Origin of the sequence: Pseudoalteromonas sp. P1-7a, assembly GCF_001401855.1 — a bacterium.
GTDB lineage: Bacteria > Pseudomonadota > Gammaproteobacteria > Enterobacterales > Alteromonadaceae > Pseudoalteromonas.
Genome location: NZ_LKDU01000019.1, coordinates 1 through 57,671, shown reverse-complemented (window position 1 = coordinate 57,671; position 57,671 = coordinate 1). Strand labels below are relative to the sequence as shown.

Here is a 57,671-nt window from a genome sequence, read left to right as displayed (position 1 = left end):
TTGATGCAAGTTATGTAAATTTAGCCGATATTTATTATCGCCTTGGTCAAACAGTAAAAATGCAAAGCACGTTAAATAATGGTTTAACAGCAGTGCCGAGCTCTGCGCCGCTGCATTATGCAAATGGTATGGCGCTTATTAGAAGCGGTAACAAACCCGCTGCTGTTGACTCGTTTAAACACGCAATGGTACTTGAGAGTAATAACGTGCAATACGCTTATCTGTACTTTTTAGCACTCGATAGCATTGGCTCAACAGCCAAAGCCATAATAGAGTTGAAATCAAAAATCAGTACCTATAACAATGCAACACAATTAAAAATTTTAGGGATGAGTTTTGCTCAGAAGCTAAAAAATGCTGAAGATTATCACTTTTTTGCATCGTTAAAATAAGTTTGAATATATAAGGCAAGCTGACTTTTCGTGATTAACTCTGTAATTATGCGTTGGGTATTTAAGAAAAGCAGTCCCTATTTGCACTTATTTTCATACGTAAGCGCAAACGTTACATGTTTATCGTATATACGCTACTCTTTTCTTTCTAGGGGCGAATAACGCAATAGCAGCTCTAAAGTCCACTTGGTTAATTTCTCGAGCCGTGATTGAATAGCCCCTAGGTTGAACAAATTTCAGTGCATACAGTTCACCTCCCTAATAACAACACGACTAATTAAGCCAGCTTTGATGAGCCAAATTAAACTTGTCGATGTTTATACCAATTCACTTAAATAATTGGGCGGTTTTGAACTTATAAAAGTGAGTTGAATAACCGTTACAAACCATTACTAATTTGATAAATATAGTCTTTTAAAAAATCAGCGCGAGTATTTGCCTTTCAAAGTCATCACGTATTATTACTCGTTTTTAAAACTACGCATGCTTATCCATAATCGTAATCTCTTTTAACTAAAGTCATTAATTAACGCTTATCTATCAGAACACTTGCCTCTAACTAAAACAATATTTAATAAACAAGTGATTAACATATTGCAACTACAAACATCATATGTTTAAATTGTTAGAATGAATTGCGTTGCTTATTTTTATTGACTGTTAATGGTCTTTAAACCACCAACAATGTCTTTTAGTCAACTCGATTCTTCATGATAAGTACTTCAAAGTACTACCTGCACACTGACAACTATAAAGAAATGGAGTGGTTAAAATGCTTAAACACAGTAAATTGCACACAGCTATATTGCTTGCATGCTGTTCTTTATCAACTTTCACACACACAGTCTCGGCCCAAGAGGAAGTTAAGAAGGACGACGATAACTTTGAAATAATCTTAGTGAGCGCGCAAAAACGTGATCAAGCACTAAAAGAAGTGCCCTCTTCAATTGAAGTATTGAATGGTGATTTAATTCAAGAGACCCAGATTGATAATGGTTTTGATTTAGTAACTTACCTCCCAGGCTTTGGCATTGATGACAGCAGCGAAATAAGAACAACGACATTAAAAACACGTGGTATAGGCACTTTTACAAATTCTATTGGCTTACAATCATCAAACTTAGTGGTAATTGATGGTGAAGTACTCCCCCGCCAATCAATGCTCAATCTCCCGGTATCTGACGTTCAACGTGTAGAAGCTATGCGCGGGCCACAAGGTACACTATTTGGCCAAAATACATCTACCGGTTTACTACATTATGTCACTAAAAAGCCGCAGCTAGATGACCGAATTTCAGGCACTGTTAGAGCACAGGTTACTGAGTTTGATGGCACTGATTTTAGCGGCACTATAAATGTACCACTTAACGAAAATTGGGCAGCTCGATTTAATGCTCAATACAGCGATATAGATGGTTGGATAAAAAACACCATGCCAGGTGAAGAAAACTATGACATTGGCGCAAAAGAAACAAAAGCGGGCCGCGGACAGCTCTTATACGACAATGGTGAAGAACTCAATGTGTTATTTCGTCTAGAGTACTCAGAAACAGACACTAACTGTTGTTCACTTATCCGTTTAGGTGGCATTAATCCAGATTTTGGCCCACGACCAATCGTTAATGTAAAAGACGACGGCACTATTGAAGGCACTACATATAATCGCGTAAACCCAGAGTCGACCTTTGAAGAAGCAGGCGGCCCAGTAACAGCACGAAACGCTGAAGCCAATTACGGTAAAACTGAAAATTTTGGTTTTTCTATGTCGGCTGACTACTATTTAAATGATGAAATTACACTTAGCTATAATGGTAGCTATAGAGACTTTGATTTATATAATAGCTCTGCATTTTTTACAGTAAACTTTCCTGTGCAACGTTCGGCATTTGGCGGTAACGAGTCCGTAGATGTAATTCAACAAGAATTTAGGGTATCGTCATTTAATAATGAAAAATTTGATTGGGTATTAGGCCTCTTTTATCATGATACCGACGGCCAGCGCTCTGAAGTAAGAGATGGTTGTATTGCGGGTAACCGTGGTTTTATTGAAGGAGGCGAGCTAGTTGGTTGTTACTCAGGACCTTCAACAAATGCCTACTTAGATAACTACGCTACAACTGGCGAAGACGACCGTTCTTTGTTAGTTCCATCTCGCTTACTTAACAGTGGTGACTTTACCACCAGCTTTGAAAACATTGCCATTTTTGGTCAACTTGAATACCAAATTACCGAGCAGTTAGATGCCACATTTGGCTTTAGACTACTTCACGAAAAAGGTGAAGCAACATTTGCACGTACCGATCTTGCGACTCCATCTAATGGAGTCGGTATGGACACCTATGCCGATGTTTTTGAGCTGGCTAAAACTGATCCATCGCTAATAAAACGTCAAGATGATCCTACTAAGTTTTCTGATTCAGATACTGCCTTTATATATAAAGCAGTACTAGGGTATGACTTTACAGATGATATTCGTGGTTATATAAATTATTCCACGGGCTATAAAGGGGCGTCTTACTTTGTAACAACAAACACAGACCCTGCTGAAGCTGATAACTTTCCTACTGCGCCTGAAAATTCGTCGAACTTTGAGGTAGGCCTGCGCTCTGCTTATTTTGATAACGATTTGCTATTTAACTTTACTTATTTTGATATGTCAGTTGATGATTATCAGGTGCGAGCAACCCGTGTAATTGACGAAGAAAATAACATTGTTTTTGCAGGTTATGTTAACGCAAATGAAGCACGTTCTACCGGTATTGAAGCTGATGTAGTAGTAAAACTCACAGATAACCTTAAATGGTCGTTTAACTACGCTTATTTTGATGCACGCTACGAAGATTTTGCAGATACGCCTATTAATTGCCCTGCAAATGATGGTGGCTTACTCGCTGCGCGTTGTACAACCGATGAAACAGGCCGTCAGAGTTTTGATCAAACAGGCCTATCTTTCCCTAATAATGCTGAGCAGCAGTTTTTAAGCACTATTTCGTATAGTACTGAAATAGCGGATACTGGATGGCAAGCTAATACTCGTGCTGTTTGGCGGTACAACGGTAGCCACACACAATCAATCAATGAGCTTGCTTTTGGTGAATCAGCAAATCCATCGTCAAGCATTTGGGATGGCTATTTAAGCGTGAGTAAAGAAAACATCAAAATGAGCGTATTTGTTAAAAACTTATTTGATAAGTCATACACTACACGTCAACGCATAAACTCAGAAGGCTTTGGTGAAGCGTTCTATCCACGCGATTGGCAGCGTTATGTAGGTGCAAGCATTGAGTATAGTTTTTAGTAGATTAAGAAAAAATAGCGCTAATTTAGCGCTATTTTTTTCCTAACTTTATTACTTACAACGGCTCTTTTCTTCCAACTAACTCCCCATCAGCATCATTAATAACCGCATTGCTAATATCTACATGTTCATTATTACTCCAACGAACCGATACATTATTTATCTGTGTACACGTACCTAAACCAACGTGTAACTTATTATTTTCGCTTTGTGAAAAGCCAGCACCTGTTGCGCCTACAACACGCTTATAAGTTTGCCCACATGCTTTTATAGTCGCAGTAGCTCCCAATGCCGACACACCAGCTTTAGGCGAGTAACCAATATTTGTGACTAGAAAATTATGCTGCGCGTCTAAAGCTGTGCTGTTGGTGAATAAATGCCAACGGCCGCGCTCATTTGAGTAAATTAAGTCAAGGTCGCCGTCATTATCGTAATCAAAGGCCTGTGCACTGCCCCCTGTTGCTCCAAGTTCAGTTGAAATAACACCATGATTTTTTAAAGCCTCAAAGCCTTTACCTTGCTGATTTAAATACAGTACCTGCTTGTTCGCTTTTGCTGGGTTACCATAACGTAATACAAATAAGTCGCTCCAGCCATCATTATTAAAATCCCCGGCTACAGCACTGGTTGTAGGTTCGCTTAAATTAACATTGAGCTTGGCTGTTGCATCAACAAACTTACCTTGTCGGTTTTCTAATAACACCGCTGGTAATGGCTCAAGCCCTTTTACTTTGGGTGAATTGGTCACTCTTTTAATAACACCAGCGGTCGGCGATTTAGTATCGCCAGCTACGCGCCAAGTGTCGTTACCTAAGTAACCTATATATAAACCTTTGTTATTTAGCTTTTTAGGCCAGCCAGCAGCTTGTTCTTTTGTTACCTGTACCGTACGTTCACTACCACCATGACCTTTAAGTTTTAACGGCTCACTATTTTTACCAATAAACACATTAAAATGAGGATATGCCATTTGCAGGTTTTCTATTTCAAAATTACCTTCGATTTTAAAGTCTTCAAATTTAAATGCTTCGTTACGAGTAAAGAAAGCAAAATTTTGAGGTTGAGCATCATAAAAGGTGTGTTGTTCAAATTGATGTTTAGCGCGGGTTAAAAATAAATCGAAGTCACCGTCATTATCAAAGTCGATTTCGGTCATGCTGCTTACATGGCTAATATTGCGATTATCCCCTAGGACAGCCTTACTTTTATTTTTATAACCTAAATCAGATTTACTCTGCGCTACAACAATGTCATCTCCGCCGTAAAAAAATAAATCATCGTGCCCGTCATTATCAAAATCACTAACTAAGGCCTTATATCCAAGCCATTTTGCAGTAGGTAAGTAATCGACAAACTTAAACTGATTATGTCCTTCGTTTTTATATATGTGGTTGGCTCCCTTTTTTTGCTTCTTAAGCGGAAAAGCTGAGAGCATTAAATCTAAGGTGCCACTGTTATTGCCATCTATTAATTTAACCGCACGGCCGCGTGTACGTTCAAAATCATTAAATGTTTCTCCACCTTCAACAGTTCGGTCGTGATTTATTTGAAACGATACAGGTAAACGAGGTTTTAAGCCGCCACCACCGCCTTGAGCAATTATTAAATCCATTCTTCCATCAAGGTCATAGTCAGCAACAGCGACGCCGTGAGTGTCGCCTTTAATAATTATCTGAGGTGCTGAAAAGGTATTGTCTTTGTTATTCCAGAAAATTTTTACTGCGTGGGTGTGCTCAGTAATTAATACATCTTGATAGCCGTCTTTATCAAAGTCAGCAATGAGTGCACTATCCCATTTACGTCTCGACAAAGGTTCAAAAGGAATAACATTTTTAGTTTCCGAGAACATATTCCCCTTTGTGAAACTATTTTTGTAGGGGTCAACTTTCATATAGCTGCAACCGCTAAGGACAATACTTGTAGCAATAAAAGTTAAGTAAAAAGTTTTATTTACTGGCTTATAATTATTTTTCATTTCTTTAATCCTTAATTAGCTAATTGAGCCGGCTTTTTCTGCCAAACACGGACATACTCAATTTCAAAATCAACCACGCCATCCTCTTTTTTTCCTTCAGGGCTATTACGCTCAAGCTCCTCTTTGCTGGTCGGTACACCATGCCAAGGAAATGTTTCCTGATCGAGCCATAAAAATAACGGCTTAGTGGCTACATAACCTTTATCAACCCCACGATGCTCTTTAGCCCATGCATCTGCTTGTTCAGCGCTAACTTCACTAAATAACTTACCATCAACATAATACTTAATCCCATCAGCACTCCAATCAATTCCATATACATGAAAGTCATCAGCGACTCTAAATCCTAAGTCTTTGCGCTCTGTATAAGTGGGCTTCCCCATTACCTCTTTATTCCAATCGCGAATTGACCACCATAGTTCACTGTCTATATGGTCTTTTTTCGGGTCAAGGGAGTCTCCAAACAGTTCAAAAAAATCAACTTCTAGCTTTTCACCCATTGACCAAAATGCACTGCTTATTTGCGCATCAGCGGCTTTACTTTTAATTTCTATATATCCGTATTGAAATGATCTGCGGCTAATAAAACACGCTGTTGTTATATTTTCGTATTTAAGTGCATCACCAAAAACAGGTTTGTGAATTTTTTCTTCAAAAGGAAAATCGGGCTCCCAACGGGTCTCAAGTTTTAATTTTCCATCTTCTAAGCGATAGTTATTACCCGAAAACTGCGAAGGTGCTCGCCCTTTCCATACTTTTTTATTTGGCTTATCTGGGTGCTTATAAACGGGTTTGCCGTTTTCTAGTTTACCTACAATGTACCAACGCTCTTCATCGATGGCACTGCCTTCAAATTCATCGCTTACTTGGGTGTTAAGTATCCATTTACCTGTATTTTGTGGATCCGATAATGGCAGGAGGTTACTCATAGCTTGGGGAGGCCTTTGCATATTAGCTGTCGAATCGCTGCTACAACCACCAATGGTTATTACCGACAATAATGCTGCTGTGAGCATCAATTTATGTGTTTCTATTTTTTTTTGTGCGCTGTTCATGGTGTCTCATTATTTTGTATATAAATTTGTGTGAAAGTTAAAAATTAATGCGTAAATGAATAGATTTAGTGGCTCATAAGCAGAACGGCTTTAATCCGATAAGTTTAAAGCCGCTCTAATTGATATTATGTTATGCGTTGATTACTCGCTTAAATATCGGTACGCGTAACTGCATAATCGTCAATCAAGATTGAATCACCCGCTGGCAGTCCATACACTTCCCAAAGGGTAAACACATCAGTAACTGAGCTCCACGTTGCTGGAATTGCCCACTCTCGTGTGTTAGTTGAATCTTCTGTAAATTCAATATATTGCCACTGAGTAGTTGAATCCAGTTCAGCGCTGAATAACCCCGCTTGTGAATAACGCCCTGTAAAACCTTGTGCATCATCAGGAATTCCCTCATAAACCCAAGGCACTACAACATGGCGAAGCGTTATAGGCTGTTCAGGTAGTTGATTTAATTTAACCCATGCTGAAAAGCGATACGTTTTACCTACAGACTCAGCACCACGACCATAATTGGCGCTATACCAATTACGTTGTTTATTCCAAACTTGCTGAGTTGCAAAAGAGTACGGTGTATTCGCTTCACCTTGAGTTGCAGTGCCCGCTGTAATTTCAAGCGAACGGCCATTACCCGACACAGAGGTTGCCGATACACTATAAGTGGCATTCCCTTTATAGGGTGCACCCTCTGCATCTAAATTAAAGTCAGTATTAAAACCTGCGGGGTGTTCAGACACGCCCGGCTCACACATTTGGTTATTAACGGTATTTATCGTAATACTTTTTTGTGAAATGAGTGATAAAGGTGTACTTGCTGTATCGCCATCAATAAGCTCAACAGTTACCGTATTCACAGTATCAATTGTATTAGGAGCCTGTAAGGCAAGTACTTCTCCAAAGCCACTTTTTGAGGTTAAGCTTTGCGTAAATGAAACTTCATCGTTAAGTGTCCAATCAAAAGTATATTCGCCGCTTAACTCTGCGTTTAATAAAGCCGGTTGTACTTCTATACCGCTTGCTACGCAGATTGGAACGTCCTTGTTTCCGGAAGATGCGCCTAACTCGTTTTTATCATCGTTTGTTATTGCAATACTAAAAGCACCCGTTACTGTAAGCGTGGCGTTTGCTGTTACTTCTGGGTTATCAACACTTGTGGCTGTAATAGTGGTTTCACCCGTATTTTTAGCGCTAATAAGACCATTTTCATCAATGGTTGCAATATCTTCATCTGCAATTGAGTAAACAAGTGCGGGGTTGCACGCGTAACTAGGTATTGCTGATGCAAACACACTTGCCTGCCCACCTACAGGTACTTCTATGGGTGAAATAGTGACTTCAGATACAGGGTCATCAATTGCATTGATGGTTAATTGCAATGTACGACTAGGCAGTGCCTCCCCTGGTATGCGATTTGCGCCATTATCAATAGAATAGGTAATGTTATAAACAGCTTGGCTTGGAAAATCTAAATACCCATCCGCAATGGGGTTACCATCACTGTCGAATTGACCTCTTATATCTGTTTGATCGCATTGCCTTAATGCTTGTGAAAACGCATCTGTATCGACCACTAATTTAGTGCTATCACTTGATTGCGTGAAAGGTGAAATCCGGTGTGATGCAATGGTATTAGCACTTGTTTGTGGGGTAATGAAATTATTATTAGCCACAAACTCTAACTCACTTACGTTTATGGTCGCTCCTGACTCAGAAGCTGGTTTACCGTCGATTGTTACGCCTTGCAGTAAATCAATTTCATGAACTGCGGACTCTTCATCTAATGCGCTTGTGATCACTGCAGTATCGATTACAAGTGCTAAATCAGATTTAAACTGAGGATCGTAACCTTCATCCGTACCGCCGCACCCTGTTAATACTGAAAATATAACACTGCTAATCGCTGTTTTTATTAGTAAGTTATGTTTCATCTTACTCTCCAAAATCTGTATGACAGCGCGCCTAACGTGGCCCGCTGCTAATAGTTTCTCAATCAAAAGGTACCGCGAAGACCAACACGGAATTGACGACCTGTTTTCCAAACTGATGCTGTACGCGAAGTAGTTACACTGCCATCTTCAATTGCATTACCTTCATCAAGCACAACTTCTTGCGAGTTAGCTTCAAACGCGTTGCGCGTAAAAGAACTGGTGTAATAAATTCGGTTAGTTTCATCAGTTAAGTTAAGTGCCTGAAAAGTTAGACTAAAGTTTTTATTAATTTTATAACTTGAGCTAAAGTCCAAACGATGGGTTGCCTCTTGCCATGTAGCACCGCCAACTAAACCTCGGTTTACTAACTGCTCCCCGGTGTAGCGACTCGCTAAACGTAATTGAATCCCTTTTTGTTCCCAGTACAGTGTTGTATTTAGGGAATGCTTTGGCGTGTAAGGTTGTGGTAGTGGTTTTAAAAATATATCGGTATTACCTACCTGCTGACGGTCAGATTCTGAATCTTGGTAGGTATAGTTCATGTTTAAACCTAAGCCACCCCAATAACTTGGTAAAAAGTCATAGTTTTGGTTGTAACCTAGTTCAACACCTTTAATATCTGCGCCCTTACCATTGGTTACTGTGGTTACGTTTACAACGTCACATTCAATGCGCCATTGGTCAAAAAAGCCCGCAACTTGCCTAAGTGGCATACAGTCTTCTTCGTTACCCGGCGCTCGGTTTTCATCGTAATCAAGCAGTAAGTCTGCCGTTTGTAAATTGTATTCGGTCCTAACGTCTTTGTAGTGATAAGGAACAACTACTGTTTCTTCAAAGTCTTTCATATCTTTGAAAAAAAACGCTGCAGACAGCAAGCCTGAATCACTAAAGTACCACTCGAAAGACAAGTCTAGATTGGTTGATTTAAGCGGTTTTAAATTTGCATTACCTGCTGAGCCATTTGCAGAATCCCATTGTTGCTCAAAAATTTGTGTACGTGGGTTTAATGAATCAAAACGAGGACGCGTCATTGTTCTACTAACAGCAAAACGTGCAATCATTTCGTCGTTAACTGCATAATTTAAGTTTAAGCTAGGTAAATAAGCGTCATGTCCGCCCTTTTTAGTTACCCATGCAACGCGGTCTTGTACTTCTCGACCACTGCCTTGAGGACCAGTGAAAGCGGTAGTCCTATCCAAAAATGGCCATATTTGCCCATTACTTGCAAAATGAGCCCATGCATTAGCAGAGGTAGGAACCAAGTTCCCGTTGCTGTCGTAAATTAAAGAAGGCAAAGCATTGTTAGCTATAATGTTGCCATTTTCATCTACAAACACTTGCTGATTTACACCCAGCCCTGTGTTGCCATCAGCCCCGGGAATTACAAATTGACCCGTTTGAGGGTCAACAGGAAAAGTAGCTGGGTTTGAGCGGTTATACGCATGAGTGATTTGCCATGCCCAACAATTTTGTAGCTCAGCATCGTTTGCGGGTGTGTAACGATGATCAGGCTGACCCGTGTCAGATACCCCCATAACAGCAGCAGGGCATGGTTCTAAATTAGTATTAGCTAAACCACGTTCAACTAACAAATTATACGCATCAACCATTTGCGGAAAGCGGATAAAGTTAATGCCGCCTACACCTGTTGCCGTTGTGTCGTCTTTCACATAACGCAGGCCTAGGTTACCGGTTAAGCGGCCATCCATGAGTTCAAAGTTTGCCTTAAAGTAGGCAGCTTTAGTATCCGTTTCTATATTTCGGCTACCGGTAATTGTTTCACGTATACCGACTTCACCCGCATCTTTACCCGATACAATCTCAAGTGCTTTTTCTGCGTCTAGCAGTGGCCAGCCATTAAAAAATTGTGCTGAACGGTCCGATTGAATATCTTCACCAAAGTTATCATATGGGTATGCACTATTTGCAACTATATCGGCTAAGCGAATTGTACCAAGTCCACGTACTTCAAACGCTTGACTGGGGTCTTCTAAATCTATTAAGTCACTGCCATTTGTGGTTGCTCTATTTTGAATAGAGACATCTTTTTTACGATTTGTCCACTTAACACCAAACTCAAGAGAACGTAAAAAATCTCCCTCAAGGGCATAGTCAAAATCAACAAATAACGACTTGTTTGTATCCGCTAACTTATTTTTACGAAGCACTAAACTTCCTAAGTGATTGTGCTGCATGTCATACGGATTAAAACGGCTGTACACCGCATTAGACGTACCATCAAAAGCATCAAACTCCCCTGGTGTAACACCCGTTGAGTAACTACATTCTCCATTAGCGCCACAGTCGTAGCCAACCATTTCGTGGCTGCCATCAGGCATTGATTCAACTATTTGCCGACCTGCCGTGCCCCATGTAGCTGTACTAATAGAAATGAAACGATCTTTCTCATCATCGTCTGGTGTTTCATCTGTCGTTTTAGAAAAACCAGCGCGCACATTCATATTTAATGAGTCAGTTACCTGATAATCAATATCAAGTGACGCTACGTTTGTATCTATTTCACGCAGACCGTAAGAGCGGACAAAATTCCCCCCCGTAGAACGACTGCTTGACTGCTGTAAGGTATTGGTTGATAAATCAACACCATTGAGTGATGTGTTGTCATCTCTTGGATGAATCAAAGGTGTAACAGGCCCCATGTTTAAACGCAGCCTTTGGCTATCAGTGAGTACATCCTGCTCTGTATGGGTAATATCAAGCTGAATATCGAGTGTGTCTGTTGGCCTATATTGAAACCCCGTCGATACTGATAGACGATCTCGTTGGTCGTTATTTAATGTAAAATCAATAACCTCACGCGCTAAAACAAATAAATCACCTTCATGCAATATTTGTGTTTCAGGATCGTAATTATTGAGCGAGCTAATTGGATTTAATAGCGCTTGGCCGTCATTACCAAACAGCTTGTTGCCATCAGTATCACGTTGATAGCCCAATACTCTAATCGGTTTACCTGTTGCTATATCATGAGCTGTTCTTCCAGTTGCACTATCTAAATCAACAATGGGAATTGCACCATTAGCCCAGTCAGTATTAATACGATCTTGTCGTGTTTTTTGTGTATCTTTAGAAGCAGTTATAATAAAACCAAAGGTGTCGTCGAAGTATTTATCAGAAAAGCTAAAGTTGATACGTGAATCATTTTCATCGGAAAATTCGTTATAACGTCCTTCAACAGTAAATGAACGTCGTGGCTTAGCTAAATCTAAAGGCTTCACAGTACGTAAAACAACAGTCGCACCAAGTGAACCTTCATCGTTATCAGCTGAGGATGTTTTAATAACGTCTATTGATGATAAAATATCTGATGAAAAAGAACTTAAATCTACGCTGTTATCGTTAGTGGCACCTGCACTAGAACCATCGGTGCTAAGCCCACCTGTTAGTGCTACACCATTCATAGATATTTGGTTTAAAGAAGGCCCTGCACCACGCACTGAAATACGTGTCCCCTCTCCACCTTCTTCTTGAATGGAAACGCCAGTTACCCTTGAAAGTGCATCGGCAATGTTTTGATCTGTTGATTTACCTACATCTTCAGCGTGAATTGAATCACTCACGTTCTCGGAAAAGCGCTTTGCGTTTACCGCTTTTCGCAAGCTACTTTTGATACCCTGAACCTCTATTATTTCAATATCTTTTTCTAGTTTAGTCTTCACTTTTTTTTCGTCCTCTTGTGCAAAAGCAGAGGTTGAAATAAGTGAAGCAATGATAGCTGCAGAGACTGCTGATAACCTAAAGTTATGCTGCATTGTGTGCGCTCCTGTTTTCGGCATCGTGTGTCTTAATGCCAGTGTGATGATGTCGTCAGTTTTTTATTATTAGTTAAGCAATGCCGATAAAATAAATGAACGCTCTAGTATCCTAGTTTTATCTTAGAGCGTTGCTCAACTTACGATCAAGTTAAACATATGATGTTTACATTTACAAGCTGTTTACTTTAATTTTTACATTTTTGTTTCTTTTTTGAACGATCAAATTTAAACTGCTGTTTTTAAACAATTTATACCAATCCGCATAATTAAGTGATCTATTTTGAGGATGGATAGACGTGTTGATAGCAAGGCAAAAAATACGCTATTTAGTTGTTCTAAATGAGAATATTTAACGCAGATAGCGACACCTTTAGCCCCTGAAAATGATTAAGTATTATTGCTGATTGGTATTAAATTCATTAATATTTAAGTGAAAGTGGCGCAGGGATTTTTATACAGAATAAAAAATGTTGCTCAAAATGATCAGAATTGAGCAGTTTAGGAAGGAATTTACGAGGGTTTGTAATAGTAATTTATGCTCAATAGAGTATTTACAGCTATCAAAAACTACCAATCAGCAGCTTTGAAAGCTGTAAACCAAATGTATTGCCGATTAATCTAAAGCTCAGACACACACCGCAATACACACGATTTTAATTTAAGCGCTTAACTTAAAACCTTACTAATTATGTAACTTAATTTCACTTACTGTATAAGGTTTGCCATGCCCAGTATTGATAATGCCTGGGCCTGTAAGCAAGTCAAAATTCGACATGAGCAAGGAACCTTTATAATAAATAATATCGGCGGGTTGGTCTAATTCACCATTTTCTGAATTGTTATCGGGGTAAGATGCAATAACGGTTACATTTTGGTTTGTATCAATTTTTATAACTTGATTAGTTAAAAAGCCTGCGGCGTATAAATTCCCTTGAGGGTCTATAGTAAGACCATCAGGTCCGCTTCCTTTTGGAAGTGTTGCGTAGGTATTTTTGCTAAGCAGGTTGTGGTTTGCATCAAACGTTAATTTATAAATTAAGTCGTCACCTAAGTTAGTTACAAACAAGCTACCCTGAGAGTCAAACACTAAACCATCAAGTCCAAATTTACGTTGCTTATTAATTGTTTTAGCCAAAAATAATAAATGCGGATCATCTGTACTGTTTGTCACTAATATATTGGTATCTGTGGCTTTAAAACGATATATCCCACTGAGAGTCTCAGTCTTATTTTTACTTGGTAAACGCAGTTGAGTTACGTAAATATAACCATTGTGATAGCGCACACCGTTTGGCGAACTCATACCTTTGGCAACAACTTGAGTGTTAATAACCGCATTATTTTTTAAGGTAAGTTTAAGTAATCGAGCGTTGCCAGCGCCTTGGTTATCGGCTACAAATAAGGAACCATCAGGGGCATAAGCAAGGCCCATAGGACGACCCTTTCCTTTATTATTTGGCCCTGATAACTGGGCTATTTTAGTAAACGTTTTGTCATCGTTAATATTAACCAACATACCTGCTTGTAACCCTTTATTGGCATAATTAACGCACGATAAAGTAAGCTCTCCTGTAGGAGAGACTGCAAAAGCGTCTGGGGTTGGGCAATAATCAGGGAGTGATGCAAATAAACTTGCACTAGCAAGCATAGTATTAGACGCTTTAACAGATGCATTTACTTCCTCTTTATTTATACTGTTATTATTCCTTTGAGCTGTATCAGTGCTGCAACCAAACACAGTAAGTAAGCACACTAATCCCGCTAATTTTTTTTTAAGATGAGTGATATTGTTTTTATTCATTGTTGCTCTCTTTTGTCCTAAATTTTTGCGAAAAAAAAGCAAGGCCTGTTACCAAACCTTGCTTTTTACCTCTCATAGTTAACTCTGTTGAATTAAAGATTGATTACTTTATCTATCTCAATCTTAGATTTATTTATTGCTTCACCATTGCTGTAACGCACACTCACATTCTCTATTTCGTTGCACTGACCCAAACCAAAATGAACTACGTTATCAAATGATTGTGTATAAGGGGCTGCATCAGGTGATACCCGTCTTGTTAGGGTTTTACCACAGGCTTTAAGTGTGGCTATAGCTCCAATTGCGCTTGCATTATACTTAAGTGAATTACCTATGCGCAGTAATGTATAGTGATTACTGTTATTTGCTTGATTACTAAATAAATGCCATTGGCCTCTGTCGTTATTCATAATAATATCGACTTGGCCGTCCAAGTTGTAATCAAGTACATTTGCGCCAGAGCCAATAGTACCTAAGGTATTTGTTATCAATCCCGAGTCAGTAGCTTGGCTAAATGTGTTATCACCATTATTAAAATACAGTATTTGCGATGTAGGCGTTACCAAGTTACCTTGTTTAACAACAAACAAATCTTGGTAGCCATTGTTGTCAAAATCTCCCACGCTTACGCCGGTCGTATTTAAATTTGTTTTAATGCCGGCTTTTGCGCTCACATCCACAAATTTTCCATCGTTATTTTTAAGCAGCAAATCCGATGGTGCTATAGGCTTTTTATTTACGGTATAATGTTTAACATCGGTTACTACACCCGTTGTAGGTGAAAAGGTATTACCCGCCATACGCCATTTATTATTACCTATATAACCAACATATAGTCCTTTATTAGGTTGAGTATCCGGCCAGCCTAAGCCGTTACTACTTACAATATTGATATTTTGACCACTATGTCTTTCACCTTCAAACTTGTATTTATAAGCCCCCTCTCCAACAAAAACATCTTGGTTTGGATAAGGTGATTGGTAATTAACTAAATTAAGCGTATCGCCAATAAGTAAGTCGTCGAACTTAAATGGACCACGTTTAGTATAAAAACCAAATGTGTGGCTTTTAGCATCAAAAAACGTATCGCCTGCTTGTAATGGATTAGCTCGACTTATATATAAATCAAAGTCACCATCGTTATCAAAATCGACTTCGCTTACACCCGTCGCATTCATTATTTTATCACGTAAAACGTTGGCGGTTACGTCACTAAAGGTAAAGTCGCCATTGCCTTTTAAAACACGTAAAGCGCCGTCGCCATATATCACTAAATCGTCAATTTTATCGTTATTAAAATCTGTAATAAGAACTTTTTGACCATCTCGATTAGTTTTTGGTAAATCAGTTGCGTGGGTTATATTGCCAGTGCCATCGTTTTTATAAATAAAATTACTGGTTTGTTTACCACTATTCGCCTGCGGGAATCCCATTAGTAATAAATCTAAATGACCGTTGTTATTGGCATCAAAAAACTTACTAGTACGCCCACGTAACGTTGGCAGTTTGGGTGAAAACTCGCCGCCTTCAATAATTTCTCTTTTGTTAAAATGAAACAATTTAGCATTGCGTGCGTTACTACCCGAGCCACCACCACGCGAAAGCAAAATGTCCATTTTGCCATCTTTATCGTAATCGCCTACGCCAATACCGTGCATATCACCCACAATTAGGTCGCGGCCTTTATCGTAAACGCCTTTATTGTTCCAATACAAACGGATGGTATAACCATGATCAGTAAGTAATAAATCTGGGTAACCGTCTTGGTCTAAATCGCTTATTAATGCGTTATCCCATTTACGCCGGTTTTTGTTTTCTAATTTAATTGCTTGGTGCTGCTCAGTAAATAATGTACTGCCAGGTATTATCTGAGCGCCCGCTAGGGCACTCGCTTGCTGACAACCTAGTAAGCTTGCACCCATGCATAACAAAGACACATGCCATACAACTGCTTTTACTTTCATAAAACCTCCGTGAATTTGATAAAACTTACTTAGTTGTTTTAAACGTTTTATCAAATCGTGGCATAGCATCTAGCCGCCAGTTCACACCCTCTGTAGTTTCATGGAACCAGCTAGGCTGCTGGTTATCCCAGCTCCACTTTTCCATTTCGCGGACCATGTCGGTTAACAGTGCTTTATTAGATTTACTTACATCGTTTTTTTCGGAAATATCGTTTTCGATATTAAATAACTGCCACGGTTGCTGGTTAACTTTCAAAGCTTTCCATTGATTTAAGCGTATCGCTGCATCACTGTAACCTTTACGATGACGAAGAGCATAAATTGGCTCATCTTTATGTGGGTTTTCATTTTTAATAAATGCAGGCCACATATTAGTGCCATCTAATTGTTGGCTTTCTTCAATTTTAGCGCCCGCTAAAGCTGCAAATGTTGGGTATAAATCAAGTGCCGATACAGGGTGCGAGAAACGCTTGCCCGCAGGTACATGTTTAGGCCAATGAAACAACATAGGTACTCTAAAGCCGCCTTCTTGTGTACTTCCCTTACCGGCTGTGAGTGGGAAGTTATTAGCGCCTTTACTTAATTTTCCACCGTTATCGCTCATAAATACGATAAGCGTGTTATCTAACTGATTATTTTTTTTAAGAGCGCTAACTAATTTACCAATACCACGGTCGAGGGCGAAAACCATACCCGCGTATGTTTTACGATCTTTATTTTTTATATTAGGAAACATCGCTATGTCTTCATCTTTAGCTTGTAGTGGTACATGCGGGGCGTTGTACGCTAAATATAAAAAGAACGGGTTAGTTTTTTCCGCTGCTTTATCTACAAAATTTACGGCTTCGCGTGATAGTGCATCGGTAATATATTCTGTTTCTCTAACTTTTTTACCGTTATGTTCAAGCGGTGTTAAGTATTCAAAAATATTTTTTAAACCTTGTGCTTTTTGCTTTTCATAAATTGGCTGGTATTGACTTGGAAAGTAATTATGCCCGCCCCCTAAAAACCCATAGTATTCATCGAAACCGCGTTGATTAGGATGATATTTCGGCGCATCACCTAAGTGCCATTTACCAAGAGCACCAGTGAAGTAGTTATTTTCATTTAGTAATTTACTAATAAACTTAGCATCAGTAGGCACGCCTACGTTTGAGCCGCGTGTCGGTAAATTAAATTGTGAGCCAATTTTATGTGGATAACGACCTGTCATTAACGCAGCTCTGCTTGGGCCGCAGAACGGGTGCGCTACGTAAGCGTCTGAAAAGGAAGTTCCTGATTTAGCAAGATCATCAATATTTGGGGTAATAATATCTTTAGAGCCATTAAAACCTACATCTGCATAACCTAGGTCATCTGCAACAATAAGAATAATATTGGGTTTTTGTTCACTTGCATGTATACCCGCAGAGCCAACTAATAGCGCAAGCGATGATAAAGCGCTCAATAATTTTGTGTGTATTTTCATAGTGCCAGTCTCAATTTTGATAATAAAAAATAGTAGGCCAATTAAGGCCCACCAAAGGGCATTTCTCGGCTATAAAAAAGCTTTCATATGATGATTAAATTTAGTTAATGATGGGTCCTCAATACGCTTCAGCTCCCCAGCCATTTTATTAACTAAATCAGTAAGCTGTTTTTTGTATTTAGGATTATCTATTTGGTTTGTGATTTCGTAAGGATCATTTTTTAAATCGTATAATTCATCGCGGCTGTCGCCGGGATTCCATACAAACTTCATTTCAGGGGTACGTATCGCTCTAATACCAAACCAGCCGCCGTTGTACCACTCGTATGCATAAAGTGCTACATCATCTTTGCCAGAATCCGCGCTATCACCCTGCTCCATTAACGGCACGAGTGAACGTCCATCCTCGTCACCATCAAGGGGTAATGACATCCATTGACGAAGTGTAGGTGCAATATCAAGCATAGATACCTGACGATTAATTATTTTAGGCTCAATATTTGGCGCACGAATAATAAGCGGCATACGCATTAATTCGTCATACGCGTAGGGGCCTTTGTCGTACAGGTTATGCTCGCCTAGCATGCTGCCCTGATCGCCGACTAAAATAATGTGCAGGTCGTCGTATAAACCTTCTTCTTTGGCGGTATTAATGAGCTCGCCAACAGCATGATCTATCATGGCGATAGCCCCATAGTAAAAACTGTGTGCTTTGCGCCAATCAGTTTCAGTCATATGGCTTACATCATGCCAAGGCCACCAAATATCGTCTTGTGCCATTGGTTTGTTTTTACGTTCAATACCAAAATTGGGAGGAAGTTTTATATCTTTGTAGTCGTACATGCTGGCGTAAGGCTCTGGTACGCGGTACGGCGGATGAGGTTGCTCAAAACTAACAATCCCAAAAAATGGTTTGTTTGATTTAGCTGCGTTTCTCAGCATTAGTTTGCCTTCGTTTACTTCTTTAGCCGTTACCGTATCAGCATAAGTGCCAGGCAAAGTTTTATAGTAGTCGTGTTTTTCACCGTTTTCATCTCGCTCCCCAGCGTTCATTCGCTCTACATTTTTTTTAGTACCATAAGGTGTAAAGGGCCGGCCATTACGCTCTTCATCTTTATCGTGACCCCACATAAAGTTAGCACCTCGAAGGGTGGGACCTTGAGCGCCTAAGTGCCATTTACCCACATAACTAACATCGTAACCTACGCTAGTTGCACGTTTAATAACGCTTCCCTCACTTAGTGATAGTTCAGAGAGTCTTGAATGATAAAGCCCTACGTTATCGTCAAGCCCCGTTTTATGCCCCCAACGCCCAGTAAACATAGCCGCGCGAGAAGGCGAGCATAACCCCGTAGATGTCATAGCTTGATCAAAGCGCGTACCCTCATGTGCTAACGCATCAATATTTGGCGTCGAAACGGGGCCATTTCTATAGGAGAAAGTGTCGAATCGCATATCATCAAACATTAAAATAAGTACATTTGGCTTTTTCTTTTGTGTATGTTCTTTCCCTGCGTCATTGGCATATACATTAAATGTAAACAGCGCGCAGTATCCTATTATCATCAGTGACTTAAAATTGAATACTTTCATTATGTGTGTCCTGTCAGGTGAAAGGTTTTACCAATTAACTTACTAGGCATTGTTAAAATAGTTATCCATTTAGCACAATGGTTAGTTTAGCAACATTAATACAAACAATATAAACATATGATGTTTATGTTTTCAATAAAAAAAGAGGTTGTCCCTTTTTAACAGTTAGAACCTGTGTAAATATACACAGGTTCTAACTCGATTAGTTAGGTGTAACTTCGAGTAGCAGAACACCCTCAGATGGAATATCAAAAGTACTTTTAAGCTTATTGCTGGTCATCAAGTTTTTAATATTTACATTCTTACTGCCTTTAATAGATAACTCTATATCTGCATTGCCATGGCCTAAATTTAAAATATTAACAAGATATTTCCCATTTTTTTGTTTAACAGTACGCCATGTTACCGTTTTAAAATCTTCCCCATTATCCGCCGTTATTGATACATCTGGTAGACTGTCTGATACTTGCTCAAGTGCCATTTTTTTAATTGCTTTAGTATCAGAACCCTTAGGCATAACAATAAGCTTACCTTTTCCTGGTGCTAACTTAACTTTACGTGGTTGGCCATATTCATTTAAAGACAGGCTCTGTTCAGAGTCTAAAATAACTGTACCACCATTATTTAAATAGCCTTGTAGTGTCTTAAATTCATCATCAGTAACAAATTTATTACGATAGACAAGTATCGCGTCCCAATTACTATTATCTTGTTTTTCGATTATATTTTTTGTAGCAAAGCCAAGCGGAAAACCTTCAAAAAACAAATCTTCATAGAGCGCGTAACCTTTACTCATATAGTCATCAATATTAATAGCCGTGGTTTCAGAATAAAATAAGCGAAGCGGACGACGCTGTTCTCTGAGCTCTACAATTTCCTCAGAAAAACTATTAAGATCAAACATTACTTGAGTAACTTCGTTAGTTACATGGGGCTGCATATTGTTAGAACCCGCAAATGCTCCTCCCAAACCTGGGTCAAAAAAGTCTAAGTCACCTTCTAATCGATCCTCTGGCGAACCATCAGGATCGCGTGCCCAAAACCACCCCATATTGGCATCCATACCAAGTAAAGTGGCAAGCCAGTAAACACTTCGTACATAACTAGTACGTGTATCCAAATCACGCCACTGACCCGATGATAAAAAGTGGGACTCTGAATTAACATTAATTTTATTTGGTGCTACTGATTCCATAAAATCATGGAACATAGCCACAATGCCCCAATTATAAGCGTATTTTTCGATCCATTTAGACGATTTACCAGGGCGAATGTTTTCGCTACCAAATGATTTGGCATCGTGCCCAACCATAGTTGTCAATTCAGCTAGAGCTTCGGTATCTATACCTCCAGAGCGAGAGTCTTCCATGAACATACGAGGCATAATTTTAATATGAGTATCGGCGTCTTCATTTACAGAGTGCAGTTCGTTTTGAACATACGTAAACCAATCCGTACTTCTATCCATATTATACCGCGTCCAGTCGTACCAGATGGGTAAGCCTTTTAACGCCGGATCAATAGGGATTTCTATTGCAACACTTTTAAAGTTTTTAAAATTAGTATCCCAATTTTCATTAAGCTTAGTTATATTTCCCTGATATTTAGTGCGCAACCAATTTCTAAATTTATTTAACGTGTACGAAGAAATACTCGTCATTTCTTGGAAATTTTGTGTCCAATGTCCTTTTTCAGCATACCAATGTGGTTCGTTAGCAAGCACAAAACCCACCTCAGTGACTTTTTTACCTTTGGTGAGTTCACCCGTTTTACGAATTATCTTGCCCCATACTTCGCGTGCTAATGGGTTGTCAATATCGAACCCAGTAAATAAAGAACGCCCTTTTCTAACCTCGGGTTCTCGCTCTTCAACCCACTGTGGGATACCCATTAGCCAATAAACTAAAAAACCAATGTTAGTGTCTGGAATACGGGTTAACTCTTTCATTAGCTCCTCGTCAAAGGTACCATCCTCACGCACTAAAAAAGAATTAATAGCGCGATCATGATCAACAGGGTATAAATCTTCACCACCATGATAAAGCGCACCTAAATGGTCGTTGTAAATATCTTTATTTGTAAGCGGTTGCCCCACCGTTTTTGAAAAATAGTCATATAGAAATATTGGCTTACCATTACTTACAAACATGTTGTCCTGTGCTTTAGTATTTTGCCAATCAACTTTATTTACAGGACGACGCTTTATCTCACCAGCCAGCTCTTTAGACAAATCATCTATCCCTTTATCTAAAATTTGAATGACTTTCTTTCGCTCAAAATCAGGAAGGTCTTTTGCTAACTGCTCTTTTTTGTCTTTATAATAACGTTCATAACTAAATAGCTTAACAACAGCGTCGTAATTGTTCTCATCCCAATTAGCAAACTTTAAAAACTGTTCTGCAAACCACACAACGCTCTGCTCACGTGTAACATCTATTTGCTTACGCTTAGCTTTTGCCATTAGCTTTTTAAGTTTATTAATTTTTAGTTGTGCTGCTTTTTCGTAGCTATTCAACGAAGTACTTGCTGCACTTAGCGTTTCAGTGTTTTTTGAGTCTATAACACCTTCTTGCTGTGAACACGCTGATGTAAGTAAAAATAATGGGGCTAGTGTGAAGCCTAATAGATGTTGTCTCATGCTATCTCTCGTTTAGAAAAGTTATTTATAGATCGTATTTATTATGTTTCTAAGGTTTATTAATGATAACATACATCATATGTTTGCATTTGTAATTTGTTTTTTACAACTAAATACTATTTTTCACATAAAAATTAACTTTTATCAAAACGCCAAATTTTCAAAAGTACGTGCTTATTAAAGCGCAAACGACGCTTTTAAAGTTTTTGCTTTCACCATACTGCACGTGTATCTCGGTAATATAATTTTTAGGCACCCTATGGACTCCCCATAGTTTGCTAAAAACCCAATGAGTTTTCTATTGTTGCGATGTGTAAACTATTTAAGCTACACCGTAGTGGCGTTTATGTGTGGTTAAAAAAGCCATTGAGTGACAGAGCAATCGAAGATAATCGTTTGCTTAAGCTTATTAAAGTTTTACGTTGCCTGTGGTGGCACTTACGGTAGTCCTTAGGTACACGAAGATTGACGTGAAGCTGGTGAGTATGCTGTGTTAATCGCGTAGCTAAAATCATGCGCCAACATAAACTCAAAGCGCAAATAGGTTATAAACGTCGCCCTATTAAAGGCGGTAAAACATCGCGCATTGCAGATAACTTGCTAGCTCGACAGTTTAATCCTCCTGCGCCGAATCAAACTTGAGTAAGTGATATTACTTATGTGAGAACCTATGAAGGCTTCTTGTATGTAGCCACTGTCATGAATTTATTCTCTAGGCGCATCGTAGGCTGGTCGATGGATAAAAACATGGACAAACACTTAGTAATTAAAGCATTGCTTATGGCAGTTTATCAGCGCCAGCCGAAAGCTGACGTAATGGTACATAGTGATTAAGGAAGCCAGTATGGTAGCGCTGATTACTTAGCCTTTATGAAAGAATATAACCTTGTACCCTCAATGAGTCGAGCTGGGAATTGTCACGATAATGCAGTTGCTGAAAGCTTTTTTGTAAAGATTAAAAAGCGAATAGTTAAGCGTAAGATATATTCGACAAGGGAAGATGCGAAAGCTGAGATATTCAATTTTATAGAAATGTTCTACAATCCAAAAAAACGCCATTCACACACAGGCGGTGTTTCACCTGCTAAGTTTGAGGAAGCGTATTTTTCTGAGTTAGAAACTGTCTAGAGAAAGCTGGGAAGTCCAAGTAAGAGAAACTCACCAGGCTCGACATTCATACTGTATACTTTATTAAATTTATATGGCATTAAGCATTACCTTGAGTCAATAATGAGATACGTTTTTTAAATTGAAAATCTCAGAAACGATTCATTTTTTACAAATATTAAGCAGTGCAGTAACAACCACTGGTTTTATTAAGTAACAGCTGGCTGTTAAATCCAGCTACAAGATTATTTATAACCGTTTCGACAAAACCACTGCCCTGCGCGCAGCCAAGCCCTTGAGAAAGAGGGCCTGCATAAACAAAGTCACCCTTGTGATTAATAACTACTGCCGCGGGGGTAGATGGGAGCAACTTTTGTAAAGAGGCTGTTTGCTCAATATTGATAAGCGCAAAGTTGTGCGCTTTAGAAAACGCCGCTAATTGCTTTAAGTGAGGTTGAGCTTGCTTGGTACAGCCGCAGTCAGGGTCGGTGACTATAATCAACGCATTTTTATTAGTGGTTATAAATCCTATGTGTTGCTTAAAATTGGCAAACCACCCAGTTTGCTCAAGTACACCCACACTATCAAATACACGTAACTGGTTGTATTGATAATAAACCAGCCCTGAGACAGTCACAACTAGCCACAAAACTATTACTATCCTCGTTTTTATGGCTGATTTACTTAAACTTGGCAATGCTCTGCTCTAACACGGCAATACTTACATCTATCATTTGAACTTTGGCGGTTAACTTTTCGACCACCTTGGTGTCTTGATATTGGCTTTGCTGCATTTGTTCTGTGCTTGAGGCTATTTGTTTTGTGTTAACCGCTTGATCAGCAACAACTTGTGAGACAGAGTGAGCACTGTGGTTTACAGCTTTGATTTGCTCACTCATCGCACTTATGTTTTCTTTCAAGGTGGTGCTTATATGCGTTAAATCAACCACAAAATCAACACATTGACTCATAGATTGGGTTGAGGTTTTACTGTTAGTAACTAAATCTTTTAGCGTTAATGCAATTTTGTCTGTCGTCGCTTTACTGCTTGTAGCAAGGGTTCTTACCTCATCGGCTACAACAGCAAACCCTCGGCCATGTTCACCGGCCCTTGCAGCTTCAATGGCTGCATTTAGCGCAAGTAGGTTAGTTTGCTCTGCAATACCTGATATCTCATTGAGTAAACCTGATATTACATCGCCTGCTGCCACTAAATGATTTATTTGCTCTTCGGTATGATTAAGTAAATTAAGTAACTCTGTGCTTTTAGTCGCAGTTTGCATAACATCATTAGATGCATTGTTGGCAGCTTGAGAAATGCTATCTACCTGTTGCTTTAACACATTACTTTCATGCTCAACTGAACTAAAGCCTTGGGCAACTTGCGCGCCTGAGTCAGCTATATCATTAGTTTGTTGCTTTCTTTGCTCAGCCCCGCTTGCTAACTCATCATGTACGTTTATTAATTGCTGAGAGTTTTTCTGCAGTGAAAGAGACTGGGTTTGTACTTGACTAATCACATCCGATAAATAACCTAATAAGGTGTTAAAACCCGCCACGGCATTGCTATTTTTGTCATCCGCTCTGAGCGAAAGTTGTATATGTTCTGGGTCGTGCATAATAGCTTCTGTCGCTTTGGTTAAAGACAGCCCAGCACGCCGCTCCTGTTGCAATGTTTTAGCAATATAACCGGCTACAAACACCTCTACTATTGCATAACCGGCATGTATAAGTACCGTAGTAAAGGCGAGCCTATCTGGGTCAAATACATAAAAACCAGTGTTTTGTATTTGTAAAAAATAAAAGCTTAAATGATGAATGGCCACAAAAATAATGGCAGTGATAAACACGCGCCAGTTCACAAACATGATTAACATGGCCATTAAGATGAATATTTCGAAGTGTATTTCTATTAATCCAAAGGCTTGTTGTATGTGCAAAAAAGAAAACATCATGATTGCTGCTGCAACCACGTGCCCAGTAACGGGGTTATTTTGCTGAGTTTTAAGTAACCAAATGGGCAATAAGCTTAAAGGTAAGCCAACAATAAATGCTTGTGCAAGTGTGCCAAAGTACACCCCTAGAGCTATTGACTCTACAAACAAAAAAATGAATATTATGGTGAATAAACGACTTACACTATTCATAAATACCTTTAGTTATTAGTTTTATAATATAATCGGGTTTTGTACGTATTAGCCGATAATTTCGACCACATTTTATTACTATAGCTTAGCCTGCAAACTTTACTTAATAATTGATAAAACCGCTTTAAATTCTGGCGATGCGGCGTTTTTTGTCCATTGAAAAATAATACTTTCTACGCTGGTAATGATAGCACCTGCTTGTTGTAGCTGCATTAAAGCTAATGATTTATGCTCCGGATCTCGTGAGCCTACCGCATCAGCAGCTACATATACTTCAATCCCTTGCGCTATTAAATCTAAACAGGTTTGTAAAACACATACATGTGACTCTGTGCCTATTACTATAACTTGCGTGCGTGTAAGTTGTTTAAACGTAGCATTAAATGTCGGCTCGTTACATGCACTAAAATGTGTTTTTTCAATACTCTGCGCATTTAAAAGCGCGTCTTTTAATCGTCTATTTGTGCTACCTAGTCCTTGTGGGTATTGCTCTGTAACAATGCTAGGAATTTTAAAAATGGCACTAACTTTGGCAATTTTTATTGACCACTGCAGTAAATCAGAAAATTCGCTAATTGCGGGAGAGAGGTTATCTTGAATGTCTATTACTAATAAAATGCTTTTATCAGCAGATAAATTTTTGTGACTCATCATAACACCCCGTTTTTTACGTAATTATAATTAGCAAGCCTAGCTTAAGTAATTATTAATGACTAAGTTTAGTTGATATAAGTTGTAATCCACAATTCAAAAAAGTGTGCTATATTTAATTTTTAAATGTACATTCCCCCTGCCCTAGAGCGAGTTTATTAGTGCGATTGAGTATTCTGTTTTTTCTCTTCACCACTGTTTATTTTCTTTGTATTAATAGCGTATCGGCCACCACAAATTATGCTCAACAACTACAACGAATATCTACCGATGAAGGTTTATCCCAAAACTACGTAACTAAAATTCTACAAGATGATTTAGGTTACATTTGGATAGCCACAGCGCAAGGCCTAAACCGCTTTGATGGTTACACTGTCACTCCCTTTGATGGCGGATTTAACCTTAACGAAAATTTCATTACTACGCTTTTTAAAACCCATGAAGGCAATATTATTGTGTCAACTGAGCTTGCAGGCGCTTTTTTGGTTGATCCTAAAACGTTAGCTACTCGCAATATATTTTCAGGTAGCCTTGCTGGCAATACAGCAAACTACGCCTCAATTGAAGCTGTTGAACAGTATCAGGATACTTTTTACTTTGCCATTTTAAACAACGTGTATTCACTGAGTTCTAGTACAAACTCACTCACCTTAGAGTTTACAGCACAAAGTGAAGAGACCATGTTACGCGCGCTAAAATATTACCAAGGCACGCTTTTTATAGGCACACAAGCAGGTTTATTTAGTTACGACCTAAAAACAGAATCTTTACGCTCTCTTAGTTTACAAGCCCCCAATAAACAAACAGCCGATAATAATAATGTTAAGTTTTTAGCTATCGACCCCATGCTAGGGTTATTAGTCGGCACAGTTGAAGGCATGTACGCGTTAAGTTTAGATAAAACAGCACAGGAGCCTGCATATCAAAGCACTAAACGTGTTATTGCTGATTACAATATTTGGGATTACACCAATACACCTTATGGCGAATTTATTGCCACAGAGCATGGCTTGTTCGAATTTAAGCGAGCAAAAGGGACGACTGAGCTGGTACTTAGCTTTGATCAAAGCAAATTTAATATTACCGAAAATACCATTAACGATTTAATGGTTGACTCAAGCGGCGTGTTTTGGCTTGCATCGCGCACGCAAGGTGTGCTTACTTGGTCAATAAACACACGACGTTTTAAAAAAGTAACCTTACCCAAAAACAACCATATAAATAGTATTTTCCAAGATGCTGACTTAACTATGTGGTATGGCACCGATAATGGCCTCGCTCATGTAAATGCTGACAATCACACCACTTATCACTTAACCTCGCGAGACCCTAAAGCGGTGTATGGCGAATACGCAATTTTTGCCATTAATAAAGCACATTTAGAACCCAATTCTCGGTACTTATGGCTAACGGGATACTACAATTTAATTTTATTTGATAAAAAAACGGGGACCACGGTTGCAAAAAAAGATTTAAATAACGTTATGTCCAAAGATGCAACTATTTATGGTGTGTCAGAGATAGCTCCAGATACATTTGCGTTTTATAATGATCACGGCTTTTATGTTTATAATGGTAAAACGGGATTAACACGCGAAATTAAAGGCTTAAAACAGCATATAGACCCTCTAAATGCGTACACTTTTCATCGTCCTTTTAACGATTACCCCAATGAGTTTGTAATAAGCACAACCACCCATTTTTATCGATATAACGAGCAAACAAACACCTTAACCGCTATTTATAAAACCAGTAAAAAAGGCAACCAAAGTTACCACACAGTAGAAAACTGGTTGATTGATAAAAACAACATTTTATGGCTTGCCACAACCAGTGAAGGCTTAGTGGGAATTGATGCACAAAGCTATGAAAAAAAACACCACTTTAACGTCACTAATGCGCTAAAAACGCAGTCTATTTATTCACTTATTAGCGATGACTATGGGTATTTATGGTTTAGCAGCAAAAATGGTTTGTACCGCTTAAATACCGACACGTTAAGGCTGCGAGTTTTTACGGTAAAAGATGGTTTGTCGGTTAATTCATTTAGTACCTTAGGGGCCATTACGCTTAAAAATAACAATATTATGTTTGGCAGCAGTTATGGTGCGATTTCGTTTGACCCAGCTGAGTTTTTACAGCAAAGCAAACAAACAACCACGGCAATAACCGATATTAGGTTAATGTCGCGCGACTTAAACTATAAACCCAGTCAGTTTGCCGTCTCTGCGTTGGAATTAACACATGAAGATATGGGCTTAGAGGTAAGCTTTTCAAATTTTGATTTTCAAAATAGCGCGGAAACACGTTACAAAATTACGCTTCAAGGGCCTACTTCACTCGAGTATGATAATTTAAAGACAAATAAAATATTTTTTACAACGCTACCGCCAGGTAATTACCAATTAACGGCCAGCGCATATAATTTTAATAGTGCGACAGAGTCGAAGCCGGCGCTGTTAAATTTTAAAGTGGCGTACGCGCCATGGAAGTCTCCTTATGCGTATGCGGCTTATATTTTAATTATAAGCACTATATTGTGTTTACTTTTTTGGCAATACAGAAGCAGGCAGCTAGCTATCGCTAATGCGCAAAAAGCGACTATACACTCGCAAAAACAAACCGAGCTTGCCCTTACAAACAATAAAAGTGGCATTTGGGACTACCACTACCACGACGAGTCGGTAAATACTAACCGTGGTAGTGAACTTGGTTATACAAATTTACCAAAACGCATACCACTAAAGCACTATTTAGCTTTGATTCACCCTGAAGATAAACCACGCGTGATTTCTCATTGGTTAAATTTTACAAAGCAAAAAAAGCAAGAGCATTGGCAAGCAACATACCGGTTAAAGCACAAGTTGGGCCATTGGCTATGGTATCAAGATTTAGGGCAAATTATTTATGATGAACAAACACACAAGCCTGTCTCTGTATCTGGTATATACACCAACATTACTGAGCAACGTGCCAATGAACAGCAAGCCAACATTTTAGGTGAGGCGTTTGGACAGATAAATGACTGGTTGCTTATTTTAGATAATAACTTAGTGCCGGTTTCTGCAAACAACAGTTTTATAAAAACCTTCTCACAAAGTCATACGCAACCACTAAGCTTAAAAGTGTTTGTTAAAGCGATAGGTAAAGCGCAATGTAAACGCTATGCCAACACATTAAAAACCTTAACCGCTAAGCAAAACTGGCGAACTGATACCATTATTAAAACCGCGACTAATCAGCACCACCCGATCCATATAAGTGCTACCGCAATCGCGAAAGAAGCAAACAGCATTAGCTATTATGTAATTGTTATATCCGATCTAACCGAGCAAAAAAAGGCCGAAGATGAGCTACGTTATTTAGCTAACTTCGATCCGCTCACACAGTTGCCTAACCGCAGTTTAATGCATCAAAAAATCAGTCAATCTATTGAGATTGCGCGTGAACAACTAACGCAAAGCGCATTATTATTTATTGACTTGGATAAATTTAAACCGGTAAATGACACGTTTGGACACGCTGTTGGTGATCAGCTTCTATGTAATATTACCCAAAGGGTAAGTTCAATGCTGCCAAGTAATGCCACACTTGGTCGCCAAAGCGGTGACGAGTTTTTAGTCCTTATAGATAAAGTTGAAGACATTTCGATTCTTAATCAAACAGTTAAAGGCATAAGCTCAGAACTTGCTAATAAAGTGATTATTGAAGATTTTTCTATAAATATATCTGCAAGTATAGGCGTCGCTTTATACCCGTATGATGCCAGTTCAACAGATTTATTGATCAGAAATGCAGACGTAGCCATGATGCACGCAAAGCAGGCTGGCAGAAACGGCTTTAAGTTTTTTAATGACTCGATGAACGAGAAAATAAAACAAAAACTCATCCTTGAAAACGATTTAAAAGATGCCGCTAAAGATCAGCTGTTATTTAATCATTACCAACCCATTATCGATACGCAAGCGCAAACAATTAATGGCGTTGAATTACTAATGCGCTGGGAAAATAACGGTCAATTTGTCTCACCGGCTTTATTTATCCCATTAGCAGAAGAAACAGGCCTTATTGAAGCGTTGACTGAACAAGCTTTAGAGCGTGCGCTATCTGAACTAGCACCTACTTTAGCTAAAAACCCATTATTTTATATCTCGCTTAATTTGTCACCAAAACACATTTTGAGAACCAATATAGCCACCAAACTGATTAATATTTTAAAACACCATAAAATGAGCCCAGTGCAGCTGCGCTTAGAAATAACTGAAAACATATTGCTCGAAGATAAGCAAAAAGCCGCTAAACAATTACAAAAATTAAAGGCTGCTGGCTTTAAGCTTTTACTGGATGATTTTGGTACTGGCTACTCATCACTCACCTATCTAAGTCAGTTCCCTATCGATGTTATTAAAATAGATCAAAGCTTTGTTAACAGTATTGGGAGTGATAAGAGTGATGAGTCTATAATCAAAACCATTTATACTTTGGCCCAAAACCTTGGGCTTTATTGCATAGCCGAGGGCGTTGAAACTAAGCAACAAAAAGCGTTTTTAGAAGGCTTAGGCTGTCATGTTGTGCAAGGTTATTATTTTGCAAAACCAATGCGCGCACAGCAATTGCAAAGCCCAGAAACCATTGAGCATATTCAGAGTTTAATAAACAATTAGCTATGAATATGTTGGCATTCGTGGCTTTCTATTTGCAATACACTGCTTTTAACATTAAAACGAGCCGCAAGGAGCTTTTCTATTTTTAAGCGACAAGCTTCGTCGTGCTTTTCGATAGTACAATGCTGTTTTAACACTACATGAGCGCCGACAATAATATCATTGTCTTTACGCAGTACCGTCACATTATGTACATTATGTACATGCTCTAAGTCGGTAATAGATTGCTCAATGTCTTTTACTTTAGGCAATTTAGCGCTATTAAAAAACAGTCCTTTAATACAACTAGTAATTACTTTACCGCCTGTAAAGAGCACAAACGAGGCTATCAACATGCTCGATAAAATATCAATAATGCTCCAACCTGTATAGTAAATGAGTACACCGGCTATAAACGTAGAAATGGTCGATATAATATCGAAAAACGAATGTAAAAACACAGCGTAAACATTAATGCTCGCTTTGCGCCCTTTGTAAAGTACCCACGCTGCGGCACCATGAAATAAAAATCCTACAGAGGCAATACTCGACATTAAAAAGCTGTTTATTTCTAAATCATGGCCATCGTTATGATGGGAGATTCTTTCAATACCTTCATATAAAATAACGGAACTAATAGCCAAATACAGCAGACCATTTATAAGACCACCAATAAGTTCAGCGCGTTGGTAGCCATCGTTATAAGTTTTAGCAAAGTGAATGGCTAAGGTAGAGGCAATAAGAGCAATAAATAGCGAGCTGTTATGCACAAATAAGTGCCCCGCATCAGCAAGCACAGCAAGCGAATTTGCGTAATAAGCGCCAATAACCTGAATTACCATAAATGAACATGTGATCGCCAAAGCGATAAGTAACCGACGACGAGACGCTTGGTGTGTAGTGATTTCTGTCATGAAAAGTTTGAAAAACCTATACTTAAATTGCAAATAAGCCGGCAGATGGCTTAGAGTAGAAAAGGGCAATGATATACAGTTGCAATTGTAATACGAAGCACCTTTAAACGCACTAAAAACTTAGCAAAATTGCTAAAACTGTACTAAACAATACATAAAGGGAATAACACATTCTATAAACAAGCAACTGGAGCAATGAGTGGGCTTAAAACAATTAGAGGATATTTGGAGTACTGTTAAGCTTATTCCATTTGCTGTTGTACTTTATGACGTTAAAAAACACACCTATAAAGCAAACTCGCAAGCACAGCTTATATTTGACCTACCTGAAAAACACACCCTAAACAAGGCTGATTTTAAGCACCTTAAGCTCAGCAGCCCTGAGAGTAGAAAACAATTTACGATTGAGCAATTGTTTGAAAAATACTTGGTGATAAATACTAACTGCCACGTATTATTACAAAAACAAACCAAAAGCCTGTTGCTAAATGCCAAACTCGCCCAGCTAAATAAACACTTACATATAGCAACGTTTGAAGTTATTGAGCACAACCAAGATGCGCAATATAACTTTGATAAAATAATCTCAAAAATTTCTACTGATTTAATAGATATCCAAAATGACAATATTGATACGCATATAGGGTTTGCACTTAAAGCCATTGGCACTGTTTGCCATGCCGATAGAAGCTACTTATTTAAATTCTCTGAAGATGGTAAGTCAATGCGTAATACTCATGAATGGGTTAATCAAGGCATTCAGGCGTTTAAAGAGCAGCTACAACATGTCCCAACAAACTCACTCCCCTACTTCGCTAATTTAATGGATACCACGCACTTATTTAAAGTAAATGATGTTGCCAGTCTCCCAATAAAAGCAACTAAAGAAAAACAAGAACTAGAGCGTGAAGGAATTCAATCAGTATTATGTATTGGCCTTCGCTACGATAAAGAGCTGGTAGGCTTTATAGGTTGTGACTGTGTAAAACAAAAACGCGAATGGACAGACCTAGATTTAATTAGAATAAAGCTTGTAGGCGAGATAATTGCTAACGCATTTAAAAATTTAAATTACAAGCAAGAACTTCAACGCATACAACAGCAGCTAATAACTGCGAATCAAAAGCTCAACCAACTTGTAAATACCGACAGCCTCACCTCAATTGCAAACCGGCGATGTTTCGACAAAGCACTAGAGAGTGAAATTAAGCGCTGCGCACGTGCTGAACAACCCGTTAGTTTAATTATGTGCGATATAGATTTCTTTAAAAACTACAACGACAGTTATGGCCATCAGCAAGGCGACGAAGCCTTAGTAAAAGTAGCAGCTGCGCTTAAGGCGCAATGCCGACGCGAGGGCGATTTAACCGCACGCTATGGAGGTGAAGAATTTGCCGTAATTTTACCGGCAACTAATGAGCAAGACTGCCTGCAATTTACCCGCTTAATTCAACAAACAATTAAAGCGGCAGGCATAAAACACAATAAATCTAGTGTAAGTGAGTACCTAACGTTAAGTATTGGTTTTTATTCTGCCATGCCGGATAAAAACAGCACACCGCAATGCTTTATAAATAAAGCCGACCAAGCACTCTACAAAGCAAAAGAAACAGGACGAAATAAAGTGTGCCAATTTAAATAACTAAATTCAATCATAGCATCACGGGCGGCTCTAGCTGCCCGTTTTGTATGCCTGTTATTTTAAATACATTACCTTGTAATGACTGGTTAGTTTTTACATTACTATCATCTGCAGACGTTACAAATAGCCACTGCGCGTTTTTGCCACCAAACACAACGCTTGTAGGCTTTTTAGCGGGTAATGGTTGTGTTTGTAAAACTTCCCCATTTGGGGATAAACACATAACGCAGCCCATATCCCACACTGCAAGCCATAAATTCCCTTGTGCATCAATCACACAACCGTCTGGGTCCACTTCAGTATTTTTAAATTGATAAAAAACACTCGCTGGTAAAATAGGCTCACCACTTTGTGGGTGTACATTCAAAGAAAAAATACAACTGGCTTTAGAGTCGCAGTAATACGCGCGTGAGCGTGCTTTATCAAAACAAAGACCGTTGGGGATGGTTAACCCTTGCACCACACAATTAAGCGAATTTTGATAAAATCGGTAAATTTTTCCCCCGCCTGAGCGGGCGCTTTTATCCATAGTACTTAGCCAAAACCCACCCCAAGGGTCGGCTCGGCCATCGTTAGCGCGTCGTGTAGGCTGGGTGTTTTCTAAAAATGTAAGCGTTTGGCGCACCCCAGAAGCTATATGGTATTTATAAATACCCGTACTGGTGCCAATAATAAGGTGTGCCTTGTCAAGCCACGCTAAGGCCGAAACCGTATCTTGCATTTCAACTTGAGCTAACGAGTCTGGTTTTGTCAGACACATACTCAGCAAGAGATTTTTTTCTATGTCTACCCAAAATAGCGTTTCAAGCAAAGGGTGCCAAAGCGGGCTTTCACCTAACTTATTTTGTAGATTACTAAATACGGTCACATTTGAGTCAGTCATAAATAACGATTCTTTATTATTAACAAAGCCTTGTATTAATAAATACCTTATCAGAAATACCCGACACTTACGATTAATCAAAACACATTAACAACTAGGCACGTTTTCTAAGCTAAACAGTGCACTAATACTAAATAGCTTAATTAAGTGGCTTAGTCTCAAATAATAAACATGTAGATGACGGGGTTAAAGTTTCGTAATTCGTCTGTTTATATCAAAATTTTTAGCACCGCTAACATCACGTTTCATTCCTTAAATGAATTAAGTAATATGTCAGATGGGTATAATTATTTTAAGCATTTGATCGCGCTTTACTTAGTTAGTTGGTAATATCATCTAAAGGGAGGTAATAGTATGATTAATAATAACAATAAACATTCTTTAGTCGTCGAGGGAGGGGCAATGCGCGGTATTTTTGCCGCCGGGGTGCTTGATGAGTTTTTAGCGCAGCGTTATCAGCCTTTTACTAATTATTTTGGGGTTTCTGCTGGCGCTACCAATATAGCCGCTTATTTATGCCAACAACCTAAACGAAATTACCATGTGATTACCGATTTTTCGTGTCGGCCAGAATTTATTAACTTAGCGCGCTTTATCAAAGGCGGACACTTGTTTGATTTAGATTGGCTGTGGCAAACAACCATTGATGAGATCCCGCTAAACACAAACACTTTTGCAAAAGAGGCTCATGAATTTTATATCGTCTCCACCGCCATCACCACAGGGCAACCTCAATACCTAAAAGCAACGAGCGATTTAATGATAGAGCAACTTAAGGCATCGTGTGCTATCCCTATTGCGTATCGCAACTACCCTATTATTAATGATATTGCGATGACCGATGGCGGCGTAGCAGACTCTATTCCTGTTATAAAAGCTTACGAAATGGGTGCTAAAGAAATAACCGTCGTACTTTCTCAGCCATTAGGTTATAGAAAAAAGCCAAGTAGATCCCAGTGGTTAACTAAAAAACTATATAAAAACTACCCAGCTCTCATAAAAAGCGCGACGAACAGAGCGCACGTTTACAACAGGAGCATAGATTTTATTAATAACCCGCCTAAAGATTGCAAAATCAATGTCATTGCCCCACCGCCTCAATTTAGAGTGGGCCGTACAACCAAAAACGTTAAACGGCTCAACGATGGGTATAAAATGGGAATTGATACAGCCAAAGCCTTTTTAACTTAAGCGCTGTTTACCTAAATACACCGTAACCAGTATGCCCATTACGGTAAACGCTGCAATGGTGCATACAACACCCGCTATTATAGCGTAAACATGTATAAAACATGCCAAGGCAATAGCTGTTAAAACAAAACAGTACAGCCATTTATGGGTTACTTTGTAGTGCTTACTTCTCATTAATAATAAAGCAGCTAGTAAACACATTAACGCAATCACTATCGCCAAAGTATTCATGCTGTTTTTACCTCTGTAAGTGGCGTTGCTGCAGAGTGTGTTTTTAAGTACCCCCATAAAAACGCCAGTCCAACAATTAAAAAGCTGATATCGGTAACTACTACCAAGGTACTGTTTGCGTTAATAACATTATTTACACCTAACACGCTATTAAGTGGTAAAACACTCATTAGTGACAGAGCGCAAAATAGCACAGTGGCTTTAAAGTAGCTTTTATAGTTTTGCCAAAATATGGCAATTACTAGCCAAACTAACCACGAGTAAAAAAATAGCGGCCCAAAGTAAGCGTTGTGCTCAACACCTGCCACGGCATAATTTAAAAGTATTTGCATAGGGAATAATACACAACAGGCAAGCACTAAACCGCCGCAACTGCCTATAATAAAGCGGTTCCACTTTGCATATGCGCCAGCACTAAGCGTTGGTGTGCTACCTCTGCTACGCTTTGCTAACCACATCATCATGCCTGAAAGTGGCATTAAGCCACATGCTAAACCAAGCATTACCCAAAGTAGTTTCACAAATAATCCAGCAAAATTACCAAAGTGTAATGGGAAGAGTATTTCAATAATTTTAATTGATACCCCTGCTATATCGCCAAAGCTACTCATTGAAGCGATGTACTCCCCTTGTCCATTGTAATGCAATAGCTGAGAAGCCACAGCCTCGCCTCCTAAAAGACGTAAATACACTTGTGCGTTTGCATCGTTATGCGCCATTACCGTGGCATCTAAAATTACAGCATGTGGGTAGCGTTTCTGCGCATCACCTAAAATAGCGGTTATGTCAGTCGGCTGATTTACATGACTAATTATAGGTTCAGGAATAGCTGTAAAGGTTTCTATTAACTTATCTTGGTCGCCACCAAAACTAACAAAAGCGGCGGCAGGTAGTAAAATTACGGTGGCCAAGCCTAAAAATGCGCCGCTAAAGCCAATTACAATATTAAAAATACTGCCCCAAATACCCATTACTTTGTGGCCGTCACTAATAGTGACATCAAAACCTTTGAGCCATCTAAAGGTAAACAGTTCTTTAATTAATTTACGATGTATAAATAGCCCCGTTACCGTACTTACTAATAACGTTAAGCCCAAAAAGCCAGTTAAAATAAGACCTATAGGGCGCCCTAAATGTAAGTCAGCATGAAACTCAGCAATGTAACTAGCTGCATCTGTTTTTCTGTTGGCATAATATTGCTTACTTGGACCATAGTAGGTATTTACCAATGCTAAGCTTGCTGGGTCAAATTCAAATGCTCTAAGTACTTCTTGCTGGTAATTTTCATCACCATGGTGAGACTCGAATACTAAAGCAAGTAAGTGAAAATTATGCCCTGTCGGCATAAATACATGAATATTTTCACCAAACTCTTCAGGTACTTGTGCGTGGTAGGTATTTACTAACGAATTAACTTCACTATTAGGAATATGTTGAGTTTGATGCAACGATTGGTTAGCCCAAATTTTAAGCTCTGGTCTGGCAAGTACTGCAAGCGCACCAGTAAAAGCTACAATAAATAATAGAACAGCTGTAACTACACCCACCCAGCTATGTAATAGGAATAGCTTTTTTAATGTAATTGATTTCATCCTTGTCCCTGCACTAATGCTAAATAACTTAAAACTCCATGCACTAAACACAAAGTGATCATGAGTAAAAATGGTTGCCATGCTTTTTCGCAAATGTAGGCATAGATAAACAGCCCTACCCAAATAATGGGAAACAGTAAAATAGGCAGTAAAATTTGTTCACTCATTTGAAAGGGTAAATAGGTAGTCATACCGGTGATCATTACCGTAGCGGTCACCAGTGCTAATACGCACGCCATAAAATGGCGACGCTTTGTAGCGCTAAATGTTTTTTTATTATTCATTTTTAGCTCGTTTAAAAAAGTAGCAAGCGCACATCTTTGCGCATGCAAATAACAATTGTTCGCATTATATTGCGTATTTGTGAATATATGCAACAACTTATCGTTCTAATAAAAAACAAGTATACAATTACACCTCAATAGCAAACTAAATGCACTTAAACTAAAAGTAGGTAACAGTCCAACACCAACTACAACAATAATGACCAGTCAGGGCTTGACTGCTTTGTAAGTTGTTAGACAACAATGCATGGGGCAGCTACTTTTAAATAGTACAAAGTATGTACCTTTAATGGGCTTAAATAGTATGGCGCTATCGAGCACATTAAGAATCCACGTTAAAAGGTAAGCTTTAATTTTTAGTGTCACTATTACTAATAATTGTTACGTTGTGAGCGCCTAGGCAATAAAAGCCACTGGGCTACGCCTTAAATAAGCTGTAAAATTAACCGTTATACATTTGATTATATGAGAGAAAATTATGAGCGATAAAATTAATCCAGAAGCGTTACACGCGCTAAAAATTGCATTCACTTACATGCCACAAGCGATTGAAGTAACAAAATACGAATATGGAGAGCGCTATCAAACGGTGCTTGACCATATTGAAGCTGTGCGCGAAGTACTACTTATTAACGATGTTGATCCGGAGGAAGTCGGGGGCGACATAAACCCAGAATACACGCCTAATTCAACATATTAAGTAAGGTAAATTTTGCTAATGACATACATCCATTAAGCGCGTGTATTAATTTCATAACCGTCTTTACTTCATAAATTTTTCAACGGTTTGTCTCTATTAGTATAAACTGTAACAAACTGGCTAAACAATTATGCCTATCTGCCGATACGCATAGCGATATAAAAATAAAACGAAGGTAATTGCAGTGAATTTTTTAAGGCGTTTTCACGATATAGTCTCAAACCAAACACTAGATTTTGACTCCAAAATAAAAAGTCTACTTGCGTTTGGTCTAGAAGTGTTTAGCCTTGATATAGCAATAATTAGTAAAATTGAAGCCAATACCTACACAGTACTCCACGCCATAACACCCGATAACAGTTTAGTTACTGGTACACAATTTGAGTTAGACGGCACCTATTGTGTTCATACTCTATCTGCAGGCTCAGCGCTTTCGTTTCATAAAGCCTCACAAAGTACGATTGCAAACCACCCTTGTTACATAAACTTTCAACTTGAATCTTACATTGGTGCACCCATAAAAATAGCTGATGAAACATTTGGCACCGTTAACTTTTCATCCCCTAACGAGTCAACTGCATTTAGCGACGAAGCGTACGATTACATAGAGCTATTTGCACAGTGGCTAGGCTCTGAATTTGCAAAAATAGACACCAAAGAGCAGCTTTTAAAAAATAGCTACACCCTATCTAAGCTTGAAAACATCGCTAACATTGGCACTTGGGAAGTCGATTTAATCGAAAATAAAGTGTATTGGAGTAAGCAAACTAAACGTATACATCAGGTTGCCGATGACTATCAGCCAATCATTGATAATGCAATTGAGTTTTACAAAGACGGCTCAAGCAAAGATGCGATAAATCAAGCAGTTGAAAATGCCATTAACAAAGGAGAAAAGTGGAATTTAGAGCTTGAGGTTATTACTGCACAAAACCAAGAAATTTGGATCTCGACCTTTGGAGAAGCCGAATTTCATGAAGGCAATTGCATAAGGCTATTTGGTACATTTCAAGACATAACCGAATCTATATTACTTAGAGAAGAACTTAAAAAGAAAAAAGCCGAAGCAGAGCATATGTTAGAAGATAGAAGTATGCTATTTGCTAAAATTAGCCATGAGTTACGCACCCCTCTAAATGGCATAACCGGCATGCTCACCACCCTAATAGATGAAAAAAACACTGAAAAACGAGACGAAAAAATAAAAATAGCGCTACGCAGCGCTGACATTTTACTTAACATAATTAATGAAGTACTCGATTTTTCTAAAATTAATCATGGTGAGTTAAAGCTAGAGCCAACCGATGTACTGCTAAAAACCATATTTAGTGACTTAGCCTCTTTATATACCCCCTTGTTTAAAGAAACCAGTGTTGAGTTAATCATAGAAAATACGATTGATGATAGCTGCTGGGCTTTTTGCGACAGTACCCGCCTTAGCCAAATTACCTCTAACTTATTAAGTAACGCATTAAAGTTTACCGAGCAAGGCCAAGTAAAACTCAACACCCAGCTCATAAATAATAACGATGCGTTATCTCTTGGTATCACAGTTTCTGATACTGGCCGCGGAATGACCCCCGCTTTTTTAGAGTCTTTATTTTCGCCATTTACACAAGAGGTTGATGCTAAAAACAATAAAGGGGGCACTGGTCTTGGCCTAGCAATTATAAAAGAGCTTGTAGAATACATGGGCGGCACAATCACTGTGACGAGCGAGCTAACAAAAGGCTCTACGTTCAGTATTAATATTCCGCTAGAGCTTGGTAAAGAACAAATAATAGATGATATTCAATCAAAAATTGAGCTAAACAACCACTCGCTCAGTGTGCTTATTGTAGATGACAACGATATAAACCGCCGTGTGCTTGATGCCTCTCTTGATAAGTTAAACGTAAAAGCCGACTGCGCCATTGATGGTCAAGACGCTATTTTTAAGTGCAAGCAAAAGCATTACGACCTTATTTTTATGGATTGCATTATGCCGATTTTGGATGGCTTTGAAGCGACCAGAACACTAAGAACGCAGCGTATTTGCCCTCAAGAAAGCACCTACATTGTAGCCCTTACAGCCAACACCTCCTCGCAAGACAAGTTAGCTTGCCAACAAGCGGGCATGGATATGTTTGTCTCTAAACCGTTTAAGCTGCCGCAGATTGAAAAAGCGCTTGCCAATGCGCTCGAGCATACAACTAACGTTAACTCGCTTTAATTTAGTAAGGACATACTATGAGAAATATAATAAGAACATTACTTTTTACTGTACTGCTGTTAGCCATATTTAAAGGCATTTCTACAGGGCAATGGGGTTCATCAATAACCGTTGTTATTGTATCAAGCGTATTGCTATTAGTTACGTTTATCAGTGGTAAGGCATCACAAGGCCGTTCAACTTATACAAGCACTGACTCTTCAATTTATGCTAGTAATAACTCACACTCTAATAATGATTGCGGTGGGGATTCTGGTGGCTGTGATTAATAGAGATATTGTTATAAACATTAAAAAAGCCGCCTTTGGAGAGGGCGGCTTGGGTTAACAAACAGCATTTGGGTGTACCTTTTGCTGTTACATCAAGAGACGATTTGCCTATTAAGCTGCATTTTGGTCTTGATTACTTTGCTCGCTGTGGCGAATTAAGTAATCAAACGCGCCTAAGCTTGCTGTTGCACCACTACCCATTGCAATAATGATTTGTTTAAATGGCGTATTTGTCGCATCACCCGCACCATAAACGCCCGGTAACGAGGTTGCGCCTTTAGCATCAATTTCTATCTCACCAAATTTGCTTAGTGTAAGGTCGCTCTCTTTTAACCATTCGGTATTAGGGATCAAACCTATTTGTACAAAAATACCTGCAAGTGCTAATGATTTTTCCTCGCCTGTTACACGGTCAGTGTAATTAAGTCCGGTTACTTTTTTACCATCGCCTACCACTTCAGTGGTTTGTGCATTTTTAATAATAGTAATGTTACTTAAGCTATTCGCTTTGCGAACGAGTACTTCATCAGCGCGCAGCGTATCTGCAAACTCGAGTACAGTTACATGCTCTACAATGTTGGCTAAGTCGATTGCCGCTTCAATACCTGAGTTACCACCACCTATAACGGCAACTGGCTTACCTTTAAATAAAGGGCCGTCACAATGCGGGCAGTAAGCGACACCGTGGCCGCGGTATTCTTGCTCGCCAGGTACATTCATTTCACGCCAGCGTGCACCGGTGGCAAGTACTAACGATTTAGCTTTTAAAGTCGCACCGTTTTCAAGGGTAATTTCATAACCATTAGTACCGCGACCAAGCCCTGCTGCGCGTTGGTTATGCATTACATCTACATCATATTCCTTAACATGCTCTTCTAGCTGAGCAACAAGCTTTGGACCCTCAGTGGCTTTAACCGAAATAAAGTTTTCGATAGCCAACGTATCGGCAACTTGACCACCAAATCTATCGGCTACAATACCGGTGTTTAAACCTTTACGAGCAGAATAAATAGCGGCTGAGGCACCCGCAGGGCCACCACCTACGACAAGTACATCAAACTCATCTTTTTCACTTAGTGCTGCAGCTTGCTTAGCTGCGCCCTTCGTGTCTACTTTATTTAAAATGTCGGTCAAGCTTAATGCACCTTGGCTAAATGGTTCGCCATTTAAGTACACAGCGGGTACTGCTAATATATTGCGCTCTTCCACTTCATCTTGAAATAGTGCGCCGTCAATCATTGTCGCTTTAATTTTGCTGTTTGTTGCGGCCATTGTATTTAGCGCTTGCACTACTTGCGGGCACGTTTGGCAACTTAAGCTTATGTATACTTCAAAATTAAGTTCTTGTTCGAGTGATTGTATTTGTTCAATGTCTTCGCTTTTGGCTTTACTTGCGTGACCGCCAGTGTGTAAAAGCGCTAACACTAAACTTGTAAATTCGTGGCCCATAGGTACGCCAGCAAACGTAATGTGGGTGTTTTTTTCAGGTGAATGCACAACCATAGATGGGCGACGTGCGCTCGAGTCTGGGTTGTTAACTACCGTGAACTTGTCACTTAGCGAAGCTAAATCGTTTGCTAAGCTTTCTACTTCTGCTGATTTTTTGCTGTCATCCAAGGCAATAAGCAGCTCAACAGGTTGAGTAAGCGATTCAAAATGGCTTTTTAATTGATTTTTAATGTTGTTATCTAACATGGCTTAACCCTTTTTAGGAAAATTTAAACAGCAAGCCTCCCATGCCAACTAATGCATGTGCTAATGAGTCCGAGTTGAAATAGGAGGCACCAACAAACGAAATGATGTTGGTTTAAGGGCAGTTGCCTGCCCCTATAAAAGTGGGTAAACCTGTATTTAGATTTTACCAACTAGGTCTAGTGAAGGAGCAAGTGTGTCTTCACCTGGCTGCCAAGATGCAGGGCAAACTTCACCGTCATGCGTTGCAATGTATTGTGCAGCTTGTACTTTACGTACTAACTCTTTAGCGCTACGGCCAATGCCTAGGTCATGCGTTTCGATTACTTTGATTTCGCCCTCAGGGTTCATTACAAACGTACCACGAAGTGCAAGGCCGTCTTCTTCAATCATAACGCCGAAGCTGCGAGTAATACGGCCAGTTGGGTCGCCAATCATTGGGAATTTAATTTTACCAATGGTGTCTGACGTGTCATGCCATGCTTTGTGCGTAAAGTGAGTATCAGTTGATACTGAGTAAACTTCTACGCCCATTTCTTGTAGTTGCTCGTAGTAATCAGCAACATCGCCAAGTTCAGTAGGACATACGAATGTGAAATCTGCAGGGTAAAAGAAGAAGATTGACCACTTACCTAGTACGTCTTTTTCAGACACTTCTACAAAGTCACCATTGTGGTATGCAGTTGCGTTGAAAGGTTGAATTTTTGTGTTGATCAATGAAGTGCTCATAGTATTCCTCATTTATATTTAATGTATTAATTTAAGTTACCAAGCAAAGCTAAATTTATCGGCTAGCTCTGCTGGCTTGATTAATACAATAAGCCCATTGATAAATTAAATAAAATTGATTGTTTAGATTAAAACAATCGATTTTTAGGATTGAACTATCTGGCTGTACTATTCGTAAGTGATTAGTTAGCTATAAGTGATAAGAATACTGCTACAATAGCGGAGCTTAAAACATACAAACATAAGGCATGCTGTAATGGAAAAATTTGTTAATCATATTCAACTTGGCTATTTGGGGTTACTGCCCTTTTTAGGCTGTGTAGCGTGGCCGCTTATGTTTGGTAGCAACAGTATTAATCTTGAGTTTTTTACTTTTTATAGCATTGCCATATTGGCATTTATGGCGGGCAATTTATGGCGCGCTGGATTGCAAAGTTACGGCGATGCAATTAAAGCGGTTTTGCCCGTTATACCCATACCATTTTTATCGTTTATTCCGCTGGAGTGGGCGCTTGCCTGGTTAGGGGCAAGTTTTTGGTTAGTGCTTATCTTTGAGAAAGCCACACCACAATGGCAAACCTACCATCGTGATTATCAAAAAATGCGCTTTATTCTTACTTCTGTGGTATTTGTGTGCCACATACTCACCATTGGTATGAGCCTTTACCCAAAATAACCTTGCGCTGCTTAACCTACTAGGCGTAATAGTGTAACATCCGCGCACTGCTATTTAAGGACGCACCATGATTGATACATTACGCCAGCAGCTTAACGAGCTTGGCGAAAACTACGTAGAAAAAAACGCCGCTTTTAAAATTAAAGTTATTCCGTTTTTTTGCGCTATTAGCATTAAAAAAGATCACAAAAATGAAGGCCGGCTCAGCTTTTACTCAAATCAATTAATAGAAATACTGTTAGTGGTATTATTTATGTTGTTTGGGCTTACGCTTTATAACCCAGAAGCGGGTTTTACACATGGCCCTGTTCATATTATGTTTGCTATTTTAATTACCTTTAATTTAATTTTAAAACAAATAGCCATTGAAGGGCTCAAAACACGCCTTGCGTTTTATCGTTTGCAGGGTGCTAATACAGCGCAACATGCGCAAAGTTCAGATCAAAACTCTCACACACCTAATTAAGTTATGTATTTAAATCCTAATTGGCGAATTCTCACCGTAGGCGATGGCGATCTATCGTTCTCACATGCGGTGGTTAACCATATAAAACCGACAAAGTTAGTCGCATCTACTTATGATAGCGCCGAAACAATAGAACAAAAATACCAACATAATGCGCTCAGTAGTTTAAAAAAATGCAATGTTAAAGTTATTAATAGCTTTGATGTAACTGACCCTTTATGTTGGCAAGAATTAGCGGCCCACCAACACAGCTTTGATCTGGTTATTTTTCAGTTTCCGCTTATTCCTGCCTTTGTAGGGCGCGAAGCATTTGAAAGCAACACGCAAAAAACCAGTATGAACGTGCTTAATCGTGCCCTGCTTCATCAATTTATTAAATATGCAAACCATTATGCGCTCGACAAAAGCGGCCCTATGCTATGCTACATAACCTCAAAAGATGTAAAGCCCTACCGCGAGTGGAATATTGAAGGCAGCTTAAGTATTGGCCTTGAAGCTAAATACGCGGGCCAAATGTCTTTTGATATTAACCAGTTCGATGGCTATAAAATAAGAAATGTAGACCGTGATAAGCACGTAAAAGACACCAGCGGCATTACGTATGTGTTTACGCCTAAAGCAACCTCGCTACACATAAACGAGCTAAGCACTCACCTTAAAAAACCTGCGTACTTAGATGAAAATTATTGCTCGCTTTGTCGGGTAGGCCCTTTTATTGCCACCGAAGATGAAAACAAACACCTTAACGCTAAAAAGCATCAACAAATGCTTAAACTAGAAGATGACTGGCAGGCGTGGCTTACTGACTTTTACAACCGCACCTTATAACCCTGTTTTATAGCTCAATTTAATTAAATCAGCGGCCTTTTCAGCAATGGCGATAACCGGCGCATTTGTATTACCTGTTACTATGGTTGGCATAATCGAAGCGTCAATAACCCTTAGGCTGCGTATACCGTGAACTTGTAGCTTACTATTGACTACCGCCATTTTGTCGTTACCCATTTTACAAGTGCCAACAGGGTGGTATTCGGTATCGGCCGTTTGGCGTATAAACTCTATAAGTTGGGCATCGTTGTTTACATCAAGCGGGTAAACCATATTGCCCCGAATTTTATCAAAGGCACTGCTTTGCAAAATGTGTAACGCTTTTTTAAGCCCCGCAAGCATAAGCGATAAATCATCTGGGTGGCTTAAATAATTAGGGTCGATAAGTGGCGCACTGCGTGGATTGCTATTGGCAAGCCTTATTGTCCCTCGGCTTTTGGGGCGCATAATACTGCTGTGAATACTATAGCCATGACCTCGGTGAAGCTTGCGGCTATGATCGTCCACCAGCCCAATAACAAACTCAAGTTGAATATCTGGCGCGGGCGAATTATCCCACACATTAATAAACGCATGCGACTCAGCAAAATTACTGGTTAACACCCCCCTACGTTTATTAAACCACTGCGCACATCCTTTAATAATACTTGCAGCGCCTTTAACGCTTACCCCAAAGGTGCCTTTTGCTGTATTTGTTTTACACAAAGGCACCACAGTTAGGTGATCTTGCAAGTTAGCCCCAACGCCTTCCAGTGCATGCTTAAGCGCAATGTTATGCGCCTCTAAATGTGCTTTAGGCCCAACGCCTGATAGCATTAATAACTGAGGGGAGTTAATCGCCCCAGCACTTAAAAGCACTTCTTTTTTTGCCAACAACGTCGTGGTTTTACCGCCGCGTTCTAGCTCTACCCCGCAAGCAATATTGTTATTGATTATAATTTTGTTAACGTGACTGTGGGTATACACGCTAAGATTTGGCCTGTTTAAGTTTGGTGTTAAGTACGCCTTAGCAGCACTGCAGCGCTCACCATTATGTTGCGTAACTTGCGAAAGCCGCGCTCCATATTGTTCAGCGCCATTAATATCCTCGTTTAGCTGTATACCCTGCTCAACACAGGCGTTTAAAAAGCAGTCATTTACAGCACTTGGCTCAGTTAGCTCTTGTACATGCAATGGCCCTTGCGTGCCATGTAACGCGTTATTAAATATTTTATTATTTTCGGCTTTTATAAAGTACGGTAATAAACTGTTATAGTCCCATCCAGGGTTACCATTTTTTGCCCAATTATCGTAATCGTATTTATTACCGCGTATATACACCATGGCATTAGTAGAGCTAGACCCACCAAGTACTTTACCCCGTGGCACAAAGCCACATCGGTTATTTAGCGCCTTTTGCGGTACCGTATTATAATGCCAACTATTTATGCCATATGGCACACTGGCCGCAATACCCGCGGGCATTTGTACTAAAGCACTCTTATCGCTCCCGCCCGACTCGATTAAACATACACTTATATGCTGATCTTCTGATAGGCGTGCAGCCAGCACGCATCCTGCACTGCCTGCGCCAATAATAATGTAATCGAATGTCTGCTTAACCATAGGCACCTTTAAATTAACACTGCACAAAACACTATAGTGCATAGATTAATGCCACAAAACTTGATATTTTTAGACACCCCCTTAATTTACAGTACCAGTGTATGAGCAGCCCAATACGTGCCACCTCTTTATATTCAATCGATTCGTTAATTAAAGAGCTTGGTGCAGAGCCAGCAAGCATACTGGAAAAATGTAAGGTCAATGTCGACTTTAACAACCTCGAAAACCTTTATTTACCCTACCTCAGCTACGCAAACTTATTAGAATACTGCAGCCACACACTTAACTGCCCAAGCTTTGGACTTAAATTAGCAAATAAACAAAACTTTGATATTTTGGGCCACATAGCCATAGCCGCTAAAAGTGGCACTGACTTAAAAGAAGCCCTCGATTGGGTTGTAAAATATTTACACTTACACAGTCCAGCATTATGTTTAACAACCCACGCATTAGATAATGACGAGACCTTATTTTTATCATTTGAATTTAACTTAAAGCCACTACCACAAATAAACCAAGCGATAGAGCTGACGTTAGGCTTAGCCATGAGCATAATTAAGAAATTAAGTAATAATCAGTGCAAACCCTGCACTGTATTTTTACCGCAAAAGCTACCTGCTAATACACACGCATACAAAACCTATTTTGGCTGTAAAGTAATAGAGCACCGGAATAGCGCTGGCATTGTAATAAACAAAGCCGACTTATCAATTAAACTTAGCCACAGTAGCCTCAATAAAACCGATGCCGCGTTAAGCTTTTTAGCTAAACGCGGTGCGCATAGCCATTCGTTGCCTGCCCAAGTAAGCGCATTAATAAGACCAATGCTGCCTATTTATCAGTGTTCAAATCAAACTATCGCCGCGGCTCTTAACATGCACCCACGTACTTTGCACCGAGAATTGGCAAAACATAACACCAGTTTTGTAAAGCTCAAAGACACCACACGTCGTGCGCTGGCGGCGCATTATTTATTACAAAAACACTATTCTATCAGCACTATTTCAATGCTTTTAGGCTACCAAGAACAAGCAACCTTATGCGCAAGTGTTAAACGCTGGTTTGGCGACTCTCCTAGGGCGTGTCGAACTTTGTGGATTGAAATTTATTCAATCTAGGGGCGATTTAATCGCGGCGCGAGGTTTGTAACCTAGTGGGCTAAGTAAAAATCGAGCAACAAAGAGTCAATCGTCCCTAGAAAGAACCCATAGGGCAGCGCATGTTTGGTCTTTATGCTGCGTTATCGCCTATTTATGGGGAATAACCACACTACATAGGCTCTGTCTTGCCTAAAAACCAAACATACTGCTGTAAATTCAACCACCAAAGGTCAACACGCCCTAAAGCATACAGGGCTAAAAAATGTTAAAGTAACAGCTCTTATTATTTAAGCTAAGGAGCAGGCATGAACTTTGTCATTGTCGGTACAAATTTTATTAGTGATACCTTATTAAACGCAGCTAATACGTTACCTGTATTTAATTTATACGGTGTGTGCTCTCGCAAGCAATCAAGCGGCGAAGCCTTTTTATCTAATCACCCCAATACCGATGTAAAAATTTTCACCTCTGTTGAGCAGGTATGCCAAGACCCTAATGTTGATGCGGTTTACATTGCAGCGCCAAACAGCCTACACAAGCAATATGCAGTAATGTGCCTAGAGGCAGGCAAACATGTGCTAGGCGAAAAACCTTCAGCTGCAAATAGCCAAGAGCTAAACACTATTTTAACTGCAGCCAAAGCCAATAAGCTCCTTTATATGGAAGCAATGATGACCACGCATTTGCCAAACTTTGCGCGACTTAAAAGTGCGCTTGAAAAAATTGGTACACCGCGCAAGTTTATTGGGCAATACAGTCAATACTCATCACGATACGATAAATACAAAAACGGAGAGCGTCCAAATACCTTTTTACCCGAATTTGCCAACGGCGCTTTACTCGATTTAGGCGTGTATCCACTTTACCTACTCATCGCGCTTTGGGGCACCCCACAGCGCGTGAGTGCCAGTGGTGTGCTATTAGATACGGGCGTAGATGGCGCAGGCGACGTATTATTAAATTACGATGATAAACAAGCCGTTATTAGCTATTCAAAAATTTCTCAAGGCGATAACATTACCGAAATACAAGGCGAGCGCGGCCGTTTGCGAATACATGCCGTGTCGCAGTTAAAACACATAGAGTTTGTTTCTAATAGCGGAGAAGTTGAAGTTATTTCTGATGAGTTTGATGAGCACTTTATGAAGTACGAAGTTGCGCACTTTATACAAACCGCCAACGCTAAAAAGCTAGAGTCAGATGTTAATACACATAAGCTTGCCCGCGACGTAATGAACGTACTTGATACCGCAAGAAAACAGCTTGGGGTCGTTTACCCTAATGACACAAGCGCTTAAGCTTACTAAAGTTGACCCCCATCCGTGGGCAATCAAGGTTAGGGCAAATATAAAATTATCGGCTTACTTATTTTTATCGAGTACAGATAATTAATACGCCCTAACTTCTCTTTACTAAAAGAGTAAAGCTAACTTACCACATAAAAACATGACCAATCAAGCTAGCCAATTATTAAAATTTATACTAAATTGGTAACATAAACAGGTTAACACTCATTTATAATATTATATGACCGTTACAACACTTTAGAATTTTGACATAATAGTGAATTTTGGGGTAACCTCTGCTAATAACAGTAGGTTTAGGCTATTGAGGCCTATTAGCCGCTATTCCTTAAGGTAATAAAGGTAGAATATGGGAAACCGTCGCTTATTTTGGCGCATTGTTGATAAAGTTGAAGCTTTGATAAACCAAGGAGAGTTTTCTGCTGGGAGTCGTTTACCACCAGAGCGAGAACTTGCCGACATGTTTGACGTAAGCCGCCCAACAATTCGTGAAGCTATTATTGCATTAGAAGTACGAGGCCGCGTAGAGGTTAAAACCGGCTCTGGCGTCTATGTAATAGAACAACAAGAAACATCTGTAAAAACTAAAGAGATCAGCGCGTTTGAACTAACCCAAGCCCGCGCACTCATTGAAGGTGAAATAGCCGCACTTGCCGCTCAATCAATCACCGATGAAGAACTAGCTCAATTAAAGCAAACGCTAATAGCCATGGAAAAAGGCTTATATGTAGAACAAGCAGACCGAGAGTTTCACGAAATAATAGCGCGAGCTACACGTAACAAAGCCCTTGAGTATGCGGTGGCAAATTTATGGGATTTACGTTTAAACAATTCACAAATTGTGGCTGATTACGGCAGTGTGTGTAAAAACAATAACGATTGCGTAATGGATGAGCACACCGCTATTTATAATGCGCTGCAAACCCACGATGCAAGCGCCGCACGAACGGCAATGCATAAACACTTTAACCGTTTAATTAATGCATTATTTGATGCTGTTGAAGCACGTGCGCTTGAAGAGATCAAACGTAAAAACGATGAAAAACGTGGCCTTTATTCTTTAGATGGCCTAGTTAAAAGTGCCAGCAAAACACACTAAAACAGCCTAAACGTTTTTAAGCCAGTGTTCTATTCGCTGGCTTTTTTATTTTAAGGGCACCCAGCCTTTGCTTTTGGTTATTTATCAGTAGTTACGCTAATTCATCGCACATATTAGTTACTCCCTCCCAAATTTAATTTGTACGCCATATAAGCTATTACTTAGCTAATAAAAAACAGATACACTGCGCAAAACTAGACGATTGTTACCAAGGAAAACAATGCAATCATCCACTAAAAACTTTTTGCTCGCGCTTGTGTGCGTAATTTTAGCCATGATCACAATTCAATCTGGCGCTTCGTTTGCTAAGCAGCTATTTCCGATTATAGGCCCTGAAGGCACCACCGCGCTTAGGCTTGGCTTTTCTGCACTTATTCTGTGTTTAATATTTAAACCATGGAAAAAGCTGCCGGCTAAAGGTAATCGACTTTCAATTGTAATATACGGTTTAAGCTTAGGCGGAATGAACATTTTATTTTATTACGCCATAGAGCGTATCCCTTTAGGAATAGGTGTTGCGCTTGAATTTACCGGCCCACTCGCTGTGGCGTTATTTAGCTCACGCGCAAAGCGCGACTTGTTTTGGGTAGCATGTGCCATTGCGGGTATTTTACTATTACTACCGGATATGAGCAGCCAAGAGAGCCTAGACCCAATAGGCGTAGTACTTGCGCTAGGTGCTGGTGCCTGTTGGGCAGCCTATATTTTATTTGGTAAAAAAACAGGCACGCAAAGCTCGGGCGGCGCAACGGTTGCTTTGGGTATGACTGTTGCAGCCATTGTACTTGTACCTTATGGCGGCATATTACAAAGCAGTGCGTTTACATGGAGTGTAATACCGCTGGGCATTGGCATTGCTATTTTATCAAGCGCGCTGCCCTATACGCTTGAAATGGTTGCCCTGCGCAATATGCCCGCTCAAGGGTTTAGTATTATGCTAAGTTTAGAGCCTGCATTTGCTGCTCTTGCTGGGTTTATTATACTTGGCGAGTTATTAACCCTGTGGCAATGGTTGGCTATTTTATTGGTGATTATAGCCTCGGTGGGTAGCTCATTTTCGAGTGTTAAAAAACAATAATCGCTTCTGTAAAAAGGCCGGCACATAACTGCGCTGGCCTTTTAAATAATAAACCCTTTTATGATTTATACCGCGCTACTTTCTACTTGTTATTAAATAGCCGATTAGTGATATAACTGGCATACCCGCTGCTACTAACGCCACGCTTTGCCAGCCACCAGCTTCGTATAATGGGCTTGCCATTAACGAGCCAAGCGCCCCACCTACAAAAATACTGGTCATGTAAATGGCGTTTAAGCGAGCACGGCTTTGTGGCTCTAATGAATATACCACTCGCTGACCCAGCACCATATTTGCCTGCACAGCAAAATCAATAAACATACCCGTAAGCGCTAAAATAATCACGCCTTGTGGTAGCTCAAATATACTGGGTAAAAAGCACGCTGCGGCAATCACTTTTGCCAATAACGATAACTGATGTGTATAGCCTTTGTCGGCTAAACGCCCAACAATGGGGGCCGCAATAGCGCCTGCGGCCCCAACAAGCGCAAAGAGCGCGATGTGTGTTTGCGATAAACCATACTCTCTGGCTAATACAACCGGTACACTGGTCCAAAATAAGCTAAAAGAGGCAAACATAAGCGCTTGATACAGCGCCCGTTGACGCAGCACTGGCTGCTGTATTATTAGCTGCTTAAGCGATTTTAATAACTTAAAGTACGTTGTATTTTGTGTTGGTTGCCTGCTCGGTATCGCAAAATAGATAACACTGGCTATAAATGCCATACAACCTGCGGCAAAGTAAAATACAGCTCGCCAACCAAAGTGATCGGCTATTAAGCTTGAAACTGGCCTCGCTAATAAAATACCCAATAACAGCCCCGCCATTATATTACCCAGTACTTGCCCGCGTTTTTCATCTGACGATAAATGCGCAGCAAGCGGTATTAATACCTGCACCGATACAGAGCTTGCCCCAACGAGTAAGCATAAAACTAACATTACTCCCGGGCTTTGCGCCAAACCTGCGCCTATTAAACTTAAAAATGTTATCGCTAAAGTAATTAGCATTAAGCGTTTGTTTTCGACTAAATCAGCCAATGGCACTAAAAAAAACAGTCCTAACGCATAACCAATTTGAGTAAGCGACACAATAAAACTTGCGCTATGTGCACTTAAGCCAACATCGGGCGCTAATAACTCAATGATTGGCTGGGCATAATAAATATTTGCCACAATAAGGCCACAGCACAACGCAATAATGCTCACTAAGGTATTACTTATTTGCACAGGGTGTGCAGCAGTTTGGTTCATGAAACACTCTAATTTATAAAAATAAAACCCACTGCAAATAAATGCAGCGGGTAGCCATGGTAAATGTAAAAATATAAGTTACTTAATAGGTGAAGGCTGCCCATGCGGACTAGAGCGCAAATACTGCTTTGGTGCTTTAACAGTTGCGCCAAGCTCGGCTGCGGCATGCCAAGGCCAATGCGGGTTATATAAAATACCACGGGCAAGGGCCACACCGTCTGCTTGCTGCTCGCTAACAATATTTTCGGCTTGTTGTGGCTCGGTAATTAAACCAACGGCTATAACAGGCATGCTTACGGCCTTTTTAATAGCCGTTGCAAATGGCACCTGAAAGTTAGGTTTTACTGGTATTTGCTGTTTTGGGCTTAGCCCTGCTGTACTTACGTGCATAAAATCGCAGCCAAGCTCATCAAGTGCCTTGGCAAGCGCTATTGATTGATCTAAATCCCAACCACCTTCAACCCAATCAGTCGCTGAAATACGAATACCCACGGGTTTGCTACTGTTAAACTCTGCGCGCACAGCATTAAATACGTCTAGCACAATACGCATACGGTTTTGCAAACTACCGCCATATTCATCATCGCGCTTGTTACTTAAAGGTGATAAAAACTGGTGTAACAAATAACCATGTGCAGCATGTAGCTCAATTAAATTAATGCCCAGCTCATCAGCACGTTTAGCCGCGCTAACAAAGTCGTTAATTAATGAGTCTATGTCGGATTGGCTCATGGCTTTGGGGACTGGGCTATTATCGTCATACGCAACTGCTGAAGGCGCGAGCGTTTGCCAGCCGTTTTCATCCGTTGGGTTTAATGCGCCACCACCATCCCATGGTTTTTCTGTAGATGCTTTACGCCCAGCATGCGCAAGCTGAATACCAATAGGCATAGGGCTATATTGTCTAACCGCTTTTAAACTTTTATCTAATGCTTGCTGAGTTTCGCTGTTCCAAAGCCCTAGATCGCCGTAACTAATGCGCCCCTCTGGGTTTACCGCGGTGGCCTCTAATATTAATAACCCTGCACCACTTAAGCTCAATTGCCCGAGATGGATGGTGTGCCAATCACTGGCAGCTCCATTGTGTGCTGAGTACTGGCACATAGGCGCAATAATAATACGGTTGTCTAGAGTGAGTTCACCGAGCTTTAAAGGTGAGAATAATTGACTCATAAATATTCCTTAATACGCGTACTTTAGTACGAAATGCTATAGCTTACGGTATGAAGGGTTAATGGGGATCAAACTTCACTTTTATAGTGCTAAAACGTGAATAAATGCTGTTTAGTAAAATATTCAACAGGGCCTTATAGGTTTTTTAACTGTATTAACACATTTAGGTAATAAACCAATGCGAGCTGCTATTTACATTTACTCAACGAGTAAAACATGCTCGCTTGTACCTTAATTAGCCAATTGTTTGGATGTTATACATATTTATATTATCTCCCGCTAAAGCTAACCTATATTTATTCTAAAAAAGTGAATTAAAATTCATTTTAGCATTCCCACCACTTTAACTCCCTGATAAACTAATTAACCTACATTAACTGGTGTTAAATTTTAAATCTGGGGATCACTTTTTATGTTTAAACCAAGCTTACTAGCCTTGGCTATTTCGAGCGCTGTATCTGGCGCATTTATATTTTCTAATTCTGCAGTGGCGCAAGAAGAAGTTACCGCTCAAAACAAATCGCTCGAAGTAATCGAAGTTACAGCAACCAGACGCAGCGGCTCTGTACAAAATGCACCGCTAAACATTACCGCACTTGATGCCGATGTAATGAAAGATCAAAACATTGGCGAACTAGCCGATGTAGCGCGTTGGGTGCCTGGTTTAACAATTACCGATCAAGGTGGTCGCTCAGGCTCGCCTATTATTGTACGTGGTTTAAATACAAACTCGTCAGGTCCCTCATCAGATGGTGGTACCGTAGCCACATACGTTAACGAAATTCCAGTGTCAGTAGATATGCGTTTAGTCGACATAGAACGCGTAGAAGTACTTATTGGGCCACAAGGCACATTATATGGCGCTGGAACACTCGGCGGTGCAATTCGCTACATGCTTAAAGAGCCAGAGCTTGATTTTACCTCAGTAGAAGTATTTGGTGACCTATTTCAAACCCAAGAAAGTGACTCATTAGGCGGCGAAGGTGGCTTTATTGTTAACCTGCCAATTATTGAAGATAAATTAGCTGTACGTGCAAGCTTAAACGTATACGAAGACCCAGGCTTTATTGATTATGCTTATACAGTGCGCGAACCAGGTGTATCGCTACCGGACCCTGATTGGAGCAACGCCGACGAAGTAAACAACAATATTAAAAATGTTGAAGATGCTAACGGCGAAACCACCACGACTGGGCGCATTTCGGTACGCTTCAAACCAAGCGAAACATTTGAAGGAACGCTTAATTACTTTTATCAAAACCAAGACAGCGAAGGCCGTTCAATTGTTCATTACAACAGCCTAAACGATGATAACGGTTTAAGCGATATTGTAGGTAAGTACGAGTCGGCTTATCGTTATGAAGAGCCGCGCGAAAAAGAAGATCAACTACTAAGCCTCGAGCTAAAAGCCGACTTAGGTTTTGCAGAGCTTGTATCGGCAACCGGTATTTCGAGCTTTGATGCCGACGGCCAACGCGACCAAACCGATTTACTTATTCGCCTTGATTACGGTTATGAAGAGTTCCCTTCATTCTCAGCATTTACCCGAGAGGTTGATGAAGAAGATACCTTTACGCAAGAGCTGCGTTTAGTATCGCAAAGCGACAGCGACCTAAATTGGATTGTAGGCGCGTTTTACAACAAAACCGAAACAGAAGCATCAAGCAGAGAGTTTACACCTGGGTTTGACCAATTCGCTATCGATAACTTTGGCGGCGCGCAGCTAAGACCTGACTCATTAGAATACTTAGAGCTTACAAAAAGTGAAGTTACTGAGTCCGCACTATTTGGTGAAGTTGGCTATCAAGTTACCGAAAAGTTAGATATTACTATCGGTGCACGTTTTTACGAATACGATGTAGAGTCGCAAGCGGCTTTTGACTTCCCGCTTGCAAATACTCTTTATGGCGATGCAGACCCTGATGCAATCACCGTTGCTTACGAAAAAGACAAAGCCGGCGATAACGGTAACTTATTTAAATTTAATGCTAAATATCAATTTACTGATTCAGTAATGGCTTATGTAACAGTGAGTGAAGGCTTTAGAATTGGCGGCTCAAACGGTTTAGTGTCTTGCCCAGATCCAATCCCTGAAGATCAACAAACAGGCTGTGGTAAACCTGACGAATTATTATTTGAAGCCGACACTACAACAAACTACGAGTTAGGCTTTAAAAGCACCTGGCTTAAAAGCCAGCTACACTTTAACGCCGCGTTATTTAACGTAGATTGGGATGATGCACAAATTACGGGCGCTACTGATGTAGGCCAATTAACTTATCTTTCAAACGCAGGCAGTGCAAACGCAAAAGGGGTTGAGCTATCTACCCGTGCCATTTTATCTGACTCGTTTACCGTGTACGCAACTTATGCATATACAAAAGCAGAGCTAACCTCAGATGCACCATTTTTATTTAACGCCGATGGCACAGATGGCGCAGAAGACGGCGACCGTTTACCGGGCTCGCCAGAGCATCAGTTCTCAATGGGTGTAAACTACCAAACAGATGTATTTAGCGACAAAACCCTTGATATTAACTACGGTTTAACCGCGCAAAGCGATGTACTTTCAAAAGTAGGTTTGCATGACAGCGGTGAAACACTACCAGGTTATAGCTTAAGTAATATTTCTGCTAAGTTAACAGCCGATGAGTGGTCAACAACTCTTTATGTTGATAATCTATTTAATAAATATGCATTTACATCGGTTCGTCGCTCAGATGCAGACATAACAACTGCAAACGGTGCTGACATACAGCGTAACTACGGCCACTATGTTAACCGCCCGCTTACGGTAGGCGTTAAATTTAACTACAAATTTGAAATATAATTTATAGTCACTTTTAAACAATGTTGTAAGGCTCAAATTTATTTGAGCCTTTTTTCTTTATAAACGCGTAACTAAATAATAAAAATTAAACAATGCAGCCAAATTTAAAACATCTTCATCAAAGTGCAATTAAACATTTAAACCAAGGCAATATTGAGCTTGCTCATAAAGCGTTAGTTGAATTAGTAACGCAAAAAAGCGACTTTGCCGATGGCTACTTTTTACTGGCCATGGTTAATTTACGCGTAGGGCAAATACACAAAGCCATAAAGCTTATAGAAAAAGCCCTTAGCTTTGGTAAAAGTATTGAATACAGCGCCCAACTTGCAAAGTGTTACGCAATTACAGGCGAGCTAACTAAAGCCAAAAACACCGCTTTAGCCATACCCGTTGAGCAAATAAAAAAGCCGCTTGATGCCGACACCCTAGGTGTTGCACTTACACAAGCAGGCCTACACAAAGAGGCCCTAAATTACTTTAACTGCGCAATTGAACTGGCTAACCATGCAAATAAACCACAACCTCAGTTTTATTATAATTTAGGAGTGAGCGCTAAATTTTTAGGCCAATTTGACCAAGCCAAAAATGCATTTGAAAGCGCCATTACTCTAAACCCGCTGCATCACCAAAGCCATTTTGCATTAAGTGACTTAACCAAAGCCACTGCGCAATCTAATCATATAGCGCGCTTAAAAACCGTAGCTGAGCAAATCACTCATCCCGATGCAAAATTACACATTGGCCACGCACTTGCAAAAGAGTACCAAGACATAGGTGAGTTTGATAATGCGTTTAACAGCCTAGAGCAAGGTAAAACGGCTAAACGCGCTACGCAGCCGTTTGATCATAAAAGATCAGCCGCATTATTTGAACACATTAAACATTTAAGCGAGCAGCATAAACACGCGCTCACACAGGGTAACCCAACACCAGAGCCTATTTTTGTATTAGGTATGCCCCGCTCTGGCACTACATTGGTTGAGCGTATTTTATCGAGCCACAGCGACGTACAATCAGCCGGTGAATTACAAGACTTTGGCCTAAGCGTTAAAAAGCTCAGCCAAACTCAAACACCCCATGTACTCGATACTCAAACACTCACTAAAGCGTATGAGCTTGATTTTAATCAGCTTGGGACAACCTATTTAAACGCAACACGCGTAACCACTGGCAGCCATAAACACTTTATAGATAAACTCCCGTTTAACTTTTTTTATATCGATTTAATAACTAAAGCCCTACCAAACGCTAAAATTATTTGTATGCTGCGCGACCCAATGGACACCTGCATTGGTAACTACCGCCAGTTATTTACAATAAATAACCCGTATTATGCTTACTCCTTAGACTTGCTCGACACAGCCAAGTTTTATAGCCGTTTTTACAAACTCATGCAGCACTTTAGCGCCCTGCACAACAATATAAAATTAGTAAAATACGAAGAATTAGTCGCACAGCCCGAGCAGCAAATTAA

Annotated in this window: 42 protein-coding genes (1 of these 42 running past the window's edge); 20 read left to right on the top strand and 22 right to left on the bottom strand. The window is 39.8% G+C overall.

Annotation, left to right across the window (positions count from 1 at the left end; all coding sequences use genetic code 11):
* Both AN389_RS12570 and AN389_RS12565 read left to right on the top strand, forming a co-directional pair.
* A protein-coding gene (locus AN389_RS12570) for a multiheme c-type cytochrome (protein WP_055019936.1) crosses the window boundary here: on the top strand, positions 1 to 392 show its final stretch. It extends 1,744 nt beyond the left edge of the window; the window shows 392 of its 2,136 coding nt (coding positions 1,745–2,136); its start codon lies beyond the left edge, outside the window; its stop codon occupies positions 390 to 392.
* Positions 393 to 1,164: 772 nt separating this feature from the next.
* Complete coding sequence (locus tag AN389_RS12565) at positions 1,165 to 3,690, top strand: TonB-dependent receptor (protein ID WP_055019935.1); 2,526 nt, start codon at positions 1,165 to 1,167, stop codon at positions 3,688 to 3,690.
* A gap of 55 nt (positions 3,691 to 3,745) precedes the next feature.
* Here the strand turns inward: AN389_RS12565 and AN389_RS12560 are convergent, their stop codons facing one another.
* From AN389_RS12560 to AN389_RS12520, 9 genes are all read right to left on the bottom strand, one after another.
* Positions 3,746 to 5,539 (bottom strand): CRTAC1 family protein, encoded by a 1,794-nt coding sequence (locus AN389_RS12560; RefSeq protein WP_160318630.1) that lies wholly within the window; start codon positions 5,537 to 5,539, stop codon positions 3,746 to 3,748.
* 137 nt (positions 5,540 to 5,676) lie between these two features.
* Positions 5,677 to 6,720, bottom strand: coding sequence for a family 16 glycosylhydrolase (locus AN389_RS12555; RefSeq protein WP_055019933.1), 1,044 nt, complete (start codon positions 6,718 to 6,720; stop codon positions 5,677 to 5,679).
* A 149-nt stretch (positions 6,721 to 6,869) separates the two neighbouring features.
* Positions 6,870 to 8,657: an Ig-like domain-containing protein gene (locus tag AN389_RS12550; protein ID WP_055019932.1), complete on the bottom strand. Its 1,788-nt coding sequence runs from the start codon at positions 8,655 to 8,657 to the stop codon at positions 6,870 to 6,872.
* A gap of 62 nt (positions 8,658 to 8,719) precedes the next feature.
* Complete coding sequence (locus AN389_RS12545; RefSeq protein WP_235575975.1) at positions 8,720 to 12,454, bottom strand: TonB-dependent receptor; 3,735 nt, start codon at positions 12,452 to 12,454, stop codon at positions 8,720 to 8,722.
* Between the two features lie 661 nt (positions 12,455 to 13,115).
* Positions 13,116 to 14,234, bottom strand: a complete 1,119-nt coding sequence (locus AN389_RS12540) for an SMP-30/gluconolactonase/LRE family protein (RefSeq protein WP_055019930.1) — start codon at positions 14,232 to 14,234, stop codon at positions 13,116 to 13,118.
* 92 nt (positions 14,235 to 14,326) lie between these two features.
* The gene (locus tag AN389_RS12535; RefSeq protein ID WP_055019948.1) at positions 14,327 to 16,198 is read right to left on the bottom strand and encodes a CRTAC1 family protein; all 1,872 of its coding nucleotides are present in this window, start codon (positions 16,196 to 16,198) and stop codon (positions 14,327 to 14,329) included.
* A 25-nt stretch (positions 16,199 to 16,223) separates the two neighbouring features.
* Positions 16,224 to 17,666 (bottom strand): sulfatase-like hydrolase/transferase, encoded by a 1,443-nt coding sequence (locus AN389_RS12530; RefSeq protein ID WP_055019929.1) that lies wholly within the window; start codon positions 17,664 to 17,666, stop codon positions 16,224 to 16,226.
* Positions 17,667 to 17,735: 69 nt separating this feature from the next.
* On the bottom strand, positions 17,736 to 19,259 hold the full coding sequence (locus AN389_RS12525; protein WP_055019928.1) for a sulfatase-like hydrolase/transferase: 1,524 nt from the start codon (positions 19,257 to 19,259) through the stop codon (positions 17,736 to 17,738).
* Positions 19,260 to 19,461: 202 nt separating this feature from the next.
* Positions 19,462 to 21,897, bottom strand: coding sequence for a hypothetical protein (locus AN389_RS12520; RefSeq protein WP_055019927.1), 2,436 nt, complete (start codon positions 21,895 to 21,897; stop codon positions 19,462 to 19,464).
* A 513-nt stretch (positions 21,898 to 22,410) separates the two neighbouring features.
* On the opposite strand from AN389_RS12520, the gene AN389_RS20785 reads away from it, so the two are divergent.
* Genes AN389_RS20785 through AN389_RS20825 form a run of 3 tightly spaced genes read left to right on the top strand, consistent with a single transcriptional unit; the run spans position 22,411 to position 23,025 of the window.
* A complete protein-coding gene (locus tag AN389_RS20785) occupies positions 22,411 to 22,539 on the top strand; it encodes a hypothetical protein (protein WP_268795558.1) in 129 nt (42 codons plus the stop codon).
* 9 nt (positions 22,540 to 22,548) lie between these two features.
* Positions 22,549 to 22,731: a DDE-type integrase/transposase/recombinase gene (locus AN389_RS20590; RefSeq protein ID WP_327077725.1), complete on the top strand. Its 183-nt coding sequence runs from the start codon at positions 22,549 to 22,551 to the stop codon at positions 22,729 to 22,731.
* A 36-nt stretch (positions 22,732 to 22,767) separates the two neighbouring features.
* The gene (locus AN389_RS20825) at positions 22,768 to 23,025 is read left to right on the top strand and encodes an IS3 family transposase (protein WP_200909022.1); all 258 of its coding nucleotides are present in this window, start codon (positions 22,768 to 22,770) and stop codon (positions 23,023 to 23,025) included.
* A gap of 157 nt (positions 23,026 to 23,182) precedes the next feature.
* Here AN389_RS20825 and AN389_RS12510 read toward each other — a convergent pair whose 3' ends face one another.
* From AN389_RS12510 to AN389_RS12500, 3 genes are all read right to left on the bottom strand, one after another.
* A complete protein-coding gene (locus AN389_RS12510; RefSeq protein ID WP_408003057.1) occupies positions 23,183 to 23,641 on the bottom strand; it encodes a DUF6436 domain-containing protein in 459 nt (152 codons plus the stop codon).
* Positions 23,642 to 23,684: 43 nt separating this feature from the next.
* The gene (locus AN389_RS12505) at positions 23,685 to 25,151 is read right to left on the bottom strand and encodes a methyl-accepting chemotaxis protein (RefSeq protein ID WP_055014448.1); all 1,467 of its coding nucleotides are present in this window, start codon (positions 25,149 to 25,151) and stop codon (positions 23,685 to 23,687) included.
* Between the two features lie 99 nt (positions 25,152 to 25,250).
* A complete protein-coding gene (locus AN389_RS12500; protein ID WP_055014449.1) occupies positions 25,251 to 25,805 on the bottom strand; it encodes a hydrolase in 555 nt (184 codons plus the stop codon).
* 158 nt (positions 25,806 to 25,963) lie between these two features.
* Here AN389_RS12500 and AN389_RS12495 point away from each other — a divergent pair, with 158 nt between their 5' ends.
* Positions 25,964 to 30,466 carry an EAL domain-containing protein gene (locus tag AN389_RS12495; RefSeq protein WP_055019925.1) on the top strand — a complete coding sequence of 1,501 codons (4,503 nt, stop codon included), beginning with the start codon at positions 25,964 to 25,966 and terminating at the stop codon, positions 30,464 to 30,466.
* Here AN389_RS12495 and AN389_RS12490 read toward each other — a convergent pair.
* The gene (locus AN389_RS12490) at positions 30,463 to 31,359 is read right to left on the bottom strand and encodes a cation diffusion facilitator family transporter (protein ID WP_055014451.1); all 897 of its coding nucleotides are present in this window, start codon (positions 31,357 to 31,359) and stop codon (positions 30,463 to 30,465) included. The two genes, AN389_RS12495 and AN389_RS12490, sit on opposite strands and share 4 nt — an antisense overlap.
* Before the next feature lie 199 nt (positions 31,360 to 31,558).
* Between AN389_RS12490 and AN389_RS12485 the strand changes: the two genes are divergently transcribed.
* Positions 31,559 to 33,001, top strand: coding sequence for a diguanylate cyclase domain-containing protein (locus AN389_RS12485; protein WP_055017461.1), 1,443 nt, complete (start codon positions 31,559 to 31,561; stop codon positions 32,999 to 33,001).
* 10 nt (positions 33,002 to 33,011) lie between these two features.
* On the opposite strand, the gene AN389_RS12480 is transcribed toward AN389_RS12485, so the two are convergent.
* Entirely contained in the window at positions 33,012 to 33,884 is an 873-nt protein-coding gene (locus tag AN389_RS12480) for an SMP-30/gluconolactonase/LRE family protein (protein ID WP_055017460.1), read from the bottom strand.
* A gap of 354 nt (positions 33,885 to 34,238) precedes the next feature.
* Here AN389_RS12480 and AN389_RS12475 point away from each other — a divergent pair, with 354 nt between their 5' ends.
* Positions 34,239 to 35,075 (top strand): patatin family protein, encoded by an 837-nt coding sequence (locus AN389_RS12475; RefSeq protein WP_055019924.1) that lies wholly within the window; start codon positions 34,239 to 34,241, stop codon positions 35,073 to 35,075.
* Here the strand turns inward: AN389_RS12475 and AN389_RS12470 are convergent.
* From AN389_RS12470 to AN389_RS12460, 3 genes are read right to left on the bottom strand one after another with little or no spacing between them, the layout of a single operon-like run.
* Positions 35,067 to 35,306 (bottom strand): hypothetical protein, encoded by a 240-nt coding sequence (locus AN389_RS12470; RefSeq protein WP_055014456.1) that lies wholly within the window; start codon positions 35,304 to 35,306, stop codon positions 35,067 to 35,069. The genes AN389_RS12475 and AN389_RS12470 overlap by 9 nt on opposite strands.
* Positions 35,303 to 36,898: a PepSY domain-containing protein gene (locus tag AN389_RS12465; protein WP_055019923.1), complete on the bottom strand. Its 1,596-nt coding sequence runs from the start codon at positions 36,896 to 36,898 to the stop codon at positions 35,303 to 35,305. The genes AN389_RS12470 and AN389_RS12465 overlap by 4 nt, the downstream gene beginning before the upstream one ends.
* The gene (locus AN389_RS12460) at positions 36,895 to 37,182 is read right to left on the bottom strand and encodes a hypothetical protein (protein WP_055014531.1); all 288 of its coding nucleotides are present in this window, start codon (positions 37,180 to 37,182) and stop codon (positions 36,895 to 36,897) included. The genes AN389_RS12465 and AN389_RS12460 overlap by 4 nt, the downstream gene beginning before the upstream one ends.
* Positions 37,183 to 37,660: 478 nt before the next feature.
* Here AN389_RS12460 and AN389_RS12455 point away from each other — a divergent pair, with 478 nt between their 5' ends.
* The 3 genes from AN389_RS12455 (at position 37,661) to AN389_RS12445 (ending at position 40,363) form a co-directional block, all read left to right on the top strand.
* Complete coding sequence (locus AN389_RS12455; RefSeq protein WP_055014458.1) at positions 37,661 to 37,882, top strand: hypothetical protein; 222 nt, start codon at positions 37,661 to 37,663, stop codon at positions 37,880 to 37,882.
* A 184-nt stretch (positions 37,883 to 38,066) separates the two neighbouring features.
* On the top strand, positions 38,067 to 40,094 hold the full coding sequence (locus tag AN389_RS12450) for an ATP-binding protein (protein WP_055019922.1): 2,028 nt from the start codon (positions 38,067 to 38,069) through the stop codon (positions 40,092 to 40,094).
* Between the two features lie 17 nt (positions 40,095 to 40,111).
* Complete coding sequence (locus tag AN389_RS12445) at positions 40,112 to 40,363, top strand: hypothetical protein (protein WP_055014460.1); 252 nt, start codon at positions 40,112 to 40,114, stop codon at positions 40,361 to 40,363.
* Positions 40,364 to 40,474: 111 nt separating this feature from the next.
* Here AN389_RS12445 and ahpF read toward each other — a convergent pair whose 3' ends face one another.
* Together ahpF and ahpC are read right to left on the bottom strand one after the other, a co-directional pair.
* A complete protein-coding gene (gene ahpF / locus AN389_RS12440; protein ID WP_055017457.1) occupies positions 40,475 to 42,058 on the bottom strand; it encodes an alkyl hydroperoxide reductase subunit F in 1,584 nt (527 codons plus the stop codon).
* Between the two features lie 156 nt (positions 42,059 to 42,214).
* A complete protein-coding gene (gene ahpC / locus AN389_RS12435; RefSeq protein WP_055014462.1) occupies positions 42,215 to 42,784 on the bottom strand; it encodes an alkyl hydroperoxide reductase subunit C in 570 nt (189 codons plus the stop codon).
* Between the two features lie 256 nt (positions 42,785 to 43,040).
* Between ahpC and AN389_RS12430 the strand changes: the two genes are divergently transcribed.
* The 3 genes from AN389_RS12430 to AN389_RS12420 all read left to right on the top strand — a co-directional run bounded on the left by AN389_RS12430 (position 43,041) and on the right by AN389_RS12420 (position 44,754).
* Positions 43,041 to 43,460: a DUF3429 domain-containing protein gene (locus AN389_RS12430; protein WP_055019921.1), complete on the top strand. Its 420-nt coding sequence runs from the start codon at positions 43,041 to 43,043 to the stop codon at positions 43,458 to 43,460.
* Positions 43,461 to 43,527: 67 nt separating this feature from the next.
* On the top strand, positions 43,528 to 43,926 hold the full coding sequence (locus AN389_RS12425) for a hypothetical protein (RefSeq protein ID WP_055019920.1): 399 nt from the start codon (positions 43,528 to 43,530) through the stop codon (positions 43,924 to 43,926).
* A 3-nt stretch (positions 43,927 to 43,929) separates the two neighbouring features.
* The gene (locus AN389_RS12420; RefSeq protein WP_055017455.1) at positions 43,930 to 44,754 is read left to right on the top strand and encodes a class I SAM-dependent methyltransferase; all 825 of its coding nucleotides are present in this window, start codon (positions 43,930 to 43,932) and stop codon (positions 44,752 to 44,754) included.
* Here AN389_RS12420 and AN389_RS12415 read toward each other — a convergent pair.
* A complete protein-coding gene (locus AN389_RS12415; protein WP_055019919.1) occupies positions 44,749 to 46,359 on the bottom strand; it encodes a GMC family oxidoreductase in 1,611 nt (536 codons plus the stop codon). The two genes, AN389_RS12420 and AN389_RS12415, sit on opposite strands and share 6 nt — an antisense overlap.
* 101 nt (positions 46,360 to 46,460) lie before the next feature.
* On the opposite strand from AN389_RS12415, the gene AN389_RS12410 reads away from it, so the two are divergent.
* From AN389_RS12410 to AN389_RS12395, 4 genes are all read left to right on the top strand, one after another.
* Entirely contained in the window at positions 46,461 to 47,477 is a 1,017-nt protein-coding gene (locus AN389_RS12410) for an AraC family transcriptional regulator (RefSeq protein WP_055019918.1), read from the top strand.
* Positions 47,478 to 47,764: 287 nt separating this feature from the next.
* Positions 47,765 to 48,757 carry a Gfo/Idh/MocA family protein gene (locus AN389_RS12405; RefSeq protein WP_055019917.1) on the top strand — a complete coding sequence of 331 codons (993 nt, stop codon included), beginning with the start codon at positions 47,765 to 47,767 and terminating at the stop codon, positions 48,755 to 48,757.
* A gap of 355 nt (positions 48,758 to 49,112) precedes the next feature.
* The gene (locus AN389_RS12400; protein WP_004587131.1) at positions 49,113 to 49,862 is read left to right on the top strand and encodes a FadR/GntR family transcriptional regulator; all 750 of its coding nucleotides are present in this window, start codon (positions 49,113 to 49,115) and stop codon (positions 49,860 to 49,862) included.
* A 220-nt stretch (positions 49,863 to 50,082) separates the two neighbouring features.
* Positions 50,083 to 50,940: a DMT family transporter gene (locus AN389_RS12395; protein ID WP_055014469.1), complete on the top strand. Its 858-nt coding sequence runs from the start codon at positions 50,083 to 50,085 to the stop codon at positions 50,938 to 50,940.
* Positions 50,941 to 51,015: 75 nt separating this feature from the next.
* Here AN389_RS12395 and AN389_RS12390 read toward each other — a convergent pair whose 3' ends face one another.
* Together AN389_RS12390 and AN389_RS12385 are read right to left on the bottom strand one after the other, a co-directional pair.
* Positions 51,016 to 52,194: an MFS transporter gene (locus AN389_RS12390; RefSeq protein WP_055017452.1), complete on the bottom strand. Its 1,179-nt coding sequence runs from the start codon at positions 52,192 to 52,194 to the stop codon at positions 51,016 to 51,018.
* Positions 52,195 to 52,272: 78 nt separating this feature from the next.
* A complete protein-coding gene (locus tag AN389_RS12385; RefSeq protein WP_055017451.1) occupies positions 52,273 to 53,367 on the bottom strand; it encodes an NADH:flavin oxidoreductase/NADH oxidase in 1,095 nt (364 codons plus the stop codon).
* A gap of 412 nt (positions 53,368 to 53,779) precedes the next feature.
* Here AN389_RS12385 and AN389_RS12380 point away from each other — a divergent pair, with 412 nt between their 5' ends.
* Together AN389_RS12380 and AN389_RS12375 are read left to right on the top strand one after the other, a co-directional pair.
* The gene (locus AN389_RS12380) at positions 53,780 to 56,197 is read left to right on the top strand and encodes a TonB-dependent receptor (protein ID WP_055019916.1); all 2,418 of its coding nucleotides are present in this window, start codon (positions 53,780 to 53,782) and stop codon (positions 56,195 to 56,197) included.
* A gap of 92 nt (positions 56,198 to 56,289) precedes the next feature.
* Positions 56,290 to 57,671: sulfotransferase (locus AN389_RS12375; RefSeq protein WP_055019915.1), on the top strand; the 1,382-nt coding region annotated here is incomplete at its 3' end.

What these genes read in the sequence shown, in the direction of transcription:
- AN389_RS12565 (WP_055019935.1), top strand. Translation starts at nt 1,165, where the DNA reads ATGCTTAAACACAGTAAATTGCACACAGCTATATTGCTTGCATGCTGT.
- AN389_RS12560 (WP_160318630.1), bottom strand. Translation starts at nt 5,539, where the DNA reads ATGTTCTCGGAAACTAAAAATGTTATTCCTTTTGAACCTTTGTCGAGA.
- AN389_RS12555 (WP_055019933.1), bottom strand. Translation starts at nt 6,720, where the DNA reads ATGAACAGCGCACAAAAAAAAATAGAAACACATAAATTGATGCTCACA.
- AN389_RS12550 (WP_055019932.1), bottom strand. Translation starts at nt 8,657, where the DNA reads ATGAAACATAACTTACTAATAAAAACAGCGATTAGCAGTGTTATATTT.
- AN389_RS12545 (WP_235575975.1), bottom strand. Translation starts at nt 12,454, where the DNA reads ATGCCGAAAACAGGAGCGCACACAATGCAGCATAACTTTAGGTTATCA.
- AN389_RS12540 (WP_055019930.1), bottom strand. Translation starts at nt 14,234, where the DNA reads ATGAATAAAAACAATATCACTCATCTTAAAAAAAAATTAGCGGGATTA.
- AN389_RS12535 (WP_055019948.1), bottom strand. Translation starts at nt 16,198, where the DNA reads ATGAAAGTAAAAGCAGTTGTATGGCATGTGTCTTTGTTATGCATGGGT.
- AN389_RS12530 (WP_055019929.1), bottom strand. Translation starts at nt 17,666, where the DNA reads ATGAAAATACACACAAAATTATTGAGCGCTTTATCATCGCTTGCGCTA.
- AN389_RS12525 (WP_055019928.1), bottom strand. Translation starts at nt 19,259, where the DNA reads ATGAAAGTATTCAATTTTAAGTCACTGATGATAATAGGATACTGCGCG.
- AN389_RS12520 (WP_055019927.1), bottom strand. Translation starts at nt 21,897, where the DNA reads ATGAGACAACATCTATTAGGCTTCACACTAGCCCCATTATTTTTACTT.
- AN389_RS20785 (WP_268795558.1), top strand. Translation starts at nt 22,411, where the DNA reads ATGCGCCAACATAAACTCAAAGCGCAAATAGGTTATAAACGTCGCCCT.
- AN389_RS20825 (WP_200909022.1), top strand. Translation starts at nt 22,768, where the DNA reads ATGAAAGAATATAACCTTGTACCCTCAATGAGTCGAGCTGGGAATTGT.
- AN389_RS12505 (WP_055014448.1), bottom strand. Translation starts at nt 25,151, where the DNA reads ATGAATAGTGTAAGTCGTTTATTCACCATAATATTCATTTTTTTGTTT.
- AN389_RS12500 (WP_055014449.1), bottom strand. Translation starts at nt 25,805, where the DNA reads ATGATGAGTCACAAAAATTTATCTGCTGATAAAAGCATTTTATTAGTA.
- AN389_RS12490 (WP_055014451.1), bottom strand. Translation starts at nt 31,359, where the DNA reads ATGACAGAAATCACTACACACCAAGCGTCTCGTCGTCGGTTACTTATC.
- AN389_RS12480 (WP_055017460.1), bottom strand. Translation starts at nt 33,884, where the DNA reads ATGACTGACTCAAATGTGACCGTATTTAGTAATCTACAAAATAAGTTA.
- AN389_RS12475 (WP_055019924.1), top strand. Translation starts at nt 34,239, where the DNA reads ATGATTAATAATAACAATAAACATTCTTTAGTCGTCGAGGGAGGGGCA.
- AN389_RS12470 (WP_055014456.1), bottom strand. Translation starts at nt 35,306, where the DNA reads ATGAATACTTTGGCGATAGTGATTGCGTTAATGTGTTTACTAGCTGCT.
- AN389_RS12465 (WP_055019923.1), bottom strand. Translation starts at nt 36,898, where the DNA reads ATGAAATCAATTACATTAAAAAAGCTATTCCTATTACATAGCTGGGTG.
- AN389_RS12460 (WP_055014531.1), bottom strand. Translation starts at nt 37,182, where the DNA reads ATGAATAATAAAAAAACATTTAGCGCTACAAAGCGTCGCCATTTTATG.
- AN389_RS12455 (WP_055014458.1), top strand. Translation starts at nt 37,661, where the DNA reads ATGAGCGATAAAATTAATCCAGAAGCGTTACACGCGCTAAAAATTGCA.
- AN389_RS12445 (WP_055014460.1), top strand. Translation starts at nt 40,112, where the DNA reads ATGAGAAATATAATAAGAACATTACTTTTTACTGTACTGCTGTTAGCC.
- ahpF (WP_055017457.1), bottom strand. Translation starts at nt 42,058, where the DNA reads ATGTTAGATAACAACATTAAAAATCAATTAAAAAGCCATTTTGAATCG.
- ahpC (WP_055014462.1), bottom strand. Translation starts at nt 42,784, where the DNA reads ATGAGCACTTCATTGATCAACACAAAAATTCAACCTTTCAACGCAACT.
- AN389_RS12430 (WP_055019921.1), top strand. Translation starts at nt 43,041, where the DNA reads ATGGAAAAATTTGTTAATCATATTCAACTTGGCTATTTGGGGTTACTG.
- AN389_RS12425 (WP_055019920.1), top strand. Translation starts at nt 43,528, where the DNA reads ATGATTGATACATTACGCCAGCAGCTTAACGAGCTTGGCGAAAACTAC.
- AN389_RS12420 (WP_055017455.1), top strand. Translation starts at nt 43,930, where the DNA reads ATGTATTTAAATCCTAATTGGCGAATTCTCACCGTAGGCGATGGCGAT.
- AN389_RS12415 (WP_055019919.1), bottom strand. Translation starts at nt 46,359, where the DNA reads ATGGTTAAGCAGACATTCGATTACATTATTATTGGCGCAGGCAGTGCA.
- AN389_RS12410 (WP_055019918.1), top strand. Translation starts at nt 46,461, where the DNA reads ATGAGCAGCCCAATACGTGCCACCTCTTTATATTCAATCGATTCGTTA.
- AN389_RS12405 (WP_055019917.1), top strand. Translation starts at nt 47,765, where the DNA reads ATGAACTTTGTCATTGTCGGTACAAATTTTATTAGTGATACCTTATTA.
- AN389_RS12400 (WP_004587131.1), top strand. Translation starts at nt 49,113, where the DNA reads ATGGGAAACCGTCGCTTATTTTGGCGCATTGTTGATAAAGTTGAAGCT.
- AN389_RS12395 (WP_055014469.1), top strand. Translation starts at nt 50,083, where the DNA reads ATGCAATCATCCACTAAAAACTTTTTGCTCGCGCTTGTGTGCGTAATT.
- AN389_RS12390 (WP_055017452.1), bottom strand. Translation starts at nt 52,194, where the DNA reads ATGAACCAAACTGCTGCACACCCTGTGCAAATAAGTAATACCTTAGTG.
- AN389_RS12385 (WP_055017451.1), bottom strand. Translation starts at nt 53,367, where the DNA reads ATGAGTCAATTATTCTCACCTTTAAAGCTCGGTGAACTCACTCTAGAC.
- AN389_RS12380 (WP_055019916.1), top strand. Translation starts at nt 53,780, where the DNA reads ATGTTTAAACCAAGCTTACTAGCCTTGGCTATTTCGAGCGCTGTATCT.